40 protein-coding genes and 2 tRNA genes are annotated in these 42,722 nt (G+C 72.2%); 16 read left to right on the top strand and 26 right to left on the bottom strand.

Annotated elements, in window-relative coordinates; all coding sequences use genetic code 11:
* The first annotated feature begins 158 nt into the window (after nucleotides 1-158).
* Entirely contained in the window at nucleotides 159-623 is a 465-nt protein-coding gene (locus ACZDWJ_RS01320) for a cell division protein CrgA (protein ID WP_463519103.1), read from the top strand.
* Between the two features lie 180 nt (nucleotides 624-803).
* On the opposite strand, the gene ACZDWJ_RS01315 is transcribed toward ACZDWJ_RS01320, so the two are convergent.
* A complete protein-coding gene (locus ACZDWJ_RS01315) occupies nucleotides 804-1,754 on the bottom strand; it encodes a rhomboid family intramembrane serine protease (protein ID WP_463519102.1) in 951 nt (316 codons plus the stop codon).
* A 31-nt stretch (nucleotides 1,755-1,785) separates the two neighbouring features.
* Nucleotides 1,786-2,298: a peptidylprolyl isomerase gene (locus ACZDWJ_RS01310; RefSeq protein ID WP_463519101.1), complete on the bottom strand. Its 513-nt coding sequence runs from the start codon at nucleotides 2,296-2,298 to the stop codon at nucleotides 1,786-1,788.
* Nucleotides 2,299-2,442: 144 nt separating this feature from the next.
* On the opposite strand from ACZDWJ_RS01310, the gene ACZDWJ_RS01305 reads away from it, so the two are divergent.
* On the top strand, nucleotides 2,443-3,120 hold the full coding sequence (locus ACZDWJ_RS01305; protein WP_463519100.1) for a hypothetical protein: 678 nt from the start codon (nucleotides 2,443-2,445) through the stop codon (nucleotides 3,118-3,120).
* Between the two features lie 92 nt (nucleotides 3,121-3,212).
* Here ACZDWJ_RS01305 and ACZDWJ_RS01300 read toward each other — a convergent pair whose 3' ends face one another.
* From ACZDWJ_RS01300 to ACZDWJ_RS01290, 3 genes are read right to left on the bottom strand one after another with little or no spacing between them, the layout of a single operon-like run.
* Nucleotides 3,213-3,548, bottom strand: a complete 336-nt coding sequence (locus ACZDWJ_RS01300; RefSeq protein ID WP_463519099.1) for a DUF3817 domain-containing protein — start codon at nucleotides 3,546-3,548, stop codon at nucleotides 3,213-3,215.
* Nucleotides 3,545-4,366, bottom strand: a complete 822-nt coding sequence (locus ACZDWJ_RS01295; RefSeq protein WP_463519098.1) for an SURF1 family protein — start codon at nucleotides 4,364-4,366, stop codon at nucleotides 3,545-3,547. Before ACZDWJ_RS01295 ends, ACZDWJ_RS01300 begins: the two co-directional genes overlap by 4 nt.
* 49 nt (nucleotides 4,367-4,415) lie before the next feature.
* The gene (locus tag ACZDWJ_RS01290) at nucleotides 4,416-5,315 is read right to left on the bottom strand and encodes a hypothetical protein (RefSeq protein WP_463519097.1); all 900 of its coding nucleotides are present in this window, start codon (nucleotides 5,313-5,315) and stop codon (nucleotides 4,416-4,418) included.
* 72 nt (nucleotides 5,316-5,387) lie between these two features.
* Here ACZDWJ_RS01290 and ACZDWJ_RS01285 point away from each other — a divergent pair, with 72 nt between their 5' ends.
* The 3 genes from ACZDWJ_RS01285 (at nucleotide 5,388) to ACZDWJ_RS01275 (ending at nucleotide 7,425) form a co-directional block, all read left to right on the top strand.
* Nucleotides 5,388-6,026, top strand: a complete 639-nt coding sequence (locus ACZDWJ_RS01285) for a DUF3558 family protein (protein ID WP_463519096.1) — start codon at nucleotides 5,388-5,390, stop codon at nucleotides 6,024-6,026.
* 125 nt (nucleotides 6,027-6,151) lie between these two features.
* Nucleotides 6,152-6,328: a DUF5302 family protein gene (locus ACZDWJ_RS01280; protein ID WP_463519095.1), complete on the top strand. Its 177-nt coding sequence runs from the start codon at nucleotides 6,152-6,154 to the stop codon at nucleotides 6,326-6,328.
* A gap of 191 nt (nucleotides 6,329-6,519) precedes the next feature.
* The gene (locus ACZDWJ_RS01275) at nucleotides 6,520-7,425 is read left to right on the top strand and encodes an HNH endonuclease (protein WP_463519094.1); all 906 of its coding nucleotides are present in this window, start codon (nucleotides 6,520-6,522) and stop codon (nucleotides 7,423-7,425) included.
* Between the two features lie 211 nt (nucleotides 7,426-7,636).
* Here the strand turns inward: ACZDWJ_RS01275 and ACZDWJ_RS01270 are convergent.
* The 11 genes from ACZDWJ_RS01270 to dnaA form a co-directional block, all read right to left on the bottom strand.
* Nucleotides 7,637-7,709: transfer RNA gene (locus ACZDWJ_RS01270), tRNA-Ala, on the bottom strand.
* A 49-nt stretch (nucleotides 7,710-7,758) separates the two neighbouring features.
* Complete coding sequence (locus ACZDWJ_RS01265) at nucleotides 7,759-7,881, bottom strand: DLW-39 family protein (protein WP_463519093.1); 123 nt, start codon at nucleotides 7,879-7,881, stop codon at nucleotides 7,759-7,761.
* Nucleotides 7,882-7,924: 43 nt separating this feature from the next.
* A tRNA-Ile gene (locus ACZDWJ_RS01260) sits at nucleotides 7,925-8,001 on the bottom strand.
* A 125-nt stretch (nucleotides 8,002-8,126) separates the two neighbouring features.
* Entirely contained in the window at nucleotides 8,127-8,618 is a 492-nt protein-coding gene (locus ACZDWJ_RS01255) for a DUF3566 domain-containing protein (protein WP_463519092.1), read from the bottom strand.
* Nucleotides 8,618-11,215 (bottom strand): DNA gyrase subunit A, encoded by a 2,598-nt coding sequence (gene gyrA, locus ACZDWJ_RS01250; RefSeq protein ID WP_463519169.1) that lies wholly within the window; start codon nucleotides 11,213-11,215, stop codon nucleotides 8,618-8,620. Before gyrA ends, ACZDWJ_RS01255 begins: the two co-directional genes overlap by 1 nt.
* A gap of 129 nt (nucleotides 11,216-11,344) precedes the next feature.
* Nucleotides 11,345-13,387 (bottom strand): DNA topoisomerase (ATP-hydrolyzing) subunit B, encoded by a 2,043-nt coding sequence (gene gyrB / locus ACZDWJ_RS01245; RefSeq protein WP_463519168.1) that lies wholly within the window; start codon nucleotides 13,385-13,387, stop codon nucleotides 11,345-11,347.
* A 331-nt stretch (nucleotides 13,388-13,718) separates the two neighbouring features.
* Nucleotides 13,719-14,318 (bottom strand): DciA family protein, encoded by a 600-nt coding sequence (locus tag ACZDWJ_RS01240; RefSeq protein WP_463519091.1) that lies wholly within the window; start codon nucleotides 14,316-14,318, stop codon nucleotides 13,719-13,721.
* Entirely contained in the window at nucleotides 14,308-15,471 is a 1,164-nt protein-coding gene (gene recF, locus ACZDWJ_RS01235) for a DNA replication/repair protein RecF (protein WP_463519090.1), read from the bottom strand. Before recF ends, ACZDWJ_RS01240 begins: the two co-directional genes overlap by 11 nt.
* Nucleotides 15,472-15,505: 34 nt before the next feature.
* Nucleotides 15,506-16,405, bottom strand: coding sequence for a phosphogluconate dehydrogenase (NAD(+)-dependent, decarboxylating) (gnd, locus tag ACZDWJ_RS01230; RefSeq protein ID WP_463519089.1), 900 nt, complete (start codon nucleotides 16,403-16,405; stop codon nucleotides 15,506-15,508).
* A gap of 116 nt (nucleotides 16,406-16,521) precedes the next feature.
* Nucleotides 16,522-17,658 carry a DNA polymerase III subunit beta gene (dnaN, locus tag ACZDWJ_RS01225; protein ID WP_463519088.1) on the bottom strand — a complete coding sequence of 379 codons (1,137 nt, stop codon included), beginning with the start codon at nucleotides 17,656-17,658 and terminating at the stop codon, nucleotides 16,522-16,524.
* A gap of 453 nt (nucleotides 17,659-18,111) precedes the next feature.
* Complete coding sequence (dnaA, locus tag ACZDWJ_RS01220; protein ID WP_463519087.1) at nucleotides 18,112-19,587, bottom strand: chromosomal replication initiator protein DnaA; 1,476 nt, start codon at nucleotides 19,585-19,587, stop codon at nucleotides 18,112-18,114.
* A 478-nt stretch (nucleotides 19,588-20,065) separates the two neighbouring features.
* Between dnaA and rpmH the strand changes: the two genes are divergently transcribed.
* The 8 genes from rpmH (at nucleotide 20,066) to ACZDWJ_RS01180 (ending at nucleotide 25,096) form a co-directional block, all read left to right on the top strand.
* Complete coding sequence (gene rpmH / locus ACZDWJ_RS01215; RefSeq protein ID WP_463519086.1) at nucleotides 20,066-20,203, top strand: 50S ribosomal protein L34; 138 nt, start codon at nucleotides 20,066-20,068, stop codon at nucleotides 20,201-20,203.
* A gap of 13 nt (nucleotides 20,204-20,216) precedes the next feature.
* On the top strand, nucleotides 20,217-20,549 hold the full coding sequence (gene rnpA / locus ACZDWJ_RS01210; protein WP_463519085.1) for a ribonuclease P protein component: 333 nt from the start codon (nucleotides 20,217-20,219) through the stop codon (nucleotides 20,547-20,549).
* On the top strand, nucleotides 20,546-20,782 hold the full coding sequence (gene yidD, locus ACZDWJ_RS01205) for a membrane protein insertion efficiency factor YidD (protein WP_463519084.1): 237 nt from the start codon (nucleotides 20,546-20,548) through the stop codon (nucleotides 20,780-20,782). Before rnpA ends, yidD begins: the two co-directional genes overlap by 4 nt.
* 3 nt (nucleotides 20,783-20,785) lie before the next feature.
* Entirely contained in the window at nucleotides 20,786-21,781 is a 996-nt protein-coding gene (gene yidC, locus ACZDWJ_RS01200) for a membrane protein insertase YidC (RefSeq protein ID WP_463519083.1), read from the top strand.
* Nucleotides 21,778-22,272: a Jag family protein gene (locus tag ACZDWJ_RS01195; protein ID WP_463519082.1), complete on the top strand. Its 495-nt coding sequence runs from the start codon at nucleotides 21,778-21,780 to the stop codon at nucleotides 22,270-22,272. Before yidC ends, ACZDWJ_RS01195 begins: the two co-directional genes overlap by 4 nt.
* On the top strand, nucleotides 22,269-22,997 hold the full coding sequence (rsmG, locus tag ACZDWJ_RS01190) for a 16S rRNA (guanine(527)-N(7))-methyltransferase RsmG (protein WP_463519081.1): 729 nt from the start codon (nucleotides 22,269-22,271) through the stop codon (nucleotides 22,995-22,997). Before ACZDWJ_RS01195 ends, rsmG begins: the two co-directional genes overlap by 4 nt.
* Nucleotides 22,998-23,111: 114 nt before the next feature.
* Nucleotides 23,112-24,107 (top strand): ParA family protein, encoded by a 996-nt coding sequence (locus tag ACZDWJ_RS01185; RefSeq protein WP_463519080.1) that lies wholly within the window; start codon nucleotides 23,112-23,114, stop codon nucleotides 24,105-24,107.
* Nucleotides 24,104-25,096, top strand: coding sequence for a ParB/RepB/Spo0J family partition protein (locus ACZDWJ_RS01180; protein ID WP_463519079.1), 993 nt, complete (start codon nucleotides 24,104-24,106; stop codon nucleotides 25,094-25,096). Before ACZDWJ_RS01185 ends, ACZDWJ_RS01180 begins: the two co-directional genes overlap by 4 nt.
* 52 nt (nucleotides 25,097-25,148) lie before the next feature.
* Here ACZDWJ_RS01180 and ACZDWJ_RS01175 read toward each other — a convergent pair whose 3' ends face one another.
* Both ACZDWJ_RS01175 and ACZDWJ_RS01170 read right to left on the bottom strand, forming a co-directional pair.
* Nucleotides 25,149-25,913 (bottom strand): lysophospholipid acyltransferase family protein, encoded by a 765-nt coding sequence (locus ACZDWJ_RS01175; RefSeq protein WP_463519078.1) that lies wholly within the window; start codon nucleotides 25,911-25,913, stop codon nucleotides 25,149-25,151.
* A 2-nt stretch (nucleotides 25,914-25,915) separates the two neighbouring features.
* A complete protein-coding gene (locus tag ACZDWJ_RS01170; RefSeq protein ID WP_463519077.1) occupies nucleotides 25,916-27,235 on the bottom strand; it encodes an aminotransferase-like domain-containing protein in 1,320 nt (439 codons plus the stop codon).
* A 99-nt stretch (nucleotides 27,236-27,334) separates the two neighbouring features.
* On the opposite strand from ACZDWJ_RS01170, the gene ACZDWJ_RS01165 reads away from it, so the two are divergent.
* Nucleotides 27,335-27,967, top strand: coding sequence for a GNAT family N-acetyltransferase (locus ACZDWJ_RS01165; protein ID WP_463519076.1), 633 nt, complete (start codon nucleotides 27,335-27,337; stop codon nucleotides 27,965-27,967).
* Between the two features lie 81 nt (nucleotides 27,968-28,048).
* Here the strand turns inward: ACZDWJ_RS01165 and trxA are convergent, their stop codons facing one another.
* From trxA to ACZDWJ_RS01130, 7 genes are all read right to left on the bottom strand, one after another.
* Complete coding sequence (trxA, locus tag ACZDWJ_RS01160) at nucleotides 28,049-28,375, bottom strand: thioredoxin (protein ID WP_463519075.1); 327 nt, start codon at nucleotides 28,373-28,375, stop codon at nucleotides 28,049-28,051.
* Between the two features lie 98 nt (nucleotides 28,376-28,473).
* Nucleotides 28,474-29,493 (bottom strand): thioredoxin-disulfide reductase, encoded by a 1,020-nt coding sequence (gene trxB / locus ACZDWJ_RS01155; protein ID WP_463519074.1) that lies wholly within the window; start codon nucleotides 29,491-29,493, stop codon nucleotides 28,474-28,476.
* A 142-nt stretch (nucleotides 29,494-29,635) separates the two neighbouring features.
* Nucleotides 29,636-30,403, bottom strand: coding sequence for a hypothetical protein (locus tag ACZDWJ_RS01150; RefSeq protein ID WP_463519073.1), 768 nt, complete (start codon nucleotides 30,401-30,403; stop codon nucleotides 29,636-29,638).
* Between the two features lie 36 nt (nucleotides 30,404-30,439).
* Entirely contained in the window at nucleotides 30,440-31,135 is a 696-nt protein-coding gene (gene sigM / locus ACZDWJ_RS01145) for an RNA polymerase sigma factor SigM (RefSeq protein WP_463519072.1), read from the bottom strand.
* A complete protein-coding gene (locus ACZDWJ_RS01140; RefSeq protein ID WP_463519071.1) occupies nucleotides 31,125-33,110 on the bottom strand; it encodes a protein kinase family protein in 1,986 nt (661 codons plus the stop codon). The genes sigM and ACZDWJ_RS01140 overlap by 11 nt, the downstream gene beginning before the upstream one ends.
* Before the next feature lie 60 nt (nucleotides 33,111-33,170).
* Entirely contained in the window at nucleotides 33,171-34,841 is a 1,671-nt protein-coding gene (gene murJ / locus ACZDWJ_RS01135; RefSeq protein ID WP_463519070.1) for a murein biosynthesis integral membrane protein MurJ, read from the bottom strand.
* On the bottom strand, nucleotides 34,838-37,171 hold the full coding sequence (locus ACZDWJ_RS01130; RefSeq protein ID WP_463519069.1) for a DUF6049 family protein: 2,334 nt from the start codon (nucleotides 37,169-37,171) through the stop codon (nucleotides 34,838-34,840). The genes murJ and ACZDWJ_RS01130 overlap by 4 nt, the downstream gene beginning before the upstream one ends.
* 46 nt (nucleotides 37,172-37,217) lie before the next feature.
* Here ACZDWJ_RS01130 and ACZDWJ_RS01125 point away from each other — a divergent pair, with 46 nt between their 5' ends.
* Together ACZDWJ_RS01125 and ACZDWJ_RS01120 are read left to right on the top strand one after the other, a co-directional pair.
* Nucleotides 37,218-38,687 carry a CCA tRNA nucleotidyltransferase gene (locus ACZDWJ_RS01125; protein WP_463519068.1) on the top strand — a complete coding sequence of 490 codons (1,470 nt, stop codon included), beginning with the start codon at nucleotides 37,218-37,220 and terminating at the stop codon, nucleotides 38,685-38,687.
* A gap of 41 nt (nucleotides 38,688-38,728) precedes the next feature.
* Entirely contained in the window at nucleotides 38,729-39,199 is a 471-nt protein-coding gene (locus ACZDWJ_RS01120) for an SRPBCC family protein (protein WP_463519067.1), read from the top strand.
* 70 nt (nucleotides 39,200-39,269) lie between these two features.
* Here ACZDWJ_RS01120 and ACZDWJ_RS01115 read toward each other — a convergent pair whose 3' ends face one another.
* Nucleotides 39,270-42,539 carry an immune inhibitor A domain-containing protein gene (locus ACZDWJ_RS01115; RefSeq protein ID WP_463519066.1) on the bottom strand — a complete coding sequence of 1,090 codons (3,270 nt, stop codon included), beginning with the start codon at nucleotides 42,537-42,539 and terminating at the stop codon, nucleotides 39,270-39,272.
* Nucleotides 42,540-42,722: the final 183 nt, after the last annotated feature.

The following is a 42,722-nucleotide window of genomic DNA, read 5'->3' as shown; positions in this document are numbered from 1 at the left end:
CCCCCCGCGCTGGGCCCGCGGACCCAGGCGGGCGCGCAGACGCGCCCCTCGGGCGGGGGACGCCGGCGGCTCGGGAGGGCTCGCGTGTGCTCCGTGGCTCACGGCGTCTAGGCTACGTGGCGTTCGTCGCCGATCCCGATCCCGCACCAGGAGCCGTCGTGTCCAAGCTCAAGCGCAAGGCCAACGAGACCGCCTTCGCCGACCCCGCACGCGGACCCATCCTCAGCGTCCGCGGCGTCATCGCCCTGATCCTGGCGATCGCCGGCATCGCGTGGATGGCCTACTACTACGTGGGTGTGCGTCCGGACTCCCTCGGCGCCAAGCCCACCGGCCCGGGCTTCATCGGCGACCTGGAGAACTACAACTACCTGATCGGCTTCGGCGCGTTCTTCCTCGGCCTGCTCGTGGCCGCGCACCCCTCGACCCCGCTCGGCCGCGGCCGGGGCGTCGTCGTCGGCATGCTGGGCTGCTTCATCCTCGGCCTGCTGTGGATCTGCACGTTCTACGTGATCTCCAACGACACCTCCGCGGTGCCGGTCTTCAACGACCTGGGCCAGAAGAACCTGCTCGTCGGCATCGCCTTCATGGCGGTCGGCTTCTCCTTCGCCACCCGCTGGGAGTGAGCCCTCGCCGGGTTCTCCCCAGGTCGCTCCTCCACATCTGGGGATGAACCTGGGGAGAATGACACCGGTGTAATTCTCCCCAGACTTCTCCACACCTGTGGGGAACCGACGCAGTTATCCACAGGCCTGTCCACCGCCTGGGGGCGATGGCTGCCGACGGCCACCGGCAGGTGGCAGCCCTCAGGCCAGCGTGACGGTGCGCGCGAGGATCGCCAGCACGACGACGAGGGTCACCGCGCTGAAGCCGGCCGCCTGCCAGCGTGCGCGGTTCTCCCGGGGCGCGTAGGCCAGGATCGCGGCCAGGGCGAGACCGCCGAGGAAGCCGCCGAGGTGACCCTGCCAGGAGATGCTGCCCCGGTAGGCGAGGGTGATGACGAAGTTGATGCCGATCCACAGCAGGATCTGCTGGTAGTCGCCGCCGGCCTTGTGGGCGATCACCAGCAGCGCGCCCATCAGGCCGAAGATGGCGCCCGACGCCCCGAGCGTCGAGCTCTGCTCACCGGCCGCCCAGTACACCAGCGCGGAGCCGGCCAGGCCCGAGAGCAGGTAGAGCGCGAGGAACCGGGTGCGGCCCAGGATCATCTCCAGCTGCGGGCCGAGCACGTAGAGCGCGAGCATGTTGAAGCCCAGGTGGAGCAGCTGGACGTGCAGGAACATGCTCGTCACCAGCTGCCACAGCGCGCCGTCGCCGACGCCCGGCACCCACGTGCCCGGCGTCTGGGAGTCGCAGATCGCCGAGCTGGTGACCGCGGTGTAGAAGCCGCCGCCGTCGGCCACGCACAGGCCGCGGGCGTGCAGCGAGAGGTAGTCGACGAGGATGCTCGCCGAGCCGCCGGTGGCCAGCACCAGCGCGAAGACGAGCAGGTTGAGGCCGAGCAGCGTCATCGAGACGACGCCGGTGCGGCCCGAGGGCATCGCACCCCCGAACGGGGTGCGGGCCTGACGCACGGTGCGACGCCCCTCGGCCACGCACTCCGGGCACTGGAAGCCCACGGCCGCCTCGGTCATGCAGTCGGGGCAGATGGCCCGTCCGCAGCGCTGGCAGCTGATGTAGGTCTCGCGGTCGGCGTGCCGGTAGCAGGTGGGCACGCCGGTGCCCGGGTTGGACGGCGTGGCCGGGGGCGTCGTCATCGATGCGTCGTCAGGGTCGGGTCGAGGCTGGTCAGCGACCGAGGATCTCGACGGACTCGATGACGACCGGCTCGAGCGGGCGGTCGCCGGGGCCGGTGGCGGTGGTGCCGATGGCGTCGACGACGTCGCGGCCGGCCTGGTCGGCGACCTCGCCGAAGATGGTGTGCTTGCCGGTGAGCCACTGGGTGGGCGCCACGGTGATGAAGAACTGCGAGCCGTTGGTGCCCGGGCCGGCGTTGGCCATCGCGAGCAGGTAGGGCTTGGTGAAGGCGAGCTCGGGGTGCGGCTCGTCCTTGAAGGTGTAGCCCGGGCCGCCGGTGCCGGTGCCGAGCGGGCAGCCGCCCTGGATCATGAAGCCGGAGATCACGCGGTGGAAGCCGAGGCCGTCGTAGAACGGGCCGGTCTTGCCGTTGCCGGCGTCGTAGGCCTTCTCGCCGGTCGCGAGACCGACGAAGTTGTCGACCGTCTCCGGGGCGTGGTTCGGGAACAGGTTCAGGGTGATGTCGCCCCGGTTGGTCTTCAGGACGGCCTGCAGGTCAGCCATGACTGCCTTTCGATCTGGTCGGTGAGACGCGCGAAGGTGCACGTCTGGGTGTACGGCGCGAACGCGTCGTGCGCGACGATCTTTCCACGGATGCCAAGATGACCGGCGTCCGCGGCTCCACCGAACGACGAGAGGAAGTGACGCGTGATGCGTCTGCGCAAGAGGAAGTCCCTGATCGACCGGGCCGGCGACCAGGTCGGGTCGGTGGTCGACTCGGTCGAGGAGCTCATCGATCACCTGCGTCCGCAGCTGGAGTCCGCCGCCAGCACCGCGCGCGAGGAGGCCGCCCACCGGCTCGCCGACGCCCGCGCCAAGGCCGTCCCGGCCCTGGCCGACGCCCGCGACCGCGCGGTCCCGGTGATCTCCGACGCCCTGAGCGAGGCCCGCACCAAGGCGGCGCCGTACGTCGCGCAGGGCGCGGCCCTGGCCCAGGAGCGGGCCGGTGGCATCTCCGAGCGGGCCCAGGCCAAGGTCGCCGAGATCACCGGCCACCCGGCGCCGAAGAAGAAGCGCTCCAAGCTCAAGACCCTGCTGATCCTCGGTGGCACCGCCGCCGTCGTCGGCGTCGTCGCCAAGCGGCTCCAGGGCGGGGGCCAGGACGCCTGGCAGGCCGCCTACACCCCGCCGCCGGCGCCGAGCACCTCCCCGGCCAGCTCCTCGGCCGCGGGCGTCGTCACGCGTCCCTCCACCGAGGACGCCGCCGGCTCCTCGCCCGACGAGGCGCTCGCCGACGCCACCGAGGCCCCGAAGAAGGCCACCACCCCCGACGAGCCGGTGGAGGTCGTCGAGCTCGACGCCGCCCCGCCCGCCGAGGACCGCTGAGCACGGCAGCCGGCACCGCTGCCCGCACAGCACGAACGGCGGCCGTCCCCTCCCGGGGGGCGGCCGCCGTTCGCGTCGGGCTCAGGTGCCGGTCAGGCCTCGACCAGCTCGGGGTGCTCCTCGCGCAGACGAGCGGCCACCCGGGCCTCGACCCAGAAGATCAGGCCGGGGATCAGGCCGGCGATCATCATCAGCAGGAACTGCGGCAGGCTCCAGCGGGCCCGCTGGGTCAGCACGAAGGCGACGATGACGTAGACGATGTAGATCCAGCCGTGGAAGAGCCAGATCACGTCGAGGGTCTCGCCGAAGGACTGCAGGCTGCTGCCCTCGGAGAGGCCGTACTTGAGCACGATGCTGAGCGTGCCGATCAGCAGCAGGACGCCCACCACGAGGGCGAGCACGCGGTAGGTCGCGAAGAGCTTGGTCACGGCGTCGACGGTACCCGGTCGCCCTCGGGGGTCGGGGTGCCGTCACCCGGCCCGTGATCCGATCCGGGACCCGGTCCTCCGGCGGGCACGTCGTCGTCCTCGAGGCCGTCGGGCTCCGCGGTCTGCTCGCTCACGTGCTTGAGCCAGATGTAGGCGGCGAAGAGGCCGAAGAGCCACCACTCGATGGCGTAGAGGAGGTTGCGCAGGCCCGTGAACCGGCCGCTCTGCGGCAGGGCGGCGAGGTCGGCCTTCACCAGGCCCGGCGCGGGGTCGTCGTCGACGACGTAGGCGCTGTAGAGGTCCTGGTCGACGTGCTGGATGAGGTCGGCGATGCGCACCTGCGGGATGACGTCGTCGTCGGGGTCGGGGTCGGTGGCGCCGGTGCCCTCGGTGGGCTGCAGCGAGCCGACGAGGTCGACGTCGCCCTCCGGCGCCGGCGGCGCCTTCGACGGGTCGCTCACCCAGCCGCGCACCACCGGCACGGCCGGGCGGTCGCCGCCGCCCACGGCCACCGGCGTCACGACCCAGTAGCCCTCGACGCCGTCATGCTTGCGGTCGGAGACGTAGACCGTGCCGCTGGGCACCCAGGCGCCCTTCACCTCGACCGGACGGCCGACGTCGCGACCCGGGAAGGGGTCGTCGGAGCCCATGACGTCGTCGAGCGGACGCGGGGCGTCCTTCGTGAGGTCGACGCGCTCGGCGTCCTTGCGGGCCTGGTAGGCGTCGTACTGCCACACGCCCAGGCCGCCGGCCGCGGCGATGCAGACCAGCCCCGCCGCATGGGCGCCCCACAGACGCGGGGAGAGGACGCTGGTCACGCCCTTCAGGGTACGCGGCGGTCCGCTCGCGGCGGCCGTCGAGCCGGTGTCAGCCGCGGCACACCGCGAACGGCAGCGACTCGCGCAGCGTCGCGTCGGTGGCCGCCGAGGCGTTGGTCATCTCGAAGCCGAGACGACCCGTGGTGGGGTCGGCGACGCCGTCGGTGAACAGCCGCGAGAACGCCCCCGACGCCTGCGCCAGCCGGAGCCGGGTGAACAGGTCGGTGCGGCCCAGCCCCAGGCGCGCGGTGGCCAGCGAGCCCTCGAAGGTCATCGAGTAGGCCGTGAGGTCCTCCACGCGCGGGGTCCCGGCCGGGGCGGTGACGCAGCCGCGTCGCACCACCACGCCGTTGGCCTGGGCGCCGATGAGCGGCGCGATCTCGGCATCGGTGGCCCAGCTCTGGTCGGGATCGGGGAGCGTGCCCTTCACCACGATCGGCCCGTCGGCCACCTCGGCGCCGGCCAGCGGCCCGACGCCCTTGCGGATGGCCTTGCGCACCTCGTCCATCGAGACGCCGTCGCGGAACCGCAGCACCCACCCGGTCTCGGTGCCGTCCTCGCCCGCCAGGTGCGCCTCCCACGCGACGTCCTCCTGGCCGAAGCCGTAGTCGGCCAGCAGCGCGTCCTCGTCGTCGCGGAGCAGGCCGGGGCTCAGCAGCGCGGTCTCGGTGCGGGCGCGGCGCCAGAAGTCGTCGCGCTGCGCCGTCGACAGGCGGCTGCTGAGATCGACGCCGAGCTGCAGCGCGATGCGCTGGTAGTCGGTGACGGTGAGCAGCGCGGTGCTCTCGGGCACGTAGGGCAGCACCGCCGACGCCGGCAGGTCCGGGTCCGGGGTGGTCGTGACCGCCGTCGGCTCGGGGCCCTTCATGGTGCTCGGAGCCGGGATCGACTCGCTGCAGCCGGTGAGGAGCAGCGCCGTCAGCGCGACGGCGAGGAGGTGGCGGGGCACGGCGTGCATTGTGTCATCGGCGCGGGCCCGCGTCCGGCGCTCGTCCGGTCCCGCCTCTGGCAGGATCCGCCCATGCGCCTGCTCCTCGGGACCCTCCTTCTCGCGCTCCTCGTGGGCTGCTCGTCCGACGGTGACGTGTCGACGTCGTCGAAGGGCGGCGGAGCTCCGACGCCGAACACCACCACCGCGGCCGCCGAGAACCCCTCCTGCGAGGCCCTGAGCGCCGCCGAGCTCAGCGAGCTCGCCGGCGGCGAGGTCGGCGAGCCGCGCACCACGACGGTGGCGGAGGTGCCGACGTGTCAGTGGGACGCCCCCGGCGGTCTCCAGGTGCAGATCATCGCGACCTCCGCCGACGCCTGGGCCCGCGGCCTGCCCTCCGCGATCGACCAGCTGCGCGCCAACCCCGACCTGCGGCAGTCCGACGTCGTGAAGCTCGACCGGGCCCTCGACCTCGTGACCGGCGAGTCCCTGACGCCTGCCCAGGGCTGCGCCCTGTTCAGCACGCTGCTGGAGATCCAGGGCGAGGAGAAGGGCTCCACCTCCACCCTCGCCCTCTTCCCCGACCGCCAGCGACCCTTCGCCCTCACCGGCCAGACCTGCGTCAAGGGCCGCTACGTCTCGGTGCAGCTGGCCCGCACCTCCGGGGTCCTGGAGAAGCCGTTCCCGACCGACCGCGTGCGCACCGCGCTCACCGCCGCCCTCGCGTCCTGAGGCTGTTTCACGGGAAACGTGGTCGTGCTCGGCCTCCCGTCTGTGGCAGGCTCGACGAACCCCGTCGGGGAGGGTCCGGGCCCTCAGGTCGACCCCGGGCCACACGCACCAGATGAGGAGCGGACATGGCTGATCAGGATCCCAACGCCGATCTGAAGGCGAAGATGCGCGAGGCGCTCAACCGCAAGGCAGCCCACGACCACCCCGACGACTCCGCCGGCTCGAAGTCGAAGGCCCATGGCTCCGAGGTGTCGGAGAAGAACGTCGCCAAGCCGATGCACCGGCGCAAGGCTGGCGGATGAGGTCGTGGATTCTTCGAAGGAGCGCACTTAAGCAAGGCCCAGGGCTGGTTGTCTGCCCGGCGAAGCTGGTCATGAGTCGCAGCGCTGCGGGCACGACCAAGTCGTTCGACGCCTTTCGCTACACCAAGTCCTGCACGAGCCATGAGCTCGTACCTCCGAGGCGTGTACGTCGACCATGCTAGAAATTCACCGTGAGTGATTCCCGGAGCGAGGAGACAGCCATCCGGTTGGCTGCCATGAATTGGCTCGATAGCCGGCCGACTCCCAGAGTTGATTTCGCATGGCTCTCCGGCTTCGAGTTCGATGGCACCCGCATTCCTCTGATGGATCGTCAGCGCGGCATCCGAAAGCCAGCCGGGATGAGAGCGGCCTTGGCAATCAGGACGGCGTTCACTCCGCCGAACCAAATACCTCCGTATAACGACTCAATCGGGTTCGACGGCCTCCAGCGCTATAAGTACCGTGGGAACGATCCGCAACACCCAGAGAACATCGCCCTGCGCCGCGCCCGTGACCAAGGACTCCCCCTGATCTGGTTCGTCGGGGTTGCGTCTGGCCTGTACGAGCCGATCTATCCGGTCTGGGTCGTAGGCGATGACCCGGACAATCTCGAGTTCGCCCTCGCTCTCGACGAGGGGCAGCGATTTGTCACCCCGGGGCAGGTTGTAGACGAGGACTCACGTCGATATGTTGAGCGACTGACGAAGAGCCGGCTCCACCAGCGGGTTTTTCGCAGCCAGGTTCTCCTGGCCTATGAGGGTCGCTGCGCGATCTGCAAGATCCGCCACGCGGAACTTCTCGACGCCGCTCACATCATCCCGGATGGACGACCTCACGGCGAACCAGTCGTGCCCAACGGACTCAGCCTCTGCAAGATCCATCACGCGGCATTCGACAGCTCCATCCTCGGAATTCGGCCGGACCTCACCCTGCACATTCGTCAAGACATCCTGGAAGAGGTCGACGGTTGGATGTTGAAGGGCGGTATCCAAGGAGTCCACAACACTCCGCTTGCGGTTGTGCCTCGCGCCCGAGCGGCTCGTCCTAGCGAGGAACGGCTGGAAGAGCGCTACGCAGCGTTTCTGGCAACCGGGTGAAGCAATTCGGCGAGAGCTCGGCCAGCTTCGCGACAGAAGTCGCGGCCACACTCTACGTGTTTCCTCGGTGCTGACTCGTGATCTTGACGAGCGCGCCAAACGATCCGTCAACAGCGGCACGATCTAGGTTCTGAGTCTCACGACGAATTCGCGGCGCCGGTTCCGCACGCAGCGAAGGAGTGGCTCAGCGGCCGGCATCGAACTGTTGTTGTGGAGCCTAGGGGACTCGAACCCCTAACCCCCTGCTTGCAAAGCAGGTGCGCTACCAATTGCGCCAAGGCCCCGTGCCGTCGGCGACGACGGCGGGATGCGGGCGAGTGCGCCCGCGGAAGGTCAGCGTCGGACGGAGTCGACGGCCTCGGCCCAGAGGGCCTGCTCGGCCTGGCCCTCGTCGTACTTCTTCTTCGCGACGACGGCGCCCGCGGCGGCGAGGACGACCAGCAGGATCTTCTTCATCGAGAGCTCCTCGGTGGGTGAGCCGGCACTGCGGGGGTGTTGCTGGTGGGCCTAACAGGACTTGAACCTGTGACCTCTTCCTTATCAGGGAAGCGCTCTAACCGTCTGAGCTATAGGCCCGCACCCGGGGTGAGCCGGGGGCTGGTCGACGACCGAGGGCAGACACTACCCCAGGCCTCACGACCCCGACAAAACGGTGCCGCACCTGCGCGAACAGGTGACGGCGCCGTCGTCGGACGAGGTGATCAGGCGTCCTCGGAGAGGGTGACCTCGATGCCGCCGAGCAGCGAGGCGGCCATGTTGTAGAGGAACGCGGCGAGCGTCGCGACGGCGGTGATCAGGACGACGTTCACCGCCGAGACCACGACGGTGAAGCCGAGGACGCGGCCGGTGCCGAGGTAGTCGGAGATGTCGAAGGTCTTCGCGGTGTCGCCGCCGACGATGTCGCGGACGGTGCCGTTGATGGAGTCCCAGACGCCGGCGGCGCCGAGGACGGTCCACACCATGAGAACGGCCACTACGGTGACGATCGCGAAGGCGACGGCCAGCAGGAAGGAGGTCTTCATGACCGACCAGGGGTCGATCACCGTCAGCCGCAGGCGGGCCCGACGCGGGTTGCGTCCGGCGCCGGCAGCGCGATCGGCGCCGGCGGTCGACATCGACTCCAGCTTGTCCTGGATCCGCTGACTCATCCCGGAGCGCTCCTGGGTGGTGTCGTCGCGTACGGGTCCCGCCATCAGTCGAGGTCCTCCGAAGTCGTGGCGCCGGCGTCGTCGTCGCTCGCAGCCTCGGACGCGCCCTGAGCCTCGATTGTTGCATCCGCGGCCACGGGGGCCGTCTCGGTGCTCTCACCCGCAGGGGCGCCGTCGGCGCCCTCCTCGAGCTCGTCCTCGGCCTTCGACTCCACCGAGCGGGTCACCACGGCGACGGCGTCGCCCTTGCGGAAGCTGACGAACTTCACGCCCTGGGTGGAGCGTCCGGTGGGCCGGAACTCCGCGTTGATCGGGCTGCGGACGACCTGGCCGCCGGTGGTGATCGAGAGGATCTCGTCGCCGTCCTCGACGATGAACGCGCCCACCAGGCCGCCCCGGTCCTCGTTGGCCAGGGCCATCGCCTTGACGCCCTTGGTGCCGCGGTTGGTGAGGCGGTAGTCGCTGATGCGGGTGCGCTTGGCGAAGCCGCCGTCGGTCATCGTGAAGACGTACTGGACGTTCTCGTCGCTGTCCTCGGCCTGCGCCTGCGCGGCGCGGATCACCGACATCGACAGCACGGAGTCGGGGCCGGCGAGGTCCATGCCGCGCACGCCCGAGGTGGCGCGGCCCATCGGACGCAGCTGCTCGTCGGTGGCCTTGAAGCGCACCGCCTGGCCCTTGCGGGAGACCAGCAGGATCTCGTCCTCGGGGAAGACCAGCTCGGCGCCGATCAGCTCGTCGTCGTCGTCGCGGAAGTTGATCGCGATGACGCCGGCCTGCCGCGGGGAGTTGTAGTCGCCGAGGTTGGTCTTCTTCACCAGGCCGTTGCGGGTGGCGAGCACCAGGTACGGCGCCTGCTCGTAGTCGCGGATGGCCAGCACCTGGGCGATCGACTCGTCGGGCTGGAACGACAGCAGCCCGGCGACGTGACCGCCCTTCGCGTCGCGCGCCGCCTCGGGCAGGTTGTAGGCCTTCGTGCGGTAGACACGGCCGGCGGTGGTGAAGAAGAGCAGCCAGTGGTGGTTGGTGGTGGCGATGAAGTGCTCGACGACGTCGTCGCCGCGCAGCGTCGCGCCGCGCACGCCCTTGCCGCCCCGCTTCTGGGTGCGGTACGCGTACCGCTGGGTGCGCTTGGCGTAGCCACCGCGGGTGATGGAGACGACGAGCTCCTCGTCGGGGATGAGGTCCTCCATCGAGAGGTCGCCGTCGGCCGGGATGATCTGGCTGCGACGGTCGTCGCCGTACTTCTCGACGATCTGCGAGAGCTCGTCGGAGACGATCTGACGCTGCCGCGTGACGTTGGCCAGGATGTCCTTGAGGTCGGCGATGGTCAGCTCGATCTCGGCGAGGTCGTCGATGATCTTCTGACGCTGCAGCGCGGCCAGCTGGCGCAGCTGCATGTCGAGGATGGCGGTGGCCTGGATCTCGTCGATCTCCAGGAGCTCCATCAGGCCCGTGCGCGCCTCGGCGACGTCGGGGCTGCGACGGATGAGCGCGATGACCTCGTCGAGCATGTCGAGGGCCTTGGCCAGACCGCGCAGGATGTGGGCGCGCTCCTCGGCCTTGCGCAGGCGGAACTCCGTGCGCCGGCGGATGACCTCGATCTGGTGCTCGACCCAGTTGGAGATGAACTGGTCGATGGTCAGGGTGCGCGGCACACCGTCGACCAGCGCCAGCATGTTGGCGCTGAAGTTGGTCTGCAGCTCGGTGTGCTTGAGCAGGTTGTTGAGCACGACGCGGGCCACGGCGTCGCGCTTGAGCACGACGACGAGCCGCTGGCCGGTGCGGTCGGAGGTGTCGTCGCGGACGTCGGAGATGCCCTGCACCTTGCCTGAGTCGGCGAGCTCGGCGATCTTCAGCGCCAGGTTGTCGGGGTTGACCATGTAGGGCAGCTCGGTGACGACCAGGCAGGTGCGGCCGCGGGAGTCCTCGTCGACCTCGATGACCGCGCGCTGGGTGATCGAGCCGCGGCCGGTGCGGTAGGCCTGCTCGATGCCGGCGGTGCCGACGATGAGCGCGCCGTTGGGGAAGTCGGGGCCCTTGACGCGCTCGATGAGGGCGTCCTGCAGCTCCTCGCGGGTGGCGTCGGGGTGCTCGAGGGCCCACACGGCGCCCTCGGCGACCTCGCGCAGGTTGTGCGGCGGGATGTTGGTGGCCATGCCCACCGCGATGCCGGCCGAGCCGTTGACCAGCAGGTTCGGGATGCGCGAGGGCAGGACGACGGGCTCCTGCGAGCGGCCGTCGTAGTTGGGCTGGAAGTCGACGGTCTCCTCATCGATGTCGCGGACCATCTCCATGGCCAGCGGCGCCATCCGGCACTCGGTGTACCGCATGGCCGCCGCGGCGTCGTTGCCCGGCGAGCCGAAGTTGCCCTGACCCTGGATCAGCGGCGCGCGCATCACCCACGGCTGCGCGAGGCGGACGAGGGTGTCGTAGATCGCGGAGTCGCCGTGCGGGTGGTACTGACCCATGACGTCGCCGACGACGCGGCTGCACTTGGAGAAGCCGCGGTCGGGGCGGTAGCCGCCGTCGTACATGGCGTAGAGGACGCGGCGGTGCACCGGCTTGAGGCCGTCGCGGACGTCGGGCAGCGCGCGGCCGACGATGACGGCCATCGCGTAGTCGATGTAGGCCCGCTGCATCGAGGTCTGCAGCTCGACGGGCTCGATGCGCCCGCCGGGACCCTGGGGCGTGGCGCCGTCGGTGGGAGTCTCGGTCACGATGAATCTCTCTGTCTGGATCTAGGAGTGTCTAGGGCTGGGTGAAGAGACCTAGATATCCAGGAATCGGACGTCCTTGGCGTTGCGCTGGATGAAGGAGCGACGCTGCTCGACGTCCTCGCCCATGAGGATCGAGAAGATCTCGTCCGCGTGGGCGGCGTCGTCGAGGGTGACCTGGAGCATGAGCCGGTTGTCGGGGTCCATGGTGGTCTCCCACAGCTCCTTGGCGTTCATCTCGCCCAGACCCTTGTAGCGCTGCACCGGGTTCTCCTTGGGCAGCTTCTTGCCGTTCTCGATGCCCTCGCGCATGAGGGCGTCGCGCTCGGCGTCGGAGTAGACGAACTCGTGCTCGGCTGGCTTGTTCCACCGCAGGCGGTAGAGCGGCGGCTGGGCCATGTAGACGTAGCCGCCCTCGATGAGCGGCTTCATGAACCGGAAGAGCAGCGTGAGCAGCAGGGTGTTGATGTGGTGGCCGTCGACGTCGGCGTCGGCCATCAGCACGACCTTGTGGTAGCGCAGCTTCTCGATGTCGAACTCGTCGTGGATGCCCGTGCCCAGCGCGGAGATGATCGACTGCACCTCGGTGTTGCCGAGCACCTTGTCGATGCGGGCCTTCTCGACGTTGAGGATCTTTCCGCGGATCGGGAGGATCGCCTGGATGCGGGGATCGCGGCCCTGACGCGCCGAGCCGCCGGCGGAGTCGCCCTCGACGATGAAGACCTCGCACTCGGCGGGGTTGGTGGACTGGCAGTCCGAGAGCTTGCCGGGCAGGCCGCCGCCGCCGAGGAGCCCCTTGCGGTTGCGGGCGAGGTCGCGCGCCTTGCGGGCGGCGATGCGGGCGGACGCCGCGGCCTGGGCCTTGCGGATGATGTCCTTGCCCTCGGTGGGGTTCTGCTCCAGCCAGGCGCCGAGCTGGTCGTTGACGACGCGCTGCACGAAGCCCTTGGCCTCGGTGTTGCCGAGCTTGGTCTTGGTCTGGCCCTCGAACTGCGGCTCGCCGATCTTCACCGAGATGATCGCGGTGAGGCCCTCGCGGATGTCGTCGCCGCTGACGCGGTCCTCGGGCTTCTTCATCAGGCCCCACTCGAAGCCCGCGTTGTTGATGAGCGTGGTGAGCGCCGAGCGGAAGCCCTCCTCGTGGGTGCCGCCCTCGTGGGTGTTGATGGTGTTGGCGAAGGTGTGGACCGACTCGCTGTAGGAGGTGTTCCACTGCATCGCGACCTCGACGCTCATGTGGTTCTCCACCGACTCGGGCGTCTCGGCCTCGAAGGAGATCACCGAGGGGTTCGCGACCTGCTTGGTGCGGTTGATGTGCTCGACGTAGTCGACGAGGCCGCGGTCGAACTTGAAGACGTGCTCGAGGCCGCCGGCCTCCGAGCGGGCCGGTGCGCCGGCGGCGTCCTCCTCGGCCTCCACCGCGTCGGCGATGTCGGAGGCGGCGGGCCGCTCGTCGCGGACGACGATCTCCAGGCCCTTGTTGAGGAAGGCCATCTCGCGGATGCGCGTGGTGATGGTCTCCAGGGAGTACGTGGTGGTCTCGAAGATGTCGGGGCTGGCGTAGAAGGTGACCGTGGTGCCGGTGCGCTCACCGGGCTCCATCGCGCGCACCTGCTCCAGCGGTGCGTCGGGGTCGCCGAGGGAGAAGGTCTGACGCCACTCGTGGCCGCGGTTGCGGACCTCGACGACGAGCTTGCTCGAGAGCGCGTTGACCACCGAGATGCCGACGCCGTGCAGACCGCCGGAGACCTTGTAGCCGCCGCCGCCGAACTTGCCGCCGGCGTGGAGGACGGTGAGCGCGATCGTGACGGCCGGGAGCTCCTGGCCGGGCGCGGTGTCGGTGGGGATGCCGCGGCCGTTGTCCTCGACGCGGATGCCGCCGTCGGCCTGCAGGGTGACGACGATGCGGTCGCAGTGGCCCGCGAGCGCCTCGTCCACGGCGTTGTCGACGATCTCCCAGATGAGGTGGTGCAGACCGCGCTCGCCGGTGGAGCCGATGTACATGCCGGGCCTCTTGCGCACCGCCTCGAGGCCCTCGAGGACCTGGATCGCGGAGGCGTCGTAGGAGACCTCGTCGGTGTTGCTGGTCGCGGCCACGGTGCCGGCGTCGTCCGCCGGAGCCTGATCGGTCACGTGCACCTCTTCTGTTGCGAGTCGACCCGGGCCCGAGAGCCCTCGCCCGCGCGCGCGGGCGTGGGGAAGTCTACCGCCTCAGAGGCCCGGGAACACGCCATGACGGGCCGGGGCGGTGCTCCGCGAGGGTCCTCGACGCCGCCCGGAGGTGCCTGAGAGCGTCGAGAAGGCCGATCAGAGCCCGTGACGGGGTGGCATCGGTGTCCCCCCATCGGCCCCCGGGGCGCGGGAGGCGCTCACGGGCCGATCCGGGCTCCGACCGGATCCGGCAGGGATCCGGTCGCCGCGGGGCGGCTCAGCCGTAGGTGTCGCGAGGTCCGCGGGCGCCCCGCACGGTGCGCCTGCCCTTGGTCCACGACGGCGCGTGCGGGCCCTGCACGTCGATCGTGGTGACGGCGCCCGCGCCGAGCTCCTCGGTGAGGCGCTGCAGGATCTGGGGGCTCAGCAGCCGCAGCTGGGTGGCCCAGGCGGTGGAGTCGGTGCGCACCAGGAGCCGGCCGTCGACGAAGGACTCCGGGGTGCAGTGGCTCGCGATCTCCTCGCCCACCAGCTCGGCCCAGCGTCCGAAGAGGCCGTGGACGCGCAGGTCGAGTCCCCAGCCGTGGTCGCGGACGAGGCGGCCGAGGGTGTTGTCGAGCAGCTGGGGATCGCGCTCGTCGGGGTGGGCGCCGCTGAACCCGCCGGCGCGGTTCCAGCGGGGGGCGTCGGCACCGGTGGGACCCGCCGGCCCGCCCGGCCGGCGACGGCGTCGCTTGGCCGGGGCGGTGCTGCCCGCCGCGGAGCGGGTGGCGGCGCGGGCGAGGTCGAGGCCGTCGTCGCGGTGCGCGGGGGGCTCGTCCGAGGCGTCCTCGCGGATCTCGTCGCGGATCTCGTCGGGGGTGTCGTCAGGGCTCACGGGTCACCGTCCCGTCGGCGACGGCGAACCGGACGCCGGCCAGCGCGGGCGGGACGTCCTCGGGCACCGCGGCGGTGACGAGCACCTGCTCGGCGTCGGCCACCAGGTCGGCGAGCTGGGCGCGACGCCCGGCGTCGAGCTCGGCGAAGACGTCGTCGAGCACCAGGATGGGGTCATCGCCGTCGGCGCGCAGCAGGTCGTAGGAGGCCAGGCGCAGCGCCAGCGCGAACGACCACGACTCGCCGTGGCTGGCATAGCCCTTCACCGGCAGGCGGCCCGGCCCGTCGTCCGAGGCGCCATGGCCGAGGAAGAGCAGGAGGTCGTCGCGGTGGGGACCCACCAGGGAGATGCCCCGGTCGAGCTCGTCGCGTCGGCGCTCCTCCACCCCGGCGAGGATCGCCTGCGCCAGGGCGGCGGGGTCCGGGGCCCCGTCGGGCACCTCGACGCTGGCGCGGTACTCGATCTCCGCGTCATCGCGCCGGGCCCCGCGCGCCACCGCCTCGTAGGCCTTGCCGACGTAGGGCCGCAGGTCCTCGACGAGCCGCAGCCGCTCGGCGAGCAGCTCGCCGCCCACCCGCGCGAGGTTCTCGTCCCAGACCCCCAGCGAGGCCAGCGCGCTCTCCGAGCCCCCGCTGCGCCGGGCCGCACCCGCGGTCTTGAGCAGCGAGTTGCGCTGTCGCAGCACCCGGTCGTAGTCGGAGCGGACGCCGGCCAGCCGCGGGGCGCGCAGCACGAGGAGGTCGTCGAGGAAGCGCCGCCGATCCGAGGGATCGCCCTTGACCAGCGCGAGATCGTCGGGGGCGAACACGACCGTGCGCACCAGGCCCACCAGCTCGCGCACCCGCGGCAGCGGGGAGCGGTTGATGCGCCCGCGGTTGGCGCGGCCGGGGTTGATCTCGACCTCGAGCACCGCGGTGCGGCCGTCCTTGACCACCGCCGCCCGGACGACGGCCTGCTCCGCGCCGGCCCGCACCAGCGGGGCGTCGGTGGCCACCCGGTGCGAGCTCAGGCGCGAGAGGTAGTCGATGGCCTCGACGAGGTTGGTCTTGCCCTGGCCGTTGCGGCCGACGAACGCCGTGACCCCGGGCGCGAGCTCGACGTCGACCTGCGCATAGCTGCGGAAGTCGTGCAGGGCCAGGTGGGAGACGTGCATCGAGGACCGTCGGGCGAGGGGTGCGGGACGCGGCTCAGCCGGCGTCGCCGCCCGCGGGCGGACCCGCGTGCACGGCGTGGCCGCCGAACTGGTTGCGCATCGCGGCGATCGCCTTCATCGCCGGGCTGTCGTCCTGGCGCGAGGTGAAGCGGGCGAAGAGGGAGGCGGCGATGACGTGCATCGGCACCGCGTGGTCGATCGCGGCCTCGACGGTCCAGCGGCCCTCGCCGGAGTCGTCGGCGTAGCCGCGCAGGGCGTCGAGGTGGGCGTCGTCCTCGAGGGCGTTGACCAGCAGGTCGAGCAGCCAGGAGCGGATGACCGTGCCCGAGCGCCACGAGGCGAAGGCCTCGGGGACGTTCTCGACGAGGTCGGTGGCCTCGAGGAGCTCCCAGCCCTCGGCGTAGGCCTGCATCATCGCGTACTCGATGCCGTTGTGGACCATCTTGGCGAAGTGGCCGGCACCCGGCTTGGAGCCGGCGTGGACGAAGCCGCCCTCCGCGGGCTTGAGGGCGTCGAGCGCCGGCTGGACGAGCGCGATCTGCTCGGGCGCGCCACCGACCATGAGCGCGTAGCCGTTCTTCAGACCCCACACGCCGCCGGAGACGCCGCAGTCGACGAAGCCGATGCCGCGCTCGGCGAGCTGGGCGGCGTGGGCGGCGTCGTCGGTGTACTTGGAGTTGCCGCCGTCGACGACGAGGTCGCCCTCGGAGAGCAGCGAGCCCAGGGCGTCGATGGTCTGGTGGGTGGGGTCGCCCGCGGGCACCATCACCCACACCACGCGGGGTGCGGGGAGCGCCTCGACCAGGGCCTCCAGGGAGTCGACGTCGGCGATCTCCGGGTTGCGGTCGTAGCCGACGACGGTGTGGCCGGCCTCGCGCAGGCGGGTGCGCATGTTCCCGCCCATCTTGCCCAGGCCGACGAGTCCGATCTCCACGTGCTGCTCTCCTCGTGCGTGCGACGCCGGCGGCGTCGGGATGGGTCCGGCCGAGTCCGGTCCAGGTCGGCCCCGACGCTACTCCTCGTCGAGGCGTCGGCCGAGCCCCGGAGGGCTTAGGAGAGCAGGCGCCGCGGCATCAGCAGGTAGCGGAAGCCGGCGTCCTCGCCGTCCTCGCGGTGACCGCTCAGCACCACCGGCTTGGACGCCTGGGTGAAGGCCAGCTCGACCTGGCCCTCGTCGATGGCGCCGAGGCCGTCGAGGAGGAACTGCGGGTTGAAGCCGGTGGTGAGGTCGTCGCCGTCGATGGCGGCCTCGATGGACTCCGAGGCCTGCGCCTCGTCGCCGGAGCCGGCGTCGAGGGTCAGCACGCCGTCGGAGAAGGCGAGCTGGACGGCGGTGTTGCGCTCGGCGACCAGCGCGACGCGCTTGACCGACTCGACCAGGGAGGCCTTCTCGACCGTGGCGACGGTGAGGTGCTCGGAGGGGAAGAGGCTGCGGACCTTGGGGAACTCGCCGTCGAGGAGGCGGGTGGTGGTGCGACGCACGCCGCCGGGGGCAGCGCCCTCGAAGCCGATGATGCCCTCGCCCTGGCCGCTGGCCGAGAGGGCGATGGTGACCTCGCCGCTGCCGGCCAGGGCCTTGGCGGTGTCGGCGAGCACCTTGGCGGGCACCAGCGCGGCGACGGTGACGTCGGGGGTGCGGGGGCTCCAGGCGAGCTCGCGCTGGCTGAGGCGGAAGCGGTCGGTGGCCAGCAGCGAGATCGTCGCGCCGTCGATCTCGATGCGCACGCCGGTGAGCACCGGGAGCATGTCGTCGCGACCCGAGGCGGTGACGGCCTGACTCACGGCGTGGGCGAAGACCTCGCCGTCGACGGTGCCGGTGGCTCCGGGCATCTCGGGCAGCGTCGGGTAGTCCGAGACGGGCATGGTCTGGAGGCTGAAGCGGGCTGATCCGCAGGTGAGCGAGACGCGAGCGCCGTCGAGCACCATCTCGACCGGCTTGGCCGGCAGGCTGCGGCAGATGTCGGCCAGGAGGCGGCCACTCACCAGCGCGGTGCCGGGCTGGGCGACGTCCGCGGCGAGCGTGGCGCGCGCCGAGGTCTCATAGTCGAAGGTGGAGAGGACCAGGCCCTCGTCGGTGGCCGAGATCAGCAGACCGGCCAGCACCGGGGAGCTCGGACGGACGGGGAGGCTACGGGCTGCCCAGGCGACGGAGTCGGCCAGCACGTCGCGTTCGACGCGGAACTTCACGGAGGTGGTCCTTCGACTTCGGATCGGCGGATCGATGGATCGAGCGGTGGGAGGCCGATCCTGCCAGACGCGTCCTGGCGGGGCGAGGGTGCGGGCCGCTCCGAGAGCCTGTCCGGTCCGGGTGTTCGAGGACATACACCGGTTCATCCCCAGGTCGAGGGTGTGCAGAGGAGCTGGAGGTCGGTCGATGCGTGAGGAGGTTCGTCGTAGTCATAGCGTCCGTGGAAACTGTGGATGGGAGCTGTTCTCGCAGGTCACCCCGGTGAGTCGACGCTCACAGGGGGTGTGGACGAACCTGGGAGGAGCCGCCCCTGCGTGTGCACGTGGCCCGGGTCGCACACCGCGCGTCGCACGAGAACCACAGATCCTCCCCGTGTAGTTCGCTCGGGAACCGCAGGTCATCCACAGGCTCGTGCCCTGCTGCGGAGGGCGCTGGGTACGAGCCGGGCCTCCTCAGGCCTGGCGCGCCTGCATCTTCACGCGGTTGGTGAGCTCGCTGACCTGGTTGAAGACCGCCCGGCGCTCCTGGAGCAGCTGGTTGATCTTGCGGTCGGCGTACATGACGGTGGTGTGGTCGCGGTTGCCGAACTGCGCGCCGATCTTCGGCAGCGAGAGATCGGTCAGCTCGCGGCACAGGTACATCGCGATCTGACGCGCCATCACGAGGTGGCGGCCGCGGCTGGGCCCGGTGAGCTCGTCGATGGTGAGCCCGAAGTACGCGGCGGTCTGGGCGATGATCAGCCCGGCGGTGATCTCGGGCTCGCCGCCCTCGGGGATCAGGTCCTTCAGGACGATCTCGGCCAGGGTCATGTCGACCTCCTGGCGGTTGAGGTTCGCGAACGCCGTGACCCGGATCAGCGCGCCCTCGAGCTCGCGGATGTTGGTGTGGATCTTCGAGGCGATGAACTCCAGCACGTCCGGCGGGGCGGTGAGGCGGTCCATGGCCGCCTTCTTGCGCAGGATCGCGATGCGGGTCTCGAGGTCCGGGGGCTGGACGTCGGTGATCAGGCCCCACTCGAACCGGTTGCGCAGGCGGTCCTCGAGCGCCTCGAGGCGCTTCGGCGCACGGTCGGAGGTCAGCACGATCTGCTTGTTGGCGTTGTGGAGGGTGTTGAAGGTGTGGAAGAACTCCTCCTGCGTCTGGGTCTTCCCCTCCAGGAACTGGATGTCGTCGATGAGCAGGACGTCGACGTCGCGGTAGCGCCGCTTGAAGCGGTCCTGCCGGTCGTCGCGGATGGCGTTGATGAACTCGTTGGTGAACTCCTCGCTCGAGACGTAGCGCACGGCGGCGCCGGCGTAGAGCGAGCGGACGTAGTGCCCGATGGCGTGCAGCAGGTGGGTCTTGCCCAGGCCGGAGTCGCCGTAGACCAGCAGCGGGTTGTAGGCCTTGCCGGGCGCCTCGGCCACCGCGACGGCGGCGGCGTGGGGGAAGCGGTTGGACGAGCCGATGACGAAGGTCTCGAAGGTGTACTTCGGGTTGAGGCGGGTCTCCGGGGCGCCCGACTTCGCGGCGGGCGAAGCCTGAGGAGAGAAGTCGTCAGATCGATATGTCGACTTGTCGAGCGTGGGATGCAGAGGCTCGAAGGGGTCGGTCTGCTCGGCGGCCGGGGCCCGGTCCGCGGTGTCGGCCGGCCGCGGGACGGCCTCGGCCTGCTGCTCGAGGTCGAGCTCGGGGTTCACCGTGACGGCGATGCGGATGTCCTGGCCGAAGCGGTCGGAGAGGGACGCCTCGAGCTGCGCGCGCAGGCGGCCCTCGAGCTGCCCGCGGGTGAAGTCGTTGGGCACCGCGACGATCGCGGTGTTGCCGTGGAGGGTGACCGGCTCGCTGGCGCGCATCCAGGCGCGCTGGTGGGGCTGCAGCTCGGCGAGCACGGCCCGCCAGGCCTCGTGGAGGTCGTGGTCCGACGACGTCTCGCGTGCCTCGTCCATGGGTGCCCTGCTCCTCGTCCTCGGTCGGCGTCCGCCGGCCTGTTCCACAACATTGTCCACAGGTTGTGCACCCGGTCGGACGGTGGTGCCGGCCGCCGGTGCCAGTGCTGGTTCCCGAGCTCCCGATCGCCACGTCGTCCCAGGTCACGGCGGGTTTCGACGCACGTCGTCCGAGACTGCAGGAGCGGGAGCGGCGATCCGTCGCGATCAGCACGGCGGGTCGCGGGAAGGTCCGACCGTAGTTGTGGACAACGGCTCACAGCAAGGTTTCATCCACAGGCCGGCCCCGCGCGGGCGCGGGCGGTGCTGCGTCGGTTTGACCCTCTCGCTCGGCGCCGCGTACCGTTGGTTGGTCACCGGGGTCGACCGGTGCCGCATGTCCATGCCGACGCTGCTCGCCGAGCGGCTCGGCGTGGGTGGGCGGTGCCAGCCGAACGGCGGCCGCAGATCCACCGACGTCCAGCGAAAGAGACAGCTCGTGAGCAAGCGCACCTACCAGCCGAACAACCGTCGCCGTCACAAGGTGCACGGCTTCCGTCTGCGCATGCGGACCCGCGCCGGCCGGGCCATCCTGTCCAACCGTCGCCGCAAGGGCCGCAAGGACCTGGCCGTCTGATCGGCCCCCGCCTGTGCTGCCGGCGCAGCACCGTCTGACGGAGCCCGCCTCGTTCAAGGCTGCGGTCCGTCGCGGAGAGCGTGCCGGCTCGCGGACGGTCGTCGTGCACCTGCTCGCAGGTGCGGCGTCCCCGCCGCAGGTGGGACTGGTCGTCAGCAAGGCCGTCGGCAACGCCGTCGTGCGCACGCGCGTGAAGCGCCGCCTCAGGCATCTGGCCCGGGAGCGTCTCTCGATGCTCCCGGGCTCTGCTGTTCTGGTGGTCCGCGCGCTGCCCGCGGCGGCCGAGGCGGATTCGAGGCAACTCGGAGCCGACCTCGATCGTTGTCTGCAGCGGGTGCTGACGTGAGACTGCTGCTGATCGGCCTGCTCAAGGCCTACCGTGCGGTGATCAGTCCGCTCTACGGTCAGGTCTGTCGGTACCACCCGTCCTGCTCCGCCTACGCGTTGGAGGCGGTCGAGGTGCACGGCTCGCTGCGAGGCTCGTGGCTCGCCGTCCGCCGTCTCGGCCGCTGTCACCCGTGGGCCGCCGGCGGCTACGACCCCGTGCCCCACTCCCCCACTACCCGTGAAGGAGCCTGACCGGTGGGATTCATCGGCGACATCGGACACTTCATCGCCACTCCGCTCTACTACGCCATCTCCGCTGTCCTGCTGGGCTGGCACAAGCTGTTCACGGTGCTGGGGCTCGACCCCGACGGCGGCTCGGCGTGGGCGCTGGCGATCATCGGTCTGACGATCACCATCCGCGCGCTGCTGATCCCGCTGTTCGTCAAGCAGATCAAGTCCAGCCGCAACATGCAGCTCATCCAGCCGCAGGTCCGCGCGCTGCAGAAGAAGTACGGCCACGACCGGGAGCGTCTCGCCCAGGAGACGATGAAGCTCTACAAGGACACGGGCACCAACCCGTTCGCCTCGTGCCTGCCGATCCTCCTGCAGATGCCGATCTTCTTCACCCTGTTCCGCCTGCTCGACCAGGCGGCGAAGAAGCGCACCGCGCACGGCTTCCTCACCGAGGACCTCGCGCGCAGCTTCGGTCAGTCGAAGATCTTCGGCTCGATCCCGATCAAGGAGAGCTTCTGGGCCGCCCGCACGTGGGGTCCGACGCCGGACGCCCTCGTCATGGTGCTCGCGCTCATCCTGGTGCTCGCCATGACGGCCACGACCTTCACCACCCAGCGTCAGCTGATGGCCAAGAACATGCCGGCCGACGCGCTGAGCGGTCCGTACGCGCAGCAGCAGAAGATGCTGCTCTACGTGCTCCCGGTGGCCTTCGGCCTCGGTGGCGTCGCGTTCCCGGTCGGCGTGCTCCTGTACTGGACCACCACCAACGTGTGGACGATGGGCCAGCAGTTCTACGTCATCCGCAACAACCCCGCGCCCGGCACCCCGGCCGCGCAGGCCAAGCTCGACCGCGATCGCGCGAAGGCGCGCAAGCACGGCGTCGAGCTCCCGGAGGAGACGGAGGCCGCCGTCGTCGAGGCGCCCCGCCCGGCCGTGCGCCAGCAGCCGAAGCGCACCACCAAGCAGCAGCGCAAGGGCGGCTCGTCCAACGCGCAGAACAAGGGAGGACGAAAGTGACCCAGGAGTCCGCGGTCCAGGACGGATCGACCCGCATCCAGCAGCTCGAGCGCGAGGGCGACGTCGCTGCCGACTACCTCGAGGAACTGCTCGACATCGCCGATCTCGACGGCGACCTCGACATCGACGTCGACGGCGACCGCGCTGCGGTCTCGATCGTCGGCGCCGAGCTCACGCACCTCGTGGGCACCGACGGCGCCGTGCTCGACGCGCTCCAGGAGCTCACCCGGCTTGCGGTGTACCGGGAGACCGGCGAGCGCTCGCGGCTCATGCTCGACGTCTCGGGCTTCCGGGCGCAGCGCCGTGCCGAGCTCGTCGAGCTGGCCGGTCGGAGCGTGGCCGAGGCTCGGGAGTCCCAGGCGCCGGTGCGGCTGGACCCGATGTCGCCCTTCGAGCGCAAGGTCGTCCATGACGCCGTCGCGGCCGCGGGTCTGACCTCGGAGTCCGAGGGCGTCGAGCCCCGCCGGTTCGTGGTGGTCCTCCCGGAGTGACCTCCGACGACGTTTCACGTGAAACGCCCGCCGTGCCCGCTGTGGCACGGCGGGTTTTCACTGCGCCCACCCTCCCCCTCGCCGAGCGCTACGCCGCCTGGCTCGCCGATGCCGGCGTCGTCCGCGGACTCATCGGACCGCGCGAGGTGCCGCGTCTCTGGGATCGCCACGTCCTCAACTGCGCCCTCGCCGCCCGTCTGCTGGCGCCGGGTCAGAGGGTCGCCGACGTCGGGTCCGGCGCCGGGCTCCCTGGCCTGGTGCTGGCCATCGCGCGGCCGGACGTCGAGGTCACGCTGATCGAGCCGCTGCTGCGCCGCACGACGTTCCTCAGCGAGGTCGTCGCGGACTTGGGCCTGACCAACGTCGAGGTCCATCGCGGCCGTGCGGACTCCCTGCACGGGCAGCGATCGTTCGACGTGGTCACCTCGCGCGCGGTCGCTCCGCTGGATCGCCTGGCGTCGTGGTGCATGCCGCTGGTGGGAGCCGACGGGCAGATGCTCGCCCTCAAGGGCTCGTCCGCAGCCACGGAGGTCGAGGAGCACCGGTCGCTGCTCTCGGGCGCCGGTTGTGCGAGCCCCGAGGTCGAGGAGATCGTCGAGCCGGGCACCGATGCCATCACGGTGGTCAGGGTTCGGTGGGCGGGCGCTCCAGCGGTATCGTGGCGCGCCCCGGGGCCTGCTCGGTCCACGCCCTCGTCGAAGCGTCAACGCCGCGCTCGGCGCTGAGGCGCGGCCGCCGTTATCCACCGGGGCATCCACGCTCAGAACAGCGAGTTATCCACACTTCCGGCCGCTGCGTCCACAGGTGAACGCCGTGGGCGTCGCCGAGCCGGAAGCCCCATGTTTCACGTGAAACCAGGAGGTCCGCGAGTGTCCGACGAGACGACTCGGCCGCCCTACACCGTCCGCACTGCGGCCGACCTCGCCGAGAACCCGGCACCCCTGCACGACGACGAGACCCCGTTGGCGCGTGCCGCGGAGCACAGCCTCCTCGTCCGGGAGGGCGCCCGCCTGCGTGCGCCGCTCCCTCGCCCGCGGGAGACGCGGATCTTCGTGGTCGCCAACCAGAAGGGCGGCGTCGGCAAGACCACGACGACCGTGAACGTCGCGGCGGCGCTCGCGCAGCAGGGCCTCCGGGTCCTCGTCGTCGACCTCGACCCCCAGGGCAACGCCTCGACGGCGCTCAACGTCGACCACCACCGGGGCACCCCGTCGACCTACGACGCGCTGGTCGACGGCCGACCGCTGGCCGAGGTCGCCACCGAGTGCCCGGACATCGCGGGCCTGTGGGTCGTGCCCGCGACGATCGACCTCGCCGGCGCCGAGATCGAGCTGGTGTCGGTGGTCGCCCGTGAGGGACGCCTGCGCAAGGCGATCCTCGGGCACCCCCGCGTGGGCGGCGAGGCGGGCGAGGATCGGTTCGACTACGTGCTCATCGACTGCCCGCCCTCCCTCGGCCTGCTCACGCTCAACGCGCTCGTCGCGGGTGCGGAGATGCTGATCCCGATCCAGGCGGAGTACTACGCGCTGGAGGGCCTGGGCCAGCTGCTCGAGACCGTCGAGATGGTCAAGGCGCACCTCAACCCGACCCTCACGGTCTCGACGATCCTCATCACCATGTACGACGCCCGCACGCGCCTCTCCTCCGGCGTGGCCGAGGAGGTGCGCGAGCACTTCGGCCCCCAGGTGCTCAAGACCGCGATCCCCCGCTCGGTACGGGTCTCCGAGGCTCCGTCGTACGCCCAGAGCGTCATGACCTACGATCCTGGCTCGCCCGGCGCCCTCAGCTACCTCGAGGCCGCCCGAGAGATCGCCCTGCGAGGAGTCACCGCGTGAACGCCCAGCGTCCCCCCGTCCGCCGCGGCCTGGGCCGGGGCCTCGGCTCGCTCATCCCGACCGCTCCCGTCGAGGACGCCCCGTCGGCCGGTGAGGCGCCGAGCGCCGCGACGACGCCCGTCGTCGAGCCCGCTCCTGCGGCGACCACCGATGGCGCCCCGCTGGCGCCCGTCGAGGGCGCGTACTTCGCTGAGCTGCCGATCGCCTCGATCGTGCCGAACCGGGTGCAGCCCCGCCAGGTCTTCGACGAGGAGGCGATGGCCGAGCTGGTGCACTCCATCGGCGAGGTCGGGCTGCTGCAGCCGATCGTCGTGCGCTCGATCGGCGAGGGCTCCTACGAGCTCATCATGGGCGAGCGCCGCTGGCGCGCCTCCCAGGAGGCCGGTCTGAGCGTGATCCCGGCGATCGTGCGCCAGACCGAGGACGTCGACATGCTGCGCGACGCCCTGCTGGAGAACCTGCACCGCTCCCAGCTCAACCCGCTGGAGGAGGCCTCGGCCTACGCTCAGCTGCTCGAGGACTTCGGCTGCACCCACGAGGAGCTCGCCCAGCGGATCGGGCGCTCGCGTCCGCAGATCAGCAACACGCTGCGCCTGCTCAAGCTGAGCCCCGCGGTGCAGCGGCGGGTGGCCGCGGGCGTCCTGTCGGCCGGCCACGCCCGCTCCCTGCTCGGCGTCGGCGACGCCGCGGCGCAGGACCGCCTCGCTCAGCGGGTGGTCGCCGAGGGCATCTCCGTGCGCGGCCTGGAGGAGATCGTCGCGCTCGGCGAGCCTGACGACGACCGTCCGGCTCCGCAGCGTCGGGCCAAGCCCACGGCGCCGGGGCTCGCCGACCTCGGGGAGCGCCTCTCCGACCGGCTCGAGACCCGCGTGAAGGTCGACCTGGGTCAGCGCAAGGGCAAGGTCACCGTCGAGTTCGCCTCGCTGGACGACCTGCGGCGCATCGTCGACATCATCGACCCGCGCAATCGCACCGACCGGCCCATCTGACGTCGAAGCGACTGGTCAATATGTCGACATATTGACCAGTCGCTTCGACGGCTCAGGCCTGCTTCTTGGCCCGTCGGCGCTCGGCGCGGGCGCGCTTCTCCGCGGCGTCGAGCGCCTCGGCCTCCTCCGGCGTGGGCGCGGAGCCCCCGAACCGGGCGGGGGTCCACCACGAGCCGGCCGGCCGCTCGTCGGCCGGGTAGCGCTCGATGGTCTCGTCGAGCATCGCGGCCATCCGCTGGCGCAGCTCGGCGGTCTCGGCGGCGGCGTCGACGCCGGTGGGGTGCATCGGCTCCCCCACCGTCAGCGCGATGGTCTTGCCGCGGGAGAAGTCGCGCGGGTGGTCCTTGGTGAGCAGCCGCTGGGTGCCCCAGATGATCACCGGCACGAGCGGGACGCCGGCCTCGGCGGCGATGCGGACCGCGCCGGTCTTGAACTCCTTGAGCTCGAAGGAGCGCGAGATCGTGGCCTCGGGGAAGATGCCGACGGCCTCGCCCGCGCGCAGGTAGTCGACGGCCTTCTCGGCCGAGGCGACGCCGTCGCCGCGGTCGACCTCGATGTGGTGGAAGGACCGCATGACCGGCCCGCCGATCTTGTGGTCGAAGATCTCGCGCTTGGCCATGAAGCGCACCAGGCGCTTGGAGGGGTTGGCCGCCAGGCCGCCGTAGACGAAGTCGACGTACCCGATGTGGTTGTAGGCGAGCATCACGCCGCCCGAGCGCGGGACGTGCTCGGTGCCGTGCATCTGGAAGCGCTGGCCCAGCACCCGGAACGCGGTCTTCGCCGTGACGATCACCGCGGGGTAGGTGTAGTCGCGCATCGTCAGCTCACGTCCGTTCCCGGGCCGTCGTAGCCCTGGTAGCTGGGAAGACCCCGCTCAGGGGCCTGGGCGCCGAAGGTGGCGCGCAGCTCGATCTCGGCCTCGAGGACGCCGGCCAGGCGTCGCACGCCCTCGCGGATGCGCTCGGGCGTCGGATAGCAGTAGGACAGGCGCATCGCGCGGGATCCGAAGCCGTCGGCGAAGAACGCCGTGCCCGGCACGTAGGCCACGCGCGCGGTGACCGCCCGCGGCAGCATCGCCTTGGCGTCGATGCCCGGGGGCAGGGTCAGCCAGACGTAGAAGCCGCCGTCGGGCACGTTCCAGCTGCAGCCGGCCGGCATGAGGTCGTCGAGTGCGGAGACCATGGCGTCGCGACGCTCGCGGTACATCTCGCGGAACTGCTTGATCTGACCCAGCCAGTCGTGGTTCGAGAGGTAGGCCGAGACCGCCATCTGCGAGAACTGCGGCGGGCACAGGGTGGCCGACTCCTGGGCGAGCACCAGCTTCTCGCGCACCGGGTGCGGCGCGAGCGCCCAGCCGACGCGGAAGCCGGGCGCGAAGGTCTTGGAGAAGGAGCCGAGGTAGATGACGCCCTCGGACTCGTCGGCCCGCAGCGCACGGATGGGGTCGCGGTCGAAGCCGAGCAGGCCGTAGGGGTTGTCCTCGAGCACCAGGACGCCCTCGGCCCGACAGATCTCGAGGATCTCGGTGCGTCGCGCGGCCGAGAGCGTGACGCCGGCCGGGTTGTGGAAGTTCGGGATCGTGTAGAGGAACTTGATGGTGCGGCCCGCGGCCTTCACCGAGGCGATCGCCTGCCGGAGGGCCTCGGGCACCAGCCCGTCGGCGTCCATCTCGGCGTGCACGACCTCGGCCTGGTAGGCCTTGAAGACGCCGAGGGCGCCTACGTAGGACGGCGCCTCGCAGATCACGACGTCACCGGGGTCGATGAAGATGCGGGTGACGAGGTCGACGGCCTGCTGGGATCCGACCGTGACGACGACGTCGTCGGGGTGCGCCTCGATGCCCTCCAGACGCATCACCTCGGTGATCTGCTCGCGCAGCTCCGGGACGCCCTGGCCCGAGCCGTACTGCATCGCAATCGGGCCCTGCGTGGCGATGAGGTCGCCGATGGCGCCCCCGACGACGTCGAGGGGCAGCCCGGTGATGTTCGGCATGCCGCCGGCCAGCGAGACCACCTCGGGGCGGCTGGCGACGGCGAAGAGCGCTCGGATCTCGGATGCGGTCATGCCGGCGGTGCGCGCGGCGTAGCGATCGACGAAGGAGTCGAGGCGGGTCTGCGAACGATCGGGTACGGCATCCATGACCCCCCTAGCATGGACGATGGGGGTCTCCCACGCACGCGTGGCCCGCGGTTTGGTCCAGCGTCACACCGGGGATCGCCACCCACGCGAGGAGACGTCATGGCCCGTCGGATCACCCGGCTCACCCTCGACCGGCTGGCCGAGGTCGACTCCCCCTGCCGCACCTGCCTGCACTGGGAGCTCGACCCCGTGCGCCGGGGGCGCGTGCCGGACTGCGAGCGGCCCAGCGAGAAGGACGCCTGGGTCTCGGAGGTGCTGCGCGAGTGGGGCTCGTGCGGCCGCGTCGCGCTGCACGACGGGGCGGTCGTCGGGATGCTGGTCTACGCGCCGGCCGCGTACGTGCCCGGTGCCGCGGGCTTCCCGACCGCGCCGGTCTCCGGCGACGCCGTGCTGCTCACCACCGCCTGGGTCGATCCGGCGCACGCGGGGGGCGGGCTTGGCCGGATGCTGGTGCAGGGCATGGCGCGCGACCTGCTCTCCCGCGGCGGCATCCGCGCCGTCGAGGCGTTCGCCTCGACCTCCGGCCGGGAGCCGTGCCTGCTGCCCGCGTCGTTCCTGGAGGCCGTCGGCTTCCGCACCCACCGGCCGCATCCGCGCACCCCGCGGCTGCGGATGGACCTGCGCTCGGCGCTGAGCTGGCGCGACGAGGTGGAGGCCGCGCTCGAGCGGCTCGTCGGCGTCGTCCGGCCCGCGCCCAGCCCGGCCCCGGTGCGTCGCGCCGACCGCACCTGAGGACTCACCCCAGGACGCACCCGGAACGCACCAGACCCCCGGACCGATGGTCCGGGGGTCTGGAGGGTCGAGCGAGGTGCGTCAGCCGATGAAGTCGGCGAGCTCGTTGAGGAGCGCCGCCTTCGGCTTCGCGCCGACGATGGTCTTCACGACCTCGCCGCCCTGGTAGACGTTCAGCGTCGGGATGCCGGTGACGCGGTAGGTCGAGGGCGTCACGGGGTTCTCGTCGACGTTCATCTTCAGGAACGTGATCTTGTCGGCGTGCGAGCCGGCGATCTCGTCGAGGATCGGGGCCACCTGGCGGCACGGGCCGCACCACTCGGCCCAGAAGTCCACGAGGACCGGCTTGTCGGACTTGAGCACCTGCGCCTCGAACTCGGCGTCGGTGACGGCACTGATGTTGCCCATGGTGGATCCCTTCTCTGGTGGCGTGTCGGGCTCAACGTCGCCTGCTGCGACGTTGTTCCCCGGTGGTCTCGTGAACCCGCGGTGGGGTGAGGTGCGGCTCAGGCGCCGGAGGTCTGGACGACCTCGTCGAGCACCTCGGCGTCGGCGCGGGCCTGCGCCTGCGGCGCGGTGGACGCGACGTGCTCGAGCTCGGCGAGGAAGCGCTCGGCGTCGAGCGCCGCGGCGCAGCCGGTGCCGGCGGCGGTGATCGCCTGGCGGTAGTGGTGGTCGACGAGGTCGCCGGCGGCGAAGACGCCCGGCAGGTTGGTGGCGGTCGAGGGGTGCTTGACGACGACGTAGCCGTTCTCGTCGAGGTCGACCTGGCCGGTGAGCAGCTCGGAGCGGGGGTCGTGCCCGATCGCGATGAACAGGCCGGTGGCCGGGAGGCTGCGGGTCTCGCCGGTGACGGTGTCCTTGAGCGTGACGGACTCCAGGCGGTCCTCGCCGTTGATCTCCTCGACGACGGAGTTCCACTCGATCTCGAGCTTGGGGTCGGCGAAGGCGCGCTCCTGCATGATCTTCGAGGCGCGCAGCTCGTCGCGGCGCACGATCAGGGAGACCTTCGAGCCGAAGCGGGTGAGGAAGGTGGCCTCCTCGATGGCGGAGTCGCCACCGCCGACGACCGCGATGTGCTGGTCGCGGAAGAAGAAGCCGTCGCAGGTGGCGCACCAGGACACGCCGCGGCCGGAGAGCTCCTCCTCGCGCGGCAGGCCCAGCTTGCGGTAGCCCGAGCCCGTCGACAGGATCACCGCGCGCGCCCGGTAGGTGTCGGTGGCGGTGCGGACGATCTTGATCTCGCCGGTGAGGTCGACCTCGACGACGTCGTCGGGGACCAGCTCGGCGCCGAACCGCTCGGCCTGGGCGCGCATCTCGTCCATGAGCGCCGGGCCCATGATGCCGTCGCGGAAGCCGGGGAAGTTCTCGACCTCGGTGGTGTTCATCAGGGCGCCGCCGGCGGTGACCGAGCCCTCGAAGACCAGCGGGGAGAGGCTCGCACGCGCGGCGTAGACGGCCGCGGTGTAGCCCGAGGGGCCCGAGCCGATGATGATCACGTTGCGGACGGTGGCGGTGTCGGACATGGAGTCCAGCTCTCCTCACTCAAGGCTCGCGATCCCGCTGCGGGATCACGTGGGGCACAACCGATCCTAGGCGAGCGGCATTCCGCCCCGAGCCCCGTCCGTGACGCGCGCGACACCGCCCCTCAGGGCGCTCGTCGGGGGCTCAGTCGCGCTGGAGCGTGGTGGAGCGGACGACCTCCGCCGACCCGCACTGCAGCAGGTCGACGACCTGCGTCTGACCGCTGGCCGGCCGGAAGACGAGCACGGCGGGATCGCCGTCGTAGTCGACGAGGACGGGCGTGCCCTCGCCGTACGCGCCCGGTCCGCAGGCGGCGTTGACGCGGGCGTCGAGCGAGAGCGCCTGGCTCCTCGCCGCGCGCTGCACGCCGGGCTGGAGGCGGGCGACCTGGCGCACGAAGCCGGCCTCGGTGAGCGCGGGCGGGGAGGACAGCGCGCTGAGGTCGGAGTCCTTCGCGCTGTACCGGTCGGCGGAGCCGGCTGAGCTCTGCGGCAGCGCGCCGGCGGAGGGCGCGGGCGCGGCGTCCTCGGCCGCGGAGCCGGCGGCGGCGCCGGACGCGGCGTCGCGTCGCGGGTCGCCGTCGGTGCCCGACGAGCCGGACTCCACCTGGGAGCCGCTGGCGGCGTCGGAGCCGCTCGGACCCGGTCCGAACACCCGGGCGCCGACGCCTCCGACGACGACCACGGCGGCGGCCGCGGCGAGGAGGCGGGTGGCGGTGCGGCGTCGGCGTCGCGCCTCGAGGTCGACGACCGGGGCGGTGGCCTCGCCGTCGCGCAGGCGGGCCAGGACGTCGTCGAGGCGGGCCGCGACGTCGACCGGCACGGGGTCGGTGTGGCGGGCGTCGGCGAGCGCGCGGCGCAGCGCGGCCTCGGCGCGCGGGTCGAGCGACTCCTCGGCGGGGTCGTCGGTCATCGGTCCTCCTCTCGGGTGCGGGGGCGGTGGCGTGGCTCAGGCCGGTGGGGCGCGTGAGCCGCCCGAGGATGGGACGGACGGGTCGACCGGACGGTTCCCTGCGGCCGGGGCGGCCGAGGCGTCGTCCTCGTCGAGGTCGAGGAGGTGGGAGAGGAGGCCGAGCAGCCGGGCCCGGCCCCGCGAGCAGCGCGACTTCACGGTGCCGGCGGCGCAGCCGAGGATCGCGGCCGCCTCGGCCACGGAGTGGCCCTCGAGGTCGACGAGCACGATCGCCGCCCGCTGCTCGGCGGGCAGGCTCGCCAGCGCCTCGACGACGGCCTCGCGCCGCTCCCCCGCCACGACGGTGGTGGCGGGGTCGACGGCGGCGTCGGAGACGACGACCCGCCCGCGGGCGCCGTACTCCTCGAGGTCGTCGGGCAGGGCGTCGGCGCGGCGGACCTTGGCCGCGCGGAGGCGGTCGAGGCAGGCGTTGACGACGATGCGGTGCAGCCAGGTGGTGACCGCGGCGTCGCCCCGGTAGGAGTCGGCGCGGCGGTAGGCGGAGATCAGGGCGTCCTGCAGCGCGTCGGCGGCGTCGTCGGCCTGCCCGCAGGTGCGCAGCGCGACCGCCCAGAGCCGGTCGCGATGGCGGGCGAAGAGCGTGGCGAAGGCGTCGTGGTCGCCCGCGACGTGCGCGGCCAGCAGCGAGACGTCGTCGAGCTCGGCGAGGTGCTCGAGGTGCTCAGCGCCCACGGACGCTCACCTCGTCGATCTCCCCGCGGAACCCGCCGTCGGCGGCGGGCAGCGAGGTGAGCCAGACGACGAGGTAGCGGCCGCGGGCGGCGGAGGTCGGCGTCAGGGTGCCGCGCTCGCCGAGGCGGCCCTGGGCGATCGGCGTCAGGCCGTCGACGGAGGCGGGCGCGGTGTCGGAGAGGTAGAGGGAGACGGCGGTGGGGCGGCCGGTGAGCTGGAGGTCGACCGAGGTGACGGTGCGGGTGGCGCCGAGGTCGACGACCAGGCCCAGGCCGGTCTTGAGCCCCCCGGGACCGAGGTTCTGGTCGTAGGTGAGCGTGCGCCAGCCGGTGTCGGCCTTGCCGTCGACGGCCAGCGGCGCCAGCTCGGGGTTCTCCGAGGCCGGCTGGCCCTCGGGGTCGAGGTCGCGCGCGACCAGGCCGGTGAGCACGGCCGCGGGCGTGCTGGAGGCCGACGGGCGCGCGCTGGGCGAGGGGTCGTCGACGGCGCCGAGCGGGCTGCGTCCGCGCACCAGGTTGACGACCACGACCACCGCGAGCAGCAGGAGCAGCGCTGCGAGGAGACCGCCGGCCACGCGCAGCCAGCGACGTCCGGGCACCGCGGAGCCGGCCTCGGCGTGGTCGTCCTCGACGGGCGGGAGGCCGGCGCCGGTGGCGCTGGACTCGAAGGGCCAGAAGTCACGGGCGTCGGCCGCGGCCGCCGCGACGGCGTGGGGTCGAGGACGCCGCTCGGCGGTGTCGGCGAACAGCGGACGCGCGGGCGGCTCGACGAACGGCGGCGGCGGAGCGGGGGGCGGGCCCGGGGCGGCCATCCAGGACACGTCGTCGTCGTCGCCGAAGATCGGCAGGCCGGCCTCGGTGGGCAGGTCGGTGACCGACGCCCCTGCGTCGGGCGCGGCTTCGGGCGCGGCGTCGGACGCGGCAGGAGCCTGTGCGGAGGACTCGACCGCGGCGATCTCGCCGGTGACGTCGTCGGCGCCCGCCGGCGGGTCGCTCAACGGGTCGGCGAGGGGGGCGGTCAGCGGGTCGGCGAGGGCCTCGGTGGGCGGCTCGGGATCGGCCAGCGGGGTGCCGGCCAGCGGCGCGTCGACGCGCGGCCAGGTGCCTGACGAGGCGTCCTCGCGCAGGGCGAACTCCGGCACGGCGGAGAACGAGACGGTCTCGTCGCCGCGCGAGACCAGGCGGGCCACGAGGGTGCGGTCGATGCCCGTGGGGTCGCCGACGAAGTCGGCCAGCGCCTCGGCGACGCCGCGGGCGGTGTCGAGGCCGCGCAGGCCGCGCGCGGTGCCGTAGGGGTTGAGCAGCTCGTCGCAGACCTCGTCGAGGGCCCGCGGGACGCCGGCGCGGACCTGGCGCGGACGCAGCACCCGGCCGTGCTCCTGCGGCGCGGAGGCGACCGCCGAGCCCGAGAGGCCGGCCCACTTGCCGGTGAGCGCGGCGTAGAGGAGCCCGGCGAGGTCGTTGACGTCGCCGCTGAGGGTGCCCGAGCCGGAGCCGTGCAGGGCGGCGTCGACGCACAGGCCGATCAGGCGGATCGAGCCGGTGCGGTCGACGAGGACGGCCTCGGGGTTCAGTCGTCCGTGCGGGACGCCCGCCGCATGGGCGGTGGCGACGGCGGTGGCCACCTCGCTGACCAGCCACGCCGCGGCGCGCGGTCCGAGGGCGCCTCCGGCGGCGAGCATGATGTCGAGCGAGGTGCCCGCACCCCACTCGTTGACGACGAAGCAGACGCCGTCGCGCACGTCGGCGTCGAGGACGCGCAGGATCCGGGGGTCGAGGACCACCGCCGAGCGCCGAGCCGCCTCGAGGAGCTCCTCGGCGCGCGGGTCGTGCTCGGCGATGACGTGGAGGGCGACGTCGCGCTCGAGGACGTCGTCCTGCGCGCGCCAGAAGCGCCCGCCTCCGCTCTCGCTGAGGAGGTCGACGAGGCGATACCGACCGGCGAGCAGGTCACCGGGGCGGTTCGACTGCGGCACGCGCCTCCTCCTCGGCACCCGGGGGCGGCCCGGGGCGGCCGCACCCGGCCATCGTAGGCGTCAGGCCCGAGCGCCGGGACGCAGACGTCGGGTCACGGTGTCGACGATCTCGGTGACCTCGCTCAGGTGCAGCGCGCGAGCCGCCAGGAGCAGGCCGATGCCCTCCACCGCGCCGATGAGCGCGCCGTGCACGAGCGCCACCGGCCAGGCCGGCTCGGCGTCGAGCCGGTGCAGTCCGTAGGCGACGACGCCGGCCGCCAGGGTGGCGACGGCGGTGACCACCAGCAGGCGGACGACGAACCGCGTCAGGCGGCGTCCGTCGAGGCCGCCGGTGCGCCGGCGCAGCACCGAGAAGCCGAGCACGCTGCCGACGAGGTAGGCGGCGGTGTAGGCGCCGACGAGCGCGGGCGCGGTGTGCTGGGGGTCGGTGACCGCGACGAGCGCGACGGCCACGCCGACGTTGACCAGCGCCACCCACAGCTGGTTGAAGAAGACCGTGCGGGTCTCCTCGATCGCGTAGAAGCCGCGCAGCATCAGGTAGTGCACGGTGAACAGCACGATGCCGGGGCCGAAGAGCGCCAGCGTCGGCACCAGCAGGTCGATGTCGGCCTGGGTGCCGGCGGCGCCGTGGAGCATGACGTGCGCGATCGGCGTCGCGACCAGGGGCAGGAGCGCGGCGAAGGGCCCGACCACCACCAGCGCGCTGCGCAGCACCCCGCTGAGGGTGCGCGCCATCCGTGGCAGGTCGTCGTCGGCGGCGCTGCCGGAGAGGTCGGGCAGGGCCGCGGTGGCCAGGGACACGGTGACGACCGAGTGCGGCACCATCACCACGAGGAAGGCGAAGGAGTAGATCGTGTAGCCGGTGCCGGACGCGCCCTCGGCCACGCCGCCGCTGGCCAGGCGGACGAGCACCGCGTACGCGATCTGGTTGACGACGACGAACGCGATCGTCCAGGTGGCCAGCCGGGCGGTGTGCCCCAGGCCGGTGCCGCGCAGGTCGAAGCGCGGGCGCAGCCGGATGCCGGCGGCGCGCAGGTACGGGATCAGGATGAGCAGCTGGGCGGCGATGCCGACCGTCGAGCCGATGCCCAGCAGGGCCTCCTGCGACATCGAGAACGGTCCGCGCACCTCGGCGCCCCGGGCCGGCCCGAAGGTCATCAGGTAGCCGACCAGCACGATCACCGAGATGACGTTGTTGGCGATCGGGGCCCACATCATCGGCCCGAACCGGCCGCGGGCGTTGAGCAGCTGACCGGCCAGCACGAACATGCCGTAGAAGAAGACCTGCGGCAGGCAGTAGCGCGTCAGGTCGACGATCGACTCGCGCTGAGCGGCCAGGCCCGGGGCCCGGTAGGAGTCGCTGAGGTAGACGTCGAGCAGCAGGGGCGCGACGACGACGAGCAGCAGCGTCACGCCGAGGAGGAAGACCACGGCGACCGTGACGACGCGGTCGATGTAGGCGGCGCCCCCGTCGGCGTCCTCCTTGGCGGCCCGCACCAGCTGGGGCACGAGCACGGCGTTGAAGACGCCGCCGGCCAGCAGGATGTAGAGCATGTTCGGGATCGTGTTGGCGATCGTGAACAGCTCGCCGTGCAGCTGGACGCCGAGGGCCGCGGCCAGCAGCCCCGATCGCACGAACCCGCTCAGGCGCGAGACGACGGTGCCGGCGGCCATGAGCGCGCTGGCCGAGAGCAGCCGGCTCGAGGCGGACGGCGCGGCGGGGGTGGTCACGCGGTGGCCTCCGGTGCGTCGGTGGGTGCGTCGGTGGGGGTCTTGGCGCTCGCCGCGCGGCGGGCCCGGGCGCGCAGGCGGCGCAGGGTGCGCACGGCGACGGTGCCGAAGAGCAGCACCAGGCCGACGCCGAGGATCAGCCAGATCACCATCGAGACCTGCGCCGAGCGGATCGGCACCGAGATGCGGCTGCCGAGGGGCCGGTCCTCGCCGTCGGCGAGCATCAGCGTCAGGTTGTGGACGCCGGCCTCCTCGGTGCTGGCCTCGAGGAGCAGGGTGGTGCGGCCGCGGGCCGGCAGGGTGACGGAGTCGGGCACCGAGACGTCGAGCGGGCGGTCGGAGACGGCGTCGACGCGCACGGTCACCGGCACCGGCAGGTCGTTGACGACCGTGGCGCCGAAGCGGCCGCTCGCGCTGGAGAGGGTGACGCCCTTCGGACCGCTGATGCGCACCCGGCCGAGCGTGCGGCGCACCGCCGTCTCGCCGGTGCGCGCTCGCACCAGGGCCGTGCCGGGCGAGGTCCGCGAGCCGTAGGACACCGTGGCCATCGCCTCGCGCTCGACGACCCGGGCGATGCGGTCGTTGAGGGGGAGGATCGCGTCGAGGATGCGGCCGGCGCGGATCATCGCCTCGGCGGCGGAGAAGACCGAGCGCCCGAGCTCGAGGTCGACCTGGGACTCCGGGTACTGCAGGCGGCTGACGGCCAGCGGCTCGGGCGTGCGGCCGACCGACATCGTCGTGACGTCCTCGAGCCGGGTCCACGGCTGACGCAGGCCGGCGGAGAACTGCGCGGTGCGGCGCGGGCTCCAGCCGGTGGGCAGCGTGACCAGCAGCGGACGCTTCGGACCGGGGGCGAGGAGCCGGAGCGCGGCCTCGCTGAGGATGCGCTGGCGCAGGCCGACGTCGCTGAGCGGGTCCCCCGGGCCGGGGCCGCCGCTCTGCGCGGCGGAGGAGGCCAGCAGCGCGGTGCGGTCGTCGGTGCGCACGACGGTGGGCAGCGGACGCGAGGTCTCGGCGCCGTCGTCGCGACGCACCGAGCGGTCGCCGACGACGACGACGTCGCGATCGTCGACCAGGGCGAGCGCCTCACGGCTGAGGTAGCCGGTGGGCGAGGCGACGGCCGGCGTGGCGGTGAGCTCGAGGTCGGCGAGCGCGGAGGTCGTCCGCTCGTGCGCGCGGGTGTAGAGCGAGGGGTCGTTGCGGGCCGTCGCGGAGAGGTCGGGGTCGCCGTAGGGCAGGGCGAGCACGGAGTCGGCCTCGCGCAGGGCGTCGAGGGCCAGGGGCAGCCACCGCTGGGCGGCCGCGGCGGCGCGGGCGACGACCGGGTCGACGTCGTCGTCGGGGGTGGCCGACGCCGACGGGGACGGGCTGCTCGACGCCGAGGCCGACGGGGAGTCGCTGGGGCTGGCGGGGTCCGGCGAGGCGCTCGGCGACGGCTCGCCGTCGCGCTTGAGGTTGCTGGCCAGCGAGCGCGCGGGATCGCCTGCGGCGATCTGGGCGACGGCGTCGAGCACCGCGGGATCGATCAGCCAGGTGGCCTGCGGGATCTCGCGCGAGAGACGGACGAGCCGGTCGAGCCGACCCTCGGGACGCAGGAGCGCGGTCCACTCGCGCAGCCGCCCGACCCGGCCGTCGGCGTCGTAGGCCACGCGCTCGCGCAGCGGCAGCACGATCGAGACCGGCAGCGGGCTGGGGCTGGTGACGCGGGTGGCGCCGCCGGAGGTGGTGCGGGCGGTGCCGAGGAGCGGGAGCAGGGTGCGAGCCCGGCCGTCGGCGGCGTCGTCGCGCCCGTCGGGGCCCTGGCCGAGGGCGTGGACGCCGAACCAGTAGACGCCCTGCCCGCCCAGGCCGAGCAGCCGCTGCGGCACCGCGATGCGGTAGTCGGCCGACTCCCCCGGCTCGAGGGAGTCGATGGTGATCGACGGGCCGCGGTCGGTGATGCGCGCGCCGACGGGCGTCGTGTCGTCGCCCTGGACCGCGGCGGCCAGCTGCTCGGCGGTCGTCAGCGGGGCGGAGGAGACGAAGGGGTAGAGGTTGACGGTGGTCCACGCGACGTCGTCGGTGTTGGTGACCGTGCCGGTGACGACGACGTCGCCCTGCGAGCCCGGGACGATCCGCGAGGGCGTGAGGGTGTCGATGCGCACCTGCAGCGGCTCGTCGTCGGCCCGCGTGGCGGCACGGACGGCCGCCTGGGCCGGTGCGGGAGCGGCGAGCAGGCTGCCGAGCCCGGCCAGGAGGGCGCCGAGGAGGAGCACCACCAGCGCCCGCGCGCCCGGGCCCCGCGCGCCACGGCGCCCCGGGGCGGGGGGCGTCGAGCGGAGGCGGAGCACGCGCCGACTCTAGGCCAGCACCCTGTGCTCGTTAGACTCCCCGCCCGTGTCCACACCGCCCGCTCCCCTCTCCATCGTGGAGGTCCAGCGCGCGGTCAGCGACGAGCTCGACCGCCTCGCCCCGGTCCTCGACGAGCTGGGCCGCCGGTTCGCCGACGCCGGCCACGAGCTCGCGCTGGTGGGCGGTCCGGTGCGCGACGCGATGCTCGGACGCGCGCACCACGACCTCGATCTCACCACCTCGGCGCGCCCGGAGGAGACCGAGCGGCTGATCAAGGGCTGGGCCGACGCCGTCTGGGACATGGGCCGCAGCTTCGGCACCATCGGCTGCCGGCGCGGCGAGTGGCAGGTCGAGATCACCACCTACCGCTCCGAGACCTACGACCCCGACTCCCGCAAGCCCGACGTCGACTTCGGCGACTCCCTCGCCGGCGACCTCGGCCGCCGCGACTTCACCGTCAACGCGATGGCCGTGCGGCTGCCGCAGCGCGAGGTCGTCGACCTCTTCGGCGGCGTCGTCGACCTCGCCCACGGCGTGCTGCGGACGCCGGGCCGCCCCGAGGACTCCTTCTCCGACGACCCGCTGCGGATGATGCGCGCGGCGCGGTTCGCCGCCCAGCTCGGCTTCGAGGTCGATCCCGGCGTCCGCGCGGCGATGAGCGCGATGGCCGACCGCATCGAGATCGTGTCGGCCGAGCGGGTGCGCGACGAGCTGGTGAAGCTGATCTGCGCCCCGCAGCCGGTGCGCGGCCTGCAGGTGCTCGTCGAGACCGGCCTGGCCGCGCGGGTGCTCCCCGAGCTGCCGGCGCTGGCGCTCGAGCGTGACGAGCACCAGCGTCACAAGGACGTCTACGAGCACACCCTGCGCGTGCTCGAGCAGGCCATCGACCTCGAGCCGCGCCTGGGCGGGGGCCCGGACTTCGTCGTCCGCTTCGCCGCCCTGATGCACGACGTCGGCAAGCCGCGCACCCGGCGCTTCCTCGACGACGGCACCGTCACCTTCCACCACCACGACGTCGTCGGCGCGAAGATGACGCGCAAGCGCATGAGGGCGCTGCGGTTCGGCAACGACGAGACCGACGCGGTGGCCCGGCTCGTCGAGCTGCACCTCCGCTTCCACGGCTACGGCACCGGCGAGTGGACCGACTCCGCGGTGCGGCGCTACGTCCGCGACGCCGGCGACCAGCTCGAGCGCCTCCACATCGTCACCCGGGCCGACTGCACCACCCGCAACCAGCGCAAGGCGCAGCGGCTGCGGCGCATCTACGACGACCTCGAGGAGCGCATCGAGCGCCTCTCCGAGGCCGAGGAGCTCGCCGCCATCCGGCCCGACCTCGACGGCACCCAGATCATGGCGATCCTCGGCATCGCGCCGGGCCGCGAGGTCGGCGAGGCCTACCGCCACCTGCTCGAGCTGCGCCTGGACCACGGCCCGATGAGCGAGGAGGACGCCACCGCGGCGCTCCTCGCCTGGTGGGAGCGGCGCGGCGCGGGCGCCGAGGGATCCCCGACCTGAGACGGATCCCCGTGACGCGGTGTCGCGGCTAGGTTGCGGCCATGACGGACACCTACGAGGCCCTCATCGAGGACTCCATCGAGATCGCCGCTCCCCCCGCCCGCGTCTGGGCCCTCGTCACCGACCTCCCCGCGATGTCGGCGCGCAGCCCCCAGGTCGTGCGCACCAAGGTCAAGGGCGGCGTCGTGCGTCAGGGCGCGACGTTCAGCAACCTCAACCGCGACCGCCTCCTCTTCTGGCCCACCTCGGGCAAGGTCGTCGACTTCGAGCCCGAGCGCCGCTTCGCCTTCCGGATCAAGGAGAACCGCACCGTCTGGTCCTTCACCCTCGAGCCCTCGGCCGACGGCGGCACCCGCCTCACCCAGCGCCGCGAGACGCCGCAGGGCATCTCGGACGTCTCGATGCGCCTGACCAAGATCGCCTTCGGTGGTCAGCGGAAGTTCACCGGCGGCCTCAAGGCCGGCATGCGTCAGACCCTGGAGGCGATCAAGGCCGAGGCCGAGCGCGGCTGAGACCCCTCCGCCACAGGCCGACGGCCCCGGATCCATGGCGGATCCGGGGCCGTCGGGTCGTTCGAGGGCCTCAGTAGTCGTAGTCGAACCGGCCGCAGCCCGAGCCGACGGTGAAGCGCACCGTGCCGGTCAGGTCGCCGTCGGACCTCGACGGACCATTGGTCTGCCCGGCCATCTTCAGCACCTTGAACGACAGGCAGCCGAACTTGTGCACCCAGTTCCCGCCGACGTCGGTGTAGTTGTCGACGTAGCCGCTGCCGCCGTCGCTGTAGGTGCTGCGTCCCGAGGCCGCGGTGAAGGCGGCGTCGGCCAGCGTCGGCGTCATCGAGCCGGGCTGGGGGACGGCGTCCACCGGGGTCTGCGCCGGGTGGTCGTCCAGTCCGACGTTGCCGTAGCCGTGCGCCTCGTCGGTGTAGGCGAGGAACAGGCCCGGCTGCCAGCTGATCGGGTCACGGTCGATCTGGCCGCGGCCGTCGAGGTCGAAGCCGGAGCGGTCGCGCATCTCCAGGTAGTAGGCGTGGTCGAAGTCGGTGGCGGGGTCGCCTGCGCCGACGTACTGCCAGCCGTCGGTGCACGCCGGCGAGCCGGCCTGGCCGGGACGGCAGCCGCCGTTGAGCACCCGCGGGTCGTTCGGCCCGCCGCTGGACTCGAAGTCGGTCTTCAGCAGCACCTTCTCCCCCGACGGCGTCGTGGCGGTGAGCCGCACGTCGTCGATGAACCAGCCGGGCAGCGCCAGGCCGGGGTCGGTGGCGTAGCTGAAGCGCAGGACCGGTGCCTTCGCGCCGGCCAGGTCGCTCACGTCGAAGGAGTCGGCGATGAAGATCTGGTCCGGCGAGGTGCCCAGCGTCCGGTCCTTCTGGACGGTGATCGGGTCGGTGTAGCTGGCGCTGGAGCCGGTGATGCCGTTGCCGTACGCGGCCTGGCAGGCGTTGTTGTTCGGGTTGCTGGTGGCGGTGGTGGTCGGCACGCTCCGGGTGGAGGCGTGGGAGGACCAGCTGTCGCCGCCGTCGGGCGAGGTGAGCACGAATCCGTAGTCGAAGTCCCACTCGGTGCTGAAGGACGACTTCATCGACAGGCTCACCGTCGAGCCGGCCGGCAGCCTCTTCAACGCGGGGACGTAGAGGTCGAGGTTGTGGCCGCCGCCGTCGGTGTTGCAGCCGAAGTCGTTGCCGGAGCCGGAGAACCAGGCGTGCTTCTTGCTCGCCTTGTCGCCGGTGTCGAAGGCCGCCGCGTCGATCTGGATGCGGCCGGGCAGCTTGGCGGTGTACATCCGGGAGTTGTGGACGATGCCGTCCGTCCCGTGCTTCAGGGAGTAGGGCTTGCCCGACGCGGTGCGCCAGTGGATGACGCCGGTGTCCTGCTTGGAGTCGGGGATGTCCGCGATCGTCCGCGTGCCCTTCGGCAGCACCTCCGGCACCACCCAGCCGAGCTCCTGGCGGCCGTAGGCGTCGATGTCCTGCGACTTGTCGGTCGACATCAGCGTCCAGTCGTCGTAGTACGTCGCGCTGCCGGTGTTGTAGAAGTCCGGCAGGCCCAGCGAGTGGCCGTACTCGTGGGAGATCACCGAGGCGTGGTCGATGGCGGTCTCGGGGTTGAGGTTGTACGGCCCGACGCGGACGAAGACCTTGTAGGCGGTGCGCTTGGTGGTCTTCTTCGTGAAGGTCTTGTCGGTCCAGTAGAGCGGGCGACCCTCGAGGTCGCTCAGCTGGTCGTCGGTGGTGAAGCCGGGCAGACCGGTGACCGGGTCGGTGGTGGAGTACTCCAGGGAGCTGGAGTTGGGCCACACGTTGTCGTAGGGGGCGCCGCAGGCGAGGTCGCCGCCGAGGCCCTGGGAGGCGCCGTTGCCGCCGCAGCCGGCGAAGACGACCATGAAGAAGTCGACGACGCCGTCCTTGTCGGTGTCGTAGTCGTCGTAGTCGATCTCCGGGTCGGCGAGCGCGGCGGCGTCGGCGACGACCTTCGAGGGGTCGCCGCAGCCGCTGTCGATGTCCTGGAGCGCGGCCACGCCGGTCGCGGAGCCGACCACCGCCGAGCCCTTGCCGTCCTGCCCGTAGTAGCCGGTGGTGCCGGGCAGGTTGTAGACGCCGTCGGTGATGCGGGCGGGGTAGGCCGGCGAGCCCAGCGCGGCCGAGCCGAGGTCGCCGAGGGTGGCGCCGGTGCAGGTGCTGAGCGAGGTGGGGTCGGTCTGGTGCAGCGGGAAGCCGGGCTTGTAGTCGAAGCCCGCGGTCGCGACGCCCGCCGACGGCACGGTGCCGTCGGGGAAGAGCTGCTTGAGCGACATCTCCTGGTAGAGGTTGAAGGTCGAGCCTGGGTTCGCCGGGTCGTCGATGACCTTCTCCAGCGACGCACCGCTGTGGCTCGTGTCGTACGCGCGGTCGAGGTACTGCACCGGCACCACCGGGAAGGGCCGGTCGCCGTAGCGGGCGGTGTCGTAGGAGCCGCCCGGCGGGATCACCTTCGGGCCGTGGCTGGTCGACGTGCTCCGTCGGCCGGCGCTGGTGAGGGTGGCCCGGGTGGACAGGTCGCGCCACACGATCGTCGCGAGCTGGCGCGTGGAGGACGCCCGCTGGTCGAGGACGAGGGTGGCCGTGCGGCCGGCCTTCAGCGACGGCACCCGCCAGGTGACGCGCGAGCCGGAGACCCTGGCGCTGGCCGAGCCGGCCTTGAGGAACCGGGTGCCCCGGGGCGCGGTGAGCGTGAGGCTCGCGCCGGAGATCGTCCGGCTGGTCGGGTTGGTGACCAGCACGCGGGAGGGGTAGCGCTGGCCGGGCTTGACCCAGCCGAGGGAGGAGACGAACCGGTTCTCCACCACGAGTCCGGTGGCCTTCGAGCGCAGGGTGAGGGCGGTCGCACCGGCGTCGTCGGCCTTCCAGCCGTCGGCGGCGTCGGCGTCCAGGGCCCGCACGGCGAGGGTGGCCGGGCCGCGCGAGAGGTCGGCGCCGCGGGTCAGGTCGGACGGCAGGTCGACGGCGAAGGCGCCGGTCTCGTCGGTGGTGACGGCGCGTCGCCCGAGGGTGCGGCCGGTGGCGTCCTGGACCGCGAGGGTGAAGGTGCCCGGGGTCGCAGCCCCGACGCGGCCGAGCGTCGCCCGGGTGACGCGATGGAGGGTGCCCGACACGGTGACCGGGCGGCCGGCCTGGGCCGGCTCGAGGGCGTCGAAGGAGACGGCGAGCAGCTGGCGGTCCAGGGTGCTGCCGGGCCGGGCGACGGGAGCGGCGCTCGCGCCGGAGTCGGCGTCGGCGGGGTGGCCGGCGAGGGAGAGCAGGCTCACCGCGAGGAGACCGGTGGCGACGAGGGCCGCCGGTCGCCGGACGCGGCGGTGGGGAGGACGAGGGGGCATCGAGGGTCCTTGGCGCAGGGAGCGGGGGATGTTCGCTCGCCCAACGACGATGCAGATTCGTTGGTCACGCACCGGATCGAGACGTCACATGAACGTCACACGCCCGCGGCGGCCGCAGATCGTCCCGAACGCGACGCCGTGGGCGCCGTGAGGTCCGAGATCACGAGATTCCTTGGGGTTGGT

The organism is Nocardioides sp. B129/18 (genome assembly GCF_055282735.1).
The sequence above is the reverse complement of the archived record's forward strand: the minus strand, read 5'-3'. Positions and strand labels throughout refer to the sequence as shown.

Bases quoted from the DNA above. Each gene is read 5' to 3' on its own strand.
- ACZDWJ_RS01315 (WP_463519102.1), bottom strand. From the start codon at position 1,754: ATGACGACGCCCCCGGCCACGCCGTCCAACCCGGGCACCGGCGTGCCC.
- ACZDWJ_RS01175 (WP_463519078.1), bottom strand. From the start codon at position 25,913: ATGCGCGACTACACCTACCCCGCGGTGATCGTCACGGCGAAGACCGCG.
- ACZDWJ_RS01115 (WP_463519066.1), bottom strand. From the start codon at position 42,539: ATGCCCCCTCGTCCTCCCCACCGCCGCGTCCGGCGACCGGCGGCCCTC.
- trxA (WP_463519075.1), bottom strand. From the start codon at position 28,375: ATGGGCAACATCAGTGCCGTCACCGACGCCGAGTTCGAGGCGCAGGTG.
- ACZDWJ_RS01255 (WP_463519092.1), bottom strand. From the start codon at position 8,618: ATGGCGGGACCCGTACGCGACGACACCACCCAGGAGCGCTCCGGGATG.
- ACZDWJ_RS01310 (WP_463519101.1), bottom strand. From the start codon at position 2,298: ATGGCTGACCTGCAGGCCGTCCTGAAGACCAACCGGGGCGACATCACC.
- ACZDWJ_RS01185 (WP_463519080.1), top strand. From the start codon at position 23,112: ATGTTTCACGTGAAACCAGGAGGTCCGCGAGTGTCCGACGAGACGACT.
- ACZDWJ_RS01150 (WP_463519073.1), bottom strand. From the start codon at position 30,403: ATGACCGACGACCCCGCCGAGGAGTCGCTCGACCCGCGCGCCGAGGCC.
- ACZDWJ_RS01285 (WP_463519096.1), top strand. From the start codon at position 5,388: ATGCGCCTGCTCCTCGGGACCCTCCTTCTCGCGCTCCTCGTGGGCTGC.
- ACZDWJ_RS01280 (WP_463519095.1), top strand. From the start codon at position 6,152: ATGGCTGATCAGGATCCCAACGCCGATCTGAAGGCGAAGATGCGCGAG.
- gyrA (WP_463519169.1), bottom strand. From the start codon at position 11,215: ATGCAGCGGGCCTACATCGACTACGCGATGGCCGTCATCGTCGGCCGC.
- dnaA (WP_463519087.1), bottom strand. From the start codon at position 19,587: ATGGACGAGGCACGCGAGACGTCGTCGGACCACGACCTCCACGAGGCC.
- ACZDWJ_RS01265 (WP_463519093.1), bottom strand. From the start codon at position 7,881: ATGAAGAAGATCCTGCTGGTCGTCCTCGCCGCCGCGGGCGCCGTCGTC.
- ACZDWJ_RS01170 (WP_463519077.1), bottom strand. From the start codon at position 27,235: ATGGATGCCGTACCCGATCGTTCGCAGACCCGCCTCGACTCCTTCGTC.
- recF (WP_463519090.1), bottom strand. From the start codon at position 15,471: ATGCACGTCTCCCACCTGGCCCTGCACGACTTCCGCAGCTATGCGCAG.
- trxB (WP_463519074.1), bottom strand. From the start codon at position 29,493: ATGTCCGACACCGCCACCGTCCGCAACGTGATCATCATCGGCTCGGGC.
- ACZDWJ_RS01120 (WP_463519067.1), top strand. From the start codon at position 38,729: ATGACGGACACCTACGAGGCCCTCATCGAGGACTCCATCGAGATCGCC.
- ACZDWJ_RS01165 (WP_463519076.1), top strand. From the start codon at position 27,335: ATGGCCCGTCGGATCACCCGGCTCACCCTCGACCGGCTGGCCGAGGTC.